This is a genomic window from Streptomyces sp. NPDC059201 (assembly GCF_042754585.1).
Taxonomy (GTDB): domain Bacteria; phylum Actinomycetota; class Actinomycetes; order Streptomycetales; family Streptomycetaceae; genus Streptomyces.
In genome coordinates, this window is sequence record NZ_JBHZBB010000002.1 from 1 (window position 1) to 56606 (window position 56606).

51 protein-coding genes and 1 pseudogene (1 of these 52 running past the window's edge) are annotated in these 56606 nt (G+C 72.2%); 22 read left to right on the top strand and 30 right to left on the bottom strand.

The annotated features are described in order from the left end of the window. Positions 1-145: 145 nt before the first annotated feature. Positions 146-619 (bottom strand): GNAT family N-acetyltransferase, encoded by a 474-nt coding sequence (locus ACFXMG_RS05915; protein ID WP_383818638.1) that lies wholly within the window; start codon positions 617-619, stop codon positions 146-148. Between the two features lie 145 nt (positions 620-764). On the opposite strand from ACFXMG_RS05915, the gene ACFXMG_RS05920 reads away from it, so the two are divergent. Further along, the gene (locus ACFXMG_RS05920; protein WP_383818640.1) at positions 765-3455 is read left to right on the top strand and encodes an alpha/beta fold hydrolase; all 2691 of its coding nucleotides are present in this window, start codon (positions 765-767) and stop codon (positions 3453-3455) included. Further along, positions 3452-4327, top strand: a complete 876-nt coding sequence (locus tag ACFXMG_RS05925) for an ABC transporter permease (RefSeq protein WP_383818642.1) — start codon at positions 3452-3454, stop codon at positions 4325-4327. Before ACFXMG_RS05920 ends, ACFXMG_RS05925 begins: the two co-directional genes overlap by 4 nt. Positions 4328-4418: 91 nt before the next feature. Here the strand turns inward: ACFXMG_RS05925 and ACFXMG_RS05930 are convergent, their stop codons facing one another. Then, the gene (locus ACFXMG_RS05930; protein WP_383818644.1) at positions 4419-5135 is read right to left on the bottom strand and encodes a DNA-binding response regulator; all 717 of its coding nucleotides are present in this window, start codon (positions 5133-5135) and stop codon (positions 4419-4421) included. A gap of 323 nt (positions 5136-5458) precedes the next feature. Between ACFXMG_RS05930 and ACFXMG_RS05935 the strand changes: the two genes are divergently transcribed. From ACFXMG_RS05935 to ACFXMG_RS05955, 5 genes and pseudogenes are all read left to right on the top strand, one after another. After that, the gene (locus ACFXMG_RS05935; protein ID WP_383818646.1) at positions 5459-7075 is read left to right on the top strand and encodes a von Willebrand factor type A domain-containing protein; all 1617 of its coding nucleotides are present in this window, start codon (positions 5459-5461) and stop codon (positions 7073-7075) included. Between the two features lie 109 nt (positions 7076-7184). Further along, the gene (locus ACFXMG_RS05940) at positions 7185-7652 is read left to right on the top strand and encodes a DUF1772 domain-containing protein (RefSeq protein WP_383818648.1); all 468 of its coding nucleotides are present in this window, start codon (positions 7185-7187) and stop codon (positions 7650-7652) included. 337 nt (positions 7653-7989) lie between these two features. Next, entirely contained in the window at positions 7990-9000 is a 1011-nt protein-coding gene (locus tag ACFXMG_RS05945; protein ID WP_383818650.1) for a BTAD domain-containing putative transcriptional regulator, read from the top strand. Positions 9001-9496: 496 nt separating this feature from the next. After that, a pseudogene (locus ACFXMG_RS05950) lies at positions 9497-10672 on the top strand (GAF domain-containing protein); the annotation flags it as partial. A gap of 157 nt (positions 10673-10829) precedes the next feature. Then, complete coding sequence (locus tag ACFXMG_RS05955; RefSeq protein WP_384900658.1) at positions 10830-11174, top strand: helix-turn-helix domain-containing protein; 345 nt, start codon at positions 10830-10832, stop codon at positions 11172-11174. Positions 11175-11327: 153 nt separating this feature from the next. On the opposite strand, the gene ACFXMG_RS05960 is transcribed toward ACFXMG_RS05955, so the two are convergent. Then, positions 11328-12587: an IS701 family transposase gene (locus ACFXMG_RS05960; RefSeq protein WP_383818654.1), complete on the bottom strand. Its 1260-nt coding sequence runs from the start codon at positions 12585-12587 to the stop codon at positions 11328-11330. A gap of 420 nt (positions 12588-13007) precedes the next feature. Here ACFXMG_RS05960 and crcB (ACFXMG_RS05965) point away from each other — a divergent pair, with 420 nt between their 5' ends. Together crcB (ACFXMG_RS05965) and crcB (ACFXMG_RS05970) are read left to right on the top strand one after the other, a co-directional pair. Then, positions 13008-13424: a fluoride efflux transporter CrcB gene (gene crcB / locus ACFXMG_RS05965; RefSeq protein WP_383818656.1), complete on the top strand. Its 417-nt coding sequence runs from the start codon at positions 13008-13010 to the stop codon at positions 13422-13424. Beyond that, positions 13421-13768 (top strand): fluoride efflux transporter CrcB, encoded by a 348-nt coding sequence (gene crcB, locus ACFXMG_RS05970; protein ID WP_383818658.1) that lies wholly within the window; start codon positions 13421-13423, stop codon positions 13766-13768. The genes crcB (ACFXMG_RS05965) and crcB (ACFXMG_RS05970) overlap by 4 nt, the downstream gene beginning before the upstream one ends. Here the strand turns inward: crcB (ACFXMG_RS05970) and pucL are convergent. The 3 genes from pucL to ACFXMG_RS05985 form a co-directional block, all read right to left on the bottom strand. Further along, positions 13765-14685, bottom strand: coding sequence for a factor-independent urate hydroxylase (pucL, locus tag ACFXMG_RS05975; RefSeq protein WP_383818660.1), 921 nt, complete (start codon positions 14683-14685; stop codon positions 13765-13767). The two genes, crcB (ACFXMG_RS05970) and pucL, sit on opposite strands and share 4 nt — an antisense overlap. Positions 14686-14899: 214 nt before the next feature. Next, positions 14900-16093: a winged helix DNA-binding domain-containing protein gene (locus tag ACFXMG_RS05980; protein ID WP_383818662.1), complete on the bottom strand. Its 1194-nt coding sequence runs from the start codon at positions 16091-16093 to the stop codon at positions 14900-14902. Between the two features lie 55 nt (positions 16094-16148). Continuing rightward, positions 16149-17363 (bottom strand): saccharopine dehydrogenase family protein, encoded by a 1215-nt coding sequence (locus ACFXMG_RS05985; RefSeq protein ID WP_383818664.1) that lies wholly within the window; start codon positions 17361-17363, stop codon positions 16149-16151. Positions 17364-17490: 127 nt separating this feature from the next. Here ACFXMG_RS05985 and ACFXMG_RS05990 point away from each other — a divergent pair, with 127 nt between their 5' ends. Continuing rightward, positions 17491-18228, top strand: a complete 738-nt coding sequence (locus ACFXMG_RS05990; protein WP_383818666.1) for a TetR/AcrR family transcriptional regulator — start codon at positions 17491-17493, stop codon at positions 18226-18228. A 50-nt stretch (positions 18229-18278) separates the two neighbouring features. On the opposite strand, the gene ACFXMG_RS05995 is transcribed toward ACFXMG_RS05990, so the two are convergent. Next, positions 18279-20267, bottom strand: coding sequence for a heavy metal translocating P-type ATPase (locus ACFXMG_RS05995; RefSeq protein WP_383818668.1), 1989 nt, complete (start codon positions 20265-20267; stop codon positions 18279-18281). 102 nt (positions 20268-20369) lie between these two features. Between ACFXMG_RS05995 and ACFXMG_RS06000 the strand changes: the two genes are divergently transcribed. Together ACFXMG_RS06000 and ACFXMG_RS06005 are read left to right on the top strand one after the other, a co-directional pair. Further along, complete coding sequence (locus ACFXMG_RS06000) at positions 20370-20747, top strand: ArsR/SmtB family transcription factor (RefSeq protein ID WP_383818670.1); 378 nt, start codon at positions 20370-20372, stop codon at positions 20745-20747. Between the two features lie 120 nt (positions 20748-20867). Beyond that, a complete protein-coding gene (locus ACFXMG_RS06005; protein WP_383818672.1) occupies positions 20868-21983 on the top strand; it encodes an ABC transporter substrate-binding protein in 1116 nt (371 codons plus the stop codon). 41 nt (positions 21984-22024) lie between these two features. Here the strand turns inward: ACFXMG_RS06005 and ACFXMG_RS06010 are convergent, their stop codons facing one another. The 8 genes from ACFXMG_RS06010 to ACFXMG_RS06045 form a co-directional block, all read right to left on the bottom strand. Next, on the bottom strand, positions 22025-23116 hold the full coding sequence (locus tag ACFXMG_RS06010; RefSeq protein ID WP_383818674.1) for a polyprenyl synthetase family protein: 1092 nt from the start codon (positions 23114-23116) through the stop codon (positions 22025-22027). After that, positions 23113-24513: a cytochrome P450 gene (locus ACFXMG_RS06015; RefSeq protein ID WP_383818675.1), complete on the bottom strand. Its 1401-nt coding sequence runs from the start codon at positions 24511-24513 to the stop codon at positions 23113-23115. The genes ACFXMG_RS06010 and ACFXMG_RS06015 overlap by 4 nt, the downstream gene beginning before the upstream one ends. Positions 24514-24515: 2 nt before the next feature. After that, complete coding sequence (locus ACFXMG_RS06020; RefSeq protein ID WP_383818676.1) at positions 24516-25604, bottom strand: hypothetical protein; 1089 nt, start codon at positions 25602-25604, stop codon at positions 24516-24518. A 111-nt stretch (positions 25605-25715) separates the two neighbouring features. Continuing rightward, complete coding sequence (locus tag ACFXMG_RS06025; protein ID WP_383818677.1) at positions 25716-26603, bottom strand: branched-chain amino acid aminotransferase; 888 nt, start codon at positions 26601-26603, stop codon at positions 25716-25718. Beyond that, positions 26600-27949 carry an ATP-grasp domain-containing protein gene (locus ACFXMG_RS06030; protein ID WP_383818679.1) on the bottom strand — a complete coding sequence of 450 codons (1350 nt, stop codon included), beginning with the start codon at positions 27947-27949 and terminating at the stop codon, positions 26600-26602. Before ACFXMG_RS06030 ends, ACFXMG_RS06025 begins: the two co-directional genes overlap by 4 nt. Before the next feature lie 17 nt (positions 27950-27966). Further along, positions 27967-28968 (bottom strand): DMT family transporter, encoded by a 1002-nt coding sequence (locus ACFXMG_RS06035; protein ID WP_383818681.1) that lies wholly within the window; start codon positions 28966-28968, stop codon positions 27967-27969. Positions 28969-29009: 41 nt separating this feature from the next. Next, entirely contained in the window at positions 29010-30383 is a 1374-nt protein-coding gene (locus ACFXMG_RS06040) for a DUF6421 family protein (protein WP_383818682.1), read from the bottom strand. Next, the gene (locus ACFXMG_RS06045; protein ID WP_383818684.1) at positions 30380-30955 is read right to left on the bottom strand and encodes a bacilysin biosynthesis protein BacA; all 576 of its coding nucleotides are present in this window, start codon (positions 30953-30955) and stop codon (positions 30380-30382) included. Before ACFXMG_RS06045 ends, ACFXMG_RS06040 begins: the two co-directional genes overlap by 4 nt. A 709-nt stretch (positions 30956-31664) precedes the next feature. Between ACFXMG_RS06045 and ACFXMG_RS06050 the strand changes: the two genes are divergently transcribed. Continuing rightward, positions 31665-32648: an RICIN domain-containing protein gene (locus ACFXMG_RS06050; RefSeq protein WP_383818686.1), complete on the top strand. Its 984-nt coding sequence runs from the start codon at positions 31665-31667 to the stop codon at positions 32646-32648. A gap of 153 nt (positions 32649-32801) precedes the next feature. Here ACFXMG_RS06050 and ACFXMG_RS06055 read toward each other — a convergent pair whose 3' ends face one another. Continuing rightward, the gene (locus ACFXMG_RS06055) at positions 32802-33980 is read right to left on the bottom strand and encodes an NAD(P)/FAD-dependent oxidoreductase (RefSeq protein ID WP_383818688.1); all 1179 of its coding nucleotides are present in this window, start codon (positions 33978-33980) and stop codon (positions 32802-32804) included. 186 nt (positions 33981-34166) lie between these two features. Between ACFXMG_RS06055 and ACFXMG_RS06060 the strand changes: the two genes are divergently transcribed. Then, the gene (locus ACFXMG_RS06060; protein ID WP_383818690.1) at positions 34167-34658 is read left to right on the top strand and encodes a DM13 domain-containing protein; all 492 of its coding nucleotides are present in this window, start codon (positions 34167-34169) and stop codon (positions 34656-34658) included. 268 nt (positions 34659-34926) lie between these two features. On the opposite strand, the gene ACFXMG_RS06065 is transcribed toward ACFXMG_RS06060, so the two are convergent. Then, positions 34927-35628: a hypothetical protein gene (locus tag ACFXMG_RS06065; RefSeq protein WP_383818691.1), complete on the bottom strand. Its 702-nt coding sequence runs from the start codon at positions 35626-35628 to the stop codon at positions 34927-34929. Beyond that, the gene (locus ACFXMG_RS06070) at positions 35625-35930 is read right to left on the bottom strand and encodes a hypothetical protein (RefSeq protein WP_383818693.1); all 306 of its coding nucleotides are present in this window, start codon (positions 35928-35930) and stop codon (positions 35625-35627) included. Before ACFXMG_RS06070 ends, ACFXMG_RS06065 begins: the two co-directional genes overlap by 4 nt. Before the next feature lie 595 nt (positions 35931-36525). Here ACFXMG_RS06070 and ACFXMG_RS06075 point away from each other — a divergent pair. Continuing rightward, entirely contained in the window at positions 36526-37848 is a 1323-nt protein-coding gene (locus ACFXMG_RS06075) for a hypothetical protein (RefSeq protein ID WP_383818695.1), read from the top strand. A gap of 660 nt (positions 37849-38508) precedes the next feature. Here ACFXMG_RS06075 and ACFXMG_RS06080 read toward each other — a convergent pair. Continuing rightward, positions 38509-39990 (bottom strand): DUF2971 domain-containing protein, encoded by a 1482-nt coding sequence (locus ACFXMG_RS06080; protein ID WP_383818696.1) that lies wholly within the window; start codon positions 39988-39990, stop codon positions 38509-38511. 234 nt (positions 39991-40224) lie between these two features. On the opposite strand from ACFXMG_RS06080, the gene ACFXMG_RS06085 reads away from it, so the two are divergent. After that, positions 40225-40884, top strand: a complete 660-nt coding sequence (locus tag ACFXMG_RS06085) for an HAD-IA family hydrolase (RefSeq protein WP_383818697.1) — start codon at positions 40225-40227, stop codon at positions 40882-40884. A 39-nt stretch (positions 40885-40923) separates the two neighbouring features. On the opposite strand, the gene ACFXMG_RS06090 is transcribed toward ACFXMG_RS06085, so the two are convergent. Genes ACFXMG_RS06090 through ACFXMG_RS06125 form a run of 8 tightly spaced genes read right to left on the bottom strand, consistent with a single transcriptional unit; the run spans position 40924 to position 48033 of the window. After that, positions 40924-41472 carry a histidine phosphatase family protein gene (locus tag ACFXMG_RS06090; protein WP_383818699.1) on the bottom strand — a complete coding sequence of 183 codons (549 nt, stop codon included), beginning with the start codon at positions 41470-41472 and terminating at the stop codon, positions 40924-40926. Continuing rightward, positions 41465-42226 (bottom strand): SDR family NAD(P)-dependent oxidoreductase, encoded by a 762-nt coding sequence (locus ACFXMG_RS06095; protein ID WP_383818701.1) that lies wholly within the window; start codon positions 42224-42226, stop codon positions 41465-41467. The genes ACFXMG_RS06090 and ACFXMG_RS06095 overlap by 8 nt, the downstream gene beginning before the upstream one ends. After that, complete coding sequence (locus ACFXMG_RS06100) at positions 42211-43347, bottom strand: hypothetical protein (protein ID WP_383818703.1); 1137 nt, start codon at positions 43345-43347, stop codon at positions 42211-42213. The genes ACFXMG_RS06095 and ACFXMG_RS06100 overlap by 16 nt, the downstream gene beginning before the upstream one ends. Further along, positions 43344-44501 carry a glycosyltransferase family 9 protein gene (locus tag ACFXMG_RS06105; protein WP_200429661.1) on the bottom strand — a complete coding sequence of 386 codons (1158 nt, stop codon included), beginning with the start codon at positions 44499-44501 and terminating at the stop codon, positions 43344-43346. The genes ACFXMG_RS06100 and ACFXMG_RS06105 overlap by 4 nt, the downstream gene beginning before the upstream one ends. After that, on the bottom strand, positions 44498-45073 hold the full coding sequence (locus tag ACFXMG_RS06110) for a phosphoribosyltransferase domain-containing protein (protein WP_383818705.1): 576 nt from the start codon (positions 45071-45073) through the stop codon (positions 44498-44500). The genes ACFXMG_RS06105 and ACFXMG_RS06110 overlap by 4 nt, the downstream gene beginning before the upstream one ends. A gap of 45 nt (positions 45074-45118) precedes the next feature. Continuing rightward, positions 45119-46918 (bottom strand): DUF4254 domain-containing protein, encoded by a 1800-nt coding sequence (locus ACFXMG_RS06115; protein ID WP_383818707.1) that lies wholly within the window; start codon positions 46916-46918, stop codon positions 45119-45121. Continuing rightward, positions 46915-47562 carry a hypothetical protein gene (locus tag ACFXMG_RS06120; RefSeq protein WP_383818708.1) on the bottom strand — a complete coding sequence of 216 codons (648 nt, stop codon included), beginning with the start codon at positions 47560-47562 and terminating at the stop codon, positions 46915-46917. The genes ACFXMG_RS06115 and ACFXMG_RS06120 overlap by 4 nt, the downstream gene beginning before the upstream one ends. 3 nt (positions 47563-47565) lie before the next feature. Then, positions 47566-48033, bottom strand: a complete 468-nt coding sequence (locus ACFXMG_RS06125) for an NUDIX domain-containing protein (RefSeq protein WP_383818710.1) — start codon at positions 48031-48033, stop codon at positions 47566-47568. A 293-nt stretch (positions 48034-48326) separates the two neighbouring features. Between ACFXMG_RS06125 and ACFXMG_RS06130 the strand changes: the two genes are divergently transcribed. From ACFXMG_RS06130 to ACFXMG_RS06155, 6 genes are all read left to right on the top strand, one after another. Continuing rightward, on the top strand, positions 48327-49400 hold the full coding sequence (locus ACFXMG_RS06130) for a helix-turn-helix domain-containing protein (protein WP_383818711.1): 1074 nt from the start codon (positions 48327-48329) through the stop codon (positions 49398-49400). Between the two features lie 23 nt (positions 49401-49423). Beyond that, a complete protein-coding gene (locus ACFXMG_RS06135) occupies positions 49424-49993 on the top strand; it encodes an isochorismatase family cysteine hydrolase (protein WP_383818713.1) in 570 nt (189 codons plus the stop codon). Positions 49994-49997: 4 nt separating this feature from the next. After that, positions 49998-50912: an FAD-dependent oxidoreductase gene (locus tag ACFXMG_RS06140; RefSeq protein ID WP_383818714.1), complete on the top strand. Its 915-nt coding sequence runs from the start codon at positions 49998-50000 to the stop codon at positions 50910-50912. Between the two features lie 273 nt (positions 50913-51185). Next, positions 51186-52385 (top strand): damage-control phosphatase ARMT1 family protein, encoded by a 1200-nt coding sequence (locus tag ACFXMG_RS06145; protein WP_383818716.1) that lies wholly within the window; start codon positions 51186-51188, stop codon positions 52383-52385. A gap of 9 nt (positions 52386-52394) precedes the next feature. Further along, positions 52395-52799, top strand: coding sequence for an NUDIX hydrolase (locus ACFXMG_RS06150; protein WP_383818718.1), 405 nt, complete (start codon positions 52395-52397; stop codon positions 52797-52799). Continuing rightward, a complete protein-coding gene (locus tag ACFXMG_RS06155; protein ID WP_383818720.1) occupies positions 52796-53782 on the top strand; it encodes an FAD-dependent oxidoreductase in 987 nt (328 codons plus the stop codon). Before ACFXMG_RS06150 ends, ACFXMG_RS06155 begins: the two co-directional genes overlap by 4 nt. 206 nt (positions 53783-53988) lie before the next feature. Here the strand turns inward: ACFXMG_RS06155 and ACFXMG_RS06160 are convergent, their stop codons facing one another. The 3 genes from ACFXMG_RS06160 to ACFXMG_RS06170 all read right to left on the bottom strand — a co-directional run. Continuing rightward, positions 53989-54363 carry a hypothetical protein gene (locus ACFXMG_RS06160; RefSeq protein ID WP_345284410.1) on the bottom strand — a complete coding sequence of 125 codons (375 nt, stop codon included), beginning with the start codon at positions 54361-54363 and terminating at the stop codon, positions 53989-53991. A gap of 110 nt (positions 54364-54473) precedes the next feature. Then, the gene (locus ACFXMG_RS06165; protein ID WP_383818721.1) at positions 54474-56183 is read right to left on the bottom strand and encodes a mobilization protein; all 1710 of its coding nucleotides are present in this window, start codon (positions 56181-56183) and stop codon (positions 54474-54476) included. After that, positions 56180-56606, bottom strand: partial view of a hypothetical protein gene (locus ACFXMG_RS06170; protein ID WP_383818723.1) — the 3' portion only. 227 nt of this gene lie beyond the right edge of the window; the window shows 427 of its 654 coding nt (coding positions 228-654); its start codon lies off the right edge, out of view; the stop codon is at positions 56180-56182. The genes ACFXMG_RS06165 and ACFXMG_RS06170 overlap by 4 nt, the downstream gene beginning before the upstream one ends.

Consider the following 56606-nt stretch of genomic DNA (forward strand, 5'->3'; position numbering starts at 1 on the left):
GCCTCGGCCGCTGACCCGGCCACGGCCACGGCCACGGCCACGGCCACGGCCACGGCCACGGCCACGGCCACGGCCACGGCCACGGCCACGGCCGCTGCCGGCGGCCGAGACCGCGGTTGCGGGCCGGCAGGGCGTCCTGCCGGTGTCAGTCCCCGCGAGCCTCGTCGCCTTCGCCGTCCTCGCCGCCCTCCGGGGCCTCGAAGGGCCAGGCGCGGATCGTGCACATGCCCTCGTCCACCGCTCCCGCCGAGCGGTACGTGGCGAGCGCAGGCTCGTTGTCGGTGTCCACCGGCACCCACGCGCCCGCGCAGCCCCGCTCCCGGGCCGCCGCCACGAGCGCCTCCGTCAGCGTCCGGCCCAGTCCCCGCCGCCGGTACGCCTCGTCGACGCCCAGCTCGTACAGGCACAGCTCGACGCCCTTGTCCGGGTGGATCATCTCGATCCCCGTCACGAACCCGGCGGGGAAGCCGTCCTCCGCGTACCCGATCAGCATCAGATGACCGGGGGAGGCGAGGAAACGCTCCGCCCACTCCGCCCGCGCCGGCCCGTCGTACAGATGCTCCGCCGCGAGCAGTTCGGCCACCGTCCCGGCCCGCCGGATCTCGAACCCGTCCGCCATCCACGCCGCCTTCCAGGGAGCCGCCCGGCCGCGGGCGTACCGCGACCGCTGTACGCGGACCGTACTGCGTACGACTCCAGGAGGCCGCCGATTTCCGCCCCCGGGGCGCCGCCCGCACACAGACGGCCCGCCTAGGCTCGGGTCCATGCGACTCCGACTTCCCCGGTGGGCCGCGGTCACCGCCGTGCTCGCCGTCCTCGCGGGCGCCGGCACCTGGACCGCCGCCGCCCTGGACGAACCGCCGCCCGTCCAGCGCGAGGACCGGGCCCTCGACCTCGACGGGGTGCGGATCGACACCTCGTACTTCACCGCCGACACCTCCGATTCCGGCGACCGCCGCCCCGCCGTCCTGCTCGCGCACGGCTTCGGCGGCTCCAAGGACGACGTCCGCCCGCAGGCCGAACGGCTCGCCCGCGACGGCTACGCGGTCCTGACCTGGTCCGCCCGCGGCTTCGGCGCCTCCGGCGGGAAGATCGGCCTCAACGACCCCGACCACGAGGTCAAGGACGTCCGGGCGCTCGTCGACTGGCTCGCCGCCCGCCCCGAGGTCCTGCTCGACAAGGCCGGCGACCCGCGCGTGGGCGTCACCGGCGCCTCCTACGGAGGCGCGATCTCCCTGCTCGCCGCGGGCCACGACCCGCGCGTCGACGCCATCGCCCCGCAGATCACCTACTGGAACCTCGCCGATGCCCTCTTCCCCCAGGGCGTCTACAAGAAGCTGTGGGCCGGCATCCTCTTCTCCATGGGCACCGACGCCCGCGGCGACGCCCAGGGTGACGCGTGCGGACGCTTCGCCCCCGAGGTCTGTGCCCTCAAGGAGCGCGTCGCCGTCTCCGGCCGGCCCGACGCCGCCGCCCGCGCCCTCCTGGAGGCCCGCAGCCCCTCCGCCGTCGGCGACCGCATCAAGGTGCCGACCCTCATCGTGCAGGGCCAGACCGACTCGCTCTTCACCCTCGACCAGTCCGACGCCATGGCCCGCGCCCTCACCGCCAACGGCGCCCCCGTCGCCGTCGACTGGGCGGCCGGCGGACACGACGGCGGCGACCAGGAGACCGGGCGGGTAGAGGACCGGGTCGGCGCCTGGTTCGACCGCTGGCTGAAGAAGGACGCCTCCGCCGACACCGGCCCCGCCTTCCGGGTCAGCCGCACCGGCGGCGTCGACTCCACCGACGGCCGCGCCACCCTGCGCGCCGCCACCGCCGACCGCTACCCGGGCCTGCGCGCGGACACCCGCGAACTTGCCCTCGCCGGGCCTCCGCAGCGCTTCACCAACCCGGCGGGCGCCGCCCCGCCCGCCGTCTCCGCCGTCCCCGGCCTCGGCGGCGGACTCAGCGGACTCTCCTCCTCCCTCGGCGTCGGCCTCGCTCTCGACTTCCCCGGCCAGCACGTCCGCTTCGACGCCGCCACGCAGGCCGAGCCGCTCCGCGTCACCGGCACCCCGACCGTCCGCGTCAAGGTCACCTCCACCGCCCCCGACGGCTCCGCCGTCCTCTTCGCGAAGGTGTACGACGTCGGGCCGGACGGGCGCCAGCAGGTGCTGCCCTCCCAGCTCGTCACCCCGATCCGCGTCGAGGACGCCGGAAAGGGCCGCTCGGTCACCCTCACCCTGCCCGCGATCGACCACGAGGTGGAGTCCGGGCACCGGCTCCGGCTCGTCCTCTCGGCCACCGACCTCGGCTACGCCTCCCCGGTCACCCCGGCCGGCTACACCGTCGCCGTCGAGGGCCCGCTGACCGTGCCGACCGCGCCCGCCGTGACCACCCAGGCCGCCGGCCTGCCCTGGTGGGTCTGGGGCCTGCCGCTGATCGGCCTCGCCGCCGCCGCGGCCCTCCTGCTGACCGCGCGCCGCCGCACGGCCACCCCGCCGCCGGACCCCGCGCTCGCCTCCGTACCCCTCCAGATCACCGGCCTGTCGAAGAAGTACAAGGGCGGCGAGCGGTACTCCGTCCGCGACCTCTCCTTCCGCGTCGAACAGGGCCAGGTCCTCGGCCTCCTCGGCCCCAACGGGGCCGGGAAGACCACCACCCTGCGCATGCTGATGGGCCTCATCACCCCCGACGAGGGCGAGATCCGCGTCTTCGGCCGGGCCATCCGCCCCGGCGCGCCCGTCCTCTCCCGGGTCGGCTCCTTCGTGGAGGGCGCCGGTTTCCTGCCGCACCTCACCGGCCGGGAGAACCTGGAGCTGTACTGGAAGGCCACCGGCCGCCCCGCCGAGGACTCCCACCTCGACGAGGCCCTCCGCATCGCCAACCTGGGCGGCGCCCTCGAACGGGCCGTCCGCACCTACTCGCAGGGCATGCGGCAGCGCCTCGCCATCGCCCAGGCCATGCTCGGCCTGCCCGACCTCCTCATCCTCGACGAACCCACCAACGGCCTCGACCCGCCGCAGATCCGCGAGATGCGGGAGGTGATGATCCGGTACGCCGCGGGCGGCCGCACCGTCATCGTCTCCAGCCACCTCCTCGCGGAGGTCGAGCAGTCCTGCACCCACCTCGTCGTCATGGACCGCGGACAGCTCGTCCAGGCAGGTCCGGTCGGCGAGATCACCGGCGCGGGCGACACCCTGCTCGTCACCCTCGGCGCGCCCGTCCCCGACGTGCTCGTCGAGAAGGTCGCCGCACTGCCCGGCGTCGGCTCCGCGGTCCGCGCCGAGGACGGCCTCCTGGTCCGCCTCGACACCCCCGAAGCCTCCGGCACCGGCACCGGCGCTGTCACCGGCGCCGACGCGACCGCCCTGATCGGCGAACTCGTCCGCCTGGACGTCCCGCTGACCGGGGTCGGCCCGCACCGACGCCTGGAGGACGCCTTCCTGACCCTGATCGGAGGATCCGCATGACCGCGACGGCCCCCGGCCCCCGCCCCGAGGCCCTCGCCCCCGGCTACCGCCCCGGGCGCACCCTGCCGCTGCGCGTCGAGGCCCTGCGCCAGTGGAAGCGCCGCCGCACCCTGGTGATGGCCGGGGTGATCGCCGCCCTGCCCTTCGTCCTGATCATCGCCTTCGCCATCGGCGGCCCCGAGGCCGACGAGCGCGGCGGCCGGATCACCCTGATGGACACGGCGACCGCCTCGGGCGCCAACTTCGCCGCGACCTGCCTCTTCGTCTCGGCCGGTTTCCTCCTCGTCATCCCCGTGGCGCTCTTCTGCGGCGACACCGTCGCCTCCGAGGCCGGCTGGTCCTCGCTCCGCTACCTGCTCGCCGCGCCCGTGCCACGGGCCCGGCTGCTCGCCGCCAAGCTGGCGGTCGCGCTCGGCTACAGCGCCGCCGCGATCTTCCTCCTCCCGCTCCTCGCCCTCGCCGCCGGCACGGTCGCCTACGGCTGGGGCCCGCTCCAGCTCCCCACCGGCGGCTCGCTGCCGGCGGGGGAGTCCGTCCTGCGGCTGCTCATCGCCACCGCCTTCGTCCTCGTCTCCCAACTGGTCACCGCGGGGCTCGCCTTCTGGCTCTCCACCCGCACCGACGCCCCGCTCGGCGCGGTCGGCGGAGCCGTCGGCCTGACCATCGTCGGCAACGTCCTGGACGCGGTCACGGCGCTCGGCGACTGGCGCGACTTCCTGCCCGCGCACTGGCAGTTCGCCTGGATCGACGCGCTCCAGCCCCGGCTGGAATGGGGCGGCATGGCCCAGGGTGCGGCGATCTCCGTCACCTACGCCCTGGTCCTCTTCGCCCTCGCCTTCCGAGGCTTCGCCCGCAAGGACATCGTGTCCTGAGCCTCTGAGCCTCTGAGCCTCTGAGCCTCTGAGCCTCTGAGCCTCTGAGAATCTGCGCCTCAGAGACCCTGAGGCTCCGCGTCACGCGGTCTCACAACCACCCCCTCCGAGCCGCTTCCGCGCCCGCGCGGAAGCGGCTCGTCGTCCCCAGCGCCGCGAGCAGCTCGCCCACCCGCCGGCTGTACGTCCGCGCCGACATGCCGAGCCGGGCCGCGGCCGCCTCGTCCGTCAGCCCCGACAGCAGCGCCTCCAGGACCGGCCGCAGTAGCTCCGGCGGCCCGCCCGGAGCCCGTGGCGGCGGGAGGCGGACCAGCTCCTCCGCCGTCGTCCAGCAGGCGTGATGGGCCCGCACCAGCGCCTGCACCACCACCGGGTCCCTGATCAGCAGCAGCCCGTTGTACAACAGCTCCAGATCGAGCGGGACCGCCGCCACCGTCCGGTCCACCACGATCAGCTTGAACGGGATCGCGTCGGCGAACCGCGCCCGCCCGGGTATCCGCGGTCCGCCCTCCAGCCGGGGCAGCGCGTGCCGGGGAACGATCCGCCGCACCTCCCCGGCCCGCTCCGCCGCCGCGCGCATGCACGCTCCCGCCAGCTCCAGGAACGGCTCGGGGATCGCGCGGTCCGCCGAGGCCACCGGGTCGTCGAAGGTCAGCAGCTCGTGCCGGGTCGAGGCGGCCAGCCCGGCGAGCGCCGCGCTGATGCGCCGCGCTCCCCGGACCGGGCGCCCCGCCGGCCGCTGTCCCTCGGTAGCGGCCCGGTTCATCGCCGACCGGGCGAGCATCACGGAGCCCGCGCTCTCTGCCACCGCTGACCACCCCCGCCCGATCGATGTCCACTCCATGTACTCATGTGACTGCGCACGGTGACAACCCCTGTGGACAAACGTGGCGTCTCCATGCCATCGACCCCCGTTTCGGCCCCGTTTCGGTCCCGCTCCGGCCCCGTTCGGGCCCCGGTTGGGCCCCGGTCCCGCCTCCCGTTGCCACATCGAGATCCATCCGCAACTCCTTCGCGGGGTCCGCGCGCGCCTCCCGTTCGTCACAGTCGCAGGAGCCGGGCGCGGCCCCCGCCGCACCCGGCGGTGGCCCGCTCCTGGAACAAGCGCCTTACAGAAACGGGGAGTTGTCCATGAAGCGTGCTCACCGAAGCAGTGCCGTCCTCGCCGGGGTCCTCGCCGCCGGGCTCCTCCTCGGGGGCTGCGGCGGCGGCGAGGGGCGGGAGTCGGCGAGCGACCGTCAGGAGGCCGCGCCCCGCGTCCCCGACGGCGGCCGCACCGCCGCACCGGCCCCCACACCGGCCCCCGCCCCGGCCGACGGACAGGCCGACGGACGGGCCGCGGACGGGCCCGCGCCCGGGTCCGAGGGCGAGCTGCGGGCCCCGAGCCGCGCCCCCGACTACCTCTCCACCTTCGCCCTCGACGTCGACACCGCCTCGTACGGCTACGCGCGCCGCACGCTCGCCGAGGGCCGGCTGCCGGACCCCGCCACCGTGCGGCCGGAGGAGTTCGTCAACAGCTTCCGCCCCGACTATCCGCGCCCGGCCGACGACGGCTTCAGCGTCACCGTCGACGGCGCCCGCACCGGCGCCGAGGGCTGGTCCCTCGTCCGGGTCGGCCTCGCCGCCCGGGGCGCCGACCGCGCGGGCGAACGCCCGCCCGCAGCCCTCACCTTCGTCGTCGACGTCTCCGGCTCGATGGGCGAGCCCGGCCGCCTCGACCTCGCCCAGCACGCGCTGCGGCTCGCCGCCGACCAGCTCCGCGACGACGACTCGGTCGCCCTGGTCGCCTTCAGCGACGAGGCCGAGACCCTGCTGCCGATGACCCGGCTCGGCGAGGCCCGCCACCGGGTCCGCGAGGCCGTCGACGCGCTCGCCGTCCGCTCCTCCACCAACCTGGAGGCCGGACTGCGCGCCGGCTACGACGTGGCCGCCGAGGGGCGCCGCGAGGGCGCCACCAACCGGGTCGTACTCCTCTCCGACGCCCTCGCCAACGCCGGCGGGACGACGGCCGAGGCCCTTCTCGGCACCATCGACGCGCAGCGCAGGGAGCACGGCATCACCCTCTTCGGGGTGGGCGTCGGCAGCGAGTACGGCGACGAGCTGATGGAGCGGCTCGCCGACGAGGGCGACGGCCAGACCACGTACGTCTCCACCCGGGAGCAGGCCCGCAAGGTCTTCGTCGACCAGTTGCCCGCCCAGGTCGAGCTGCGCGCCCGGGACGCCAAGGCGCAGGTCGCCTTCGACCGGGAGACCGTGGAGCGGTTCCGGCTGATCGGTTACGAGAACCGCGAGGTCGCCGACGAGGGCTTCCGCGACGACCGGGTCGACGGCGGCGAGGTCGGCGCGGGCCACACGGTGACCGCCCTGTACGTGGTGAAGACCCGGCCCGGCGCGAGCGGCCGGATCGCCACCGCCACCGTCCGCTGGCTCGACCCCGACTCCCGCTCCCCGCAGGAGCGTTCGGGCGAGGTCACGTCCGGGGCGCTGCACGCCGGGCTCTGGGAGTCCGGCCACGACAGTCTGCAACTCTCCGCGGTCTCCGCCTACTTCGCGGAGGCGCTGCGCGGCGGGGCGCTGCCGGGGGCGCCGCGCCTCGGCGAGCTGGCCTCGTACGCCGACGGCATCCGGGGGCGGTCCGGCTCGGCGGTGGTCGGGGAGCTGGCCGAGGCGGTGCGGCAGGCGGACCGGCTGCTCGGTGAACGGCCTGCCCAGGAGGGCGAGTTCCGCTCCTCCGATCCGTACGCCTGAGTCGTTCGCCTGAGCCGTACGCCTGAGTCGTTCGCCCCTTCCACGCGCGCGTGGAAGGGGCTTCGGAGGGGAACGGGCGGCTCCGCCTCGGGAGCGGCATCATGACCCCATGGCCTCCCTGCTGCTCGCCCTCGCCGTCGGAAGCACCGGCCTCTACGCCGGTTTCCTCCTCATCTTCCTCACCGGGATCATGCCCGCCCTGGGCCGCCTCACGGACGCCGCGTTCGTCACCGCGATGCGCCGGGTGAACGAGGCGGTGCCCAGGGCGGTCTTCCTGACCGTCTTCGCCGGCGCCGCCGTCCTCCCGCTCGCCGCCTATCTGGTGCCGGTGGACGGCCGGACCGACGCGCAGCGCTGGCTGGTCCTCGCCGGTTTCGTCTGCGCGGTCCTGAACCACCTGGTCACCGTGGTCGGGAACGTCCCGCTCAACACGGCGCTGGCCGCCGCCGAGGGCCCGGACGAGGATCCGGCCGAGACCCGCGCGGCCTTCGAGGCGCGCTGGAACGGTTACCACCGGGTCCGTACGGCCCTGATCGTCGTCGCGTTCGGCCTGCTCACGGCCGCGGCCGTCGGCTGACCCGGAATCCCACCCTCCGACCCCTCCGACCCGGCGGTGAAACAGACCGCCGGGTCGGCTTGTGCTCCCGGATGGCGTGATCTCGTCGAAGATCACCCTTCCCGCATCCATAGGGACCCTTCAAAACCAAACTACTGAGTCCGAAACCTGTCGCTGGCGCGGAGCGGTTTCCAGCCCTTGGCGAAAATTTAACGTCTTTATATCCCCTCAAAGGGGGTGGATCACCCCGATTTCAGGGACCCTGATTTCATACCTTCCGGTTTCTTATTGACATGACCGGGGGGGTCTTTTTTTAATCAACCCGAGGATCCGCGTGCGCAGACACCGAGGGGGCATAGTGGACGTCCACATCCTGGGGGGACTGTCGGTCCGTGAGGGCGGGGTATCGATCACGCCGACCGCGGCCGCGCCACGCCAGGTGCTCGCCCTGCTCACCGCCTTCGCGGGCCAGGTCGTCCCCGTCACCGTCCTCACCGAGGAGCTGTGGCCGTCCGGCGCGCCGCGCGGCGCCCGGACCGAACTCGCCACCCACATAGCCGAGCTGCGCGCGCTCATCGCCCGCGCCCTGCACGACTCGGGGGACGACGGCGGCGCGGGCGGCTGGACCGAGCCGCGCACCGCCGACGCGGTCCTCGTCTCGCTCCCCGGCGGCTACCGCCTCGACACCGGCGTCGGCGTCCACGACATCGGGCAGTTCGAGCGCGCGGCCGGCGCCGGCTACCGCGCCATGGACGCCGGAGACCTGGTCCGCGCCTCGCTGCGGCTCGGCGAGGCCCTCGCCCTCTGGCGCGGCGAGCCCTACGCGGGCGTGGCCGCGGGCCCCTGCCTCCGCCGCGAGATCGAGCGCCTGGAGACCGCCCGCCTCAGCGTCCTCGACCAGTGGGTGGAGGCCCAGCTCGGCCTCGGCCGGCACGAGGAGATCCTCTCCGAACTGCCCGGACTCGCCGCCCGCTACGCCACCAACGAACCGCTCCAGGCCCACCTCATGGTCGCCCTGCTCCGCTGCGGCCGCCACGAGGAGGCCCTCGCCGTCTACGAGCGGCTGCGCGTGACGCTCCACCGGGAGACCGGCATGGAGCCCTCCGCCCGCCTCCGGCGTCTCCAGCACTCCGTCCTCGCCGTCCGCCACACGCGCGTGGCGGCCGGAAGCGGCGGCCGCGCCCCCCTCCCCGCCACCTCCGGAGACGGCGTCTTCGGATACGCCTCCGGGTTCGGAACCGGTCACCCCGTCACCGGCGGGGCGCCCGACGTCAGCTGGTACGGGCCCGCCCTGCCGCGCGTCCCCGCCCAGCCGCAGCCCGGCCGCGTCGCCGACACCGTCACGGCGGGCGTGGCCGTGGCCGTCTGACACCTCGCCGGTTCCGCCTTCGGGGGGATGGCGGACCGCGGGGAATGAAGTGCCTCACGTCACCGTTGACCCGCTCCCGAGGCAGAATTAGTTTCGGCCGGGAGGACGGGTTTCCTCCGAGGTGCCCGATTTAAGCTCGACTACGGGGGTGGGGGCCATGGACACGCACGGCGCGGACGGAGGCGCGGGCGCCGACGCGCTGCTCGCCGTCCTGGAACTGCTCGCCGGACACGGCCTGCCCGGCCAGTTCGAGACCCTCCTCGACGAGGCCCGCCTCGCCGGACTCGACGAGGCCGGACTCGGACGGCTGGAGCGGGCCGTCGCCCTCGCCCGCTCCCTCCACGACGAGCGCGCCGCCGACCGGACCCGGGCCGCCCGCAGCGGCGCCTCCCTCGCCGTCCTCACCGACACCGCCCGCGACCTGACGCTCAGCTACGACCTGGACGGCCTGCTCCGGATCGTCACCCGCCGCGCCCGCCGCCTCCTCGGCCTCGACATGGCGTACGTGACCCTCCGCGGCCCCCAGGGCGCCTGCTACATCCGCGTCACCGAGGGCTCCCGCACCGGCGGCGACACCGGCATCACCGCCGGCCCCGGACTCAGCGTCGGCCTGCGGATCGGCAGCGGCAACTGCCTCGGCGGCATCGTCCAGCGCACCGGCGAACCCATCTGGACCCCCGACTACCCCGCCGACGAGCGGTTCACCAGCGGCGAGGCCCCCGACCCGGCCGCCGCCCTCGACGACGCGGAGGTGATCGACCCCGGCGACGAGGCCGTCCGCGCCGAGGGACTCCGCGCCATCGTCGCCGTGCCGCTGCGCAGCGGCGACTCCGTCATCGGCGCCCTCTTCGGCGCCGACCGCCGGGTCCGCGAGCACACCCCCCAGGAGATCGCCCTGCTCGGCGCCCTCGCCGACCTGGCCGCCCTCGCCGTCGAGAAGGCCGGACTCCTCGACCGCACCCGCGCCGAACTCCTCGAACTGGAGCGGGACAGCGCGCGCGTGCGCACCAGCCTCACCCGGATGCGGCACGTCAGCGAGGCCCACGGCCGGATCATGAACCTGGTCCTCGCCGGCGGCGACCTCCCGCACGTCACCATGGCCGCGGGCGACGCCCTCGACGCCACCGTCATGGTCCGCGACCCCGGCGGCCGCCGCCTCGCCGCCGGCGGCGACTTCCCCGGACTCGACGAGGACGCCGTCGCCAAGGCGTCCCTCGACGCCCACGCGCTGCGCCGGCCCGTCCTCGCCGCCGACTCCGTCTGGGTCGCCCCCGTCATCGCCGGCTCCGAGGACCTCGGCGGCCTCGTCGTCCACGCCGAGGGCGGCCTCACCGACGAGGACGAACGGCTCCTCGAACTCGTCGCCCAGTCCGTCGCCCTGCTCCTCCTCATGCAGCGCTCCACCGCCGTCGCCGAGGGACCCGTCCGCGACGAACTCCTCGACGACCTCATCGCCGACCCGCCGCACGCCCCGCAGCAGAGTGCCCGGCGCGCCCGGCGCCTCGGCGTGGACCTGCGCAAGCCGCACGTCCTCGTGGTCGCCCGCCCTGAGGGCGGCGAGCAGGGCCGGGCGGTGGTCTGGGCGTCCTCGTACGCGTACCGGCTCTCCGGCCTCAAGACCGTGCAGGGCGGCTGCGTCGTGCTGCTGCTCCCCGGAGTGGACGCCTCCGCCGCCGCCTCCGCGGTCTCCGAGGAGCTCACCCCGCTCCTCGGCCACCCCGTCTCCGTCGCCGCCGCTGTACGCGGAGGCGCTGCGCTGCCTGGACGCGATGAGCGCCCTCGGCGGTACGGGCTCCGCCGCCGCCGTCGCCGACCTCGGCTTCCTCGGCATGCTGCTCTCCGACGACCACGACGTGGACGGCTTCGTGGAGAACGCGATCGGGCCCGTCCTCGACTACGACGCCGAGCGGCTCACCGACCTGACCCGCACCCTGGAGGCGTACTTCGCCTCCGGCTCCAGCCCCACCAACGCGGCCGAGGCCCTGCACGTCCACCCCAACACGGTCTCCCGCCGCCTGGAGCGCATCGGCGAACTCCTCGGCCCCGCCTGGCAGAAGCCCGGCCAGGTCCTGGAGGTCCAGCTCGCCCTGCGGCTCCAGCGCACCCGCGAGGTGCTGACCCGCCGCCGCGCCGCCACCGCTCCGGCCCGCCCCCCGGCGGGCCCCGCCGACTGAGCCCCGGCCCGGTGCGTACGACCCCCACCACGCGCGCGTACGCGAGGATCCGCCCCCGCGCGCGTGAGTGCCCGTCCGCTCCGGGCGGACGGGCACCCCGCCCCGGTGGCCCGTTGGGGCGGGCTCGGGCGGGAGGGAAGCCTTGAAGCGGCGTCAGCCGGCCGCGCGGCGCGTGCCGTAGCCCGCGGTCTCCCACGCCGAGCCGAGCACCGTCGCCGTGTGGGCGGCCGAGGCCAGCGTGATGTGCCGGTGCCAGCCCTTGTACGAGCGGCCCACGAAGTCCCGCAGGCCCGCCTCCTCGCCGATCGCGGCGAAGTCCCGGTCCACCCGCTGCGCCAGCTTCGTCAGCCGCAGCAGCGAACCGACCGTCGCCTGCGTCAGGTCGCTGATCCACACCCGGGCCGGGCCCCGGCGCGGGTCGTCCCACTCGCCGAGCAGCATCAGCGGCCGCATCCGCTCCCCGCCGGGGGAGGGCAGTGCCACCCGGACGGCGGTGGCCAGCGAGGTCCGCGAGGTCCGCGCGCCGCCGACCGTGTCCACCCAGCTCACCGGCCGGCGCAGCCCCTTGAGGGACTCCAGGATCTGCGCCGCGGGCAGCGGGCCCGCGCCGAAACCGGGCAGCGAGCGGTCCGCGATCGCCAGCCGCGAACCGGCCCCGATCCGCGCCACCACCGGCACCCCGGCCGCGGCGAGCCGGGTCAGCGCCGCCCGGCCCGCGCCGCCCCGGATGTCGAGGAGCACCGGCTTGCGGGTGATGTCGGTCCAGCGGGCGGTGTCGAGGGCGGCGGCGACCGCGCACTCCTCCAGCGTCTCCTCGCCGGCCTCGTCGGGGACCTCCGCACGGTCGCGCCGCGTGCGGTCCTTCACCCACGGGTCCGGCAGGAACAGGCGCCAGTTGACCGGCGCGCTCAGCTCCTCGCCGGCGAACCACACGCCGAACGCCTGCTGGCCCTGGAAGACCTGCCCGCGCTCCGGGTCGAAGCGCCGGTCCACGCCCACCGAGTGCTCGCCGGCCTTCGGGATCGGCATCGGCCGCACCACCCACGCCTGCGGGTGCCCGCCGCGCTCCAGGAACCGCCCGAGCGAGGCGCGCATCGGCTGCCAGTCCCAGGTGGAGCTGGAGATGAAGTGGTGCAGGCTCTGCTCGGCCGCCGGGCCGCCGATCTGCGCGGCGATGTTCCGGATCGACTTGCGGCCCTGCGCGGTCAGCAGCCCGTGCAGGTACTGCTCGGCCTTCAGACGCTGGTCGCGGCGGGCGAAGCCGGAGAAGAGCGCGGAGGTCAGCTCGGTGTAGACGTCCTCGCCGGGACGCGGCGCGGCGGCCCGGGGCACGGCGCGGACCCGGGGCCGCGGCACGGTGGTCGGGACGGCCACGACGGCCGCCCCGCGCTTGATTGCGACGGATGTACTCACGACACTCCTGCCCGTCCTGCCCGAAGGATGCGCAGCTGCCTCCCGCTGCCCCTCCACCGTCGCCCCTCCACCCCCGCCCCGACGAGGTGGACCCGGCACCCGAATCGGCCCCCGGATGGTGGCCGGACCACCGTCCCGCCCCTGACCTGCGCCGCGACCCCGCTCGGCCGGGTGGCGAACACCCCCCGAACACCCCCCGAACAGGCCCGGGAGTGGCCCCGGACCACCCTCCGGGACCCGGGGTGGTGGTCCGGCCACCCCCCTCCGAGGGAGCTGACAGACTCACCGGACGGACTTTGACCCGTCGCGCTCCGTCGCCGGACCATCGCAGAGCGAGGCGACACGGACGCCCGGTTAATGCCCCAGGCCGGGACCCCGTCCGTGCGCCTCGCTCCGACGGCCTCCCCGTACCCTGGGGCCGTGAACGCGCGCGGTCGGCTGCCGGTCGCCCTGGCGGTCTCCGCCGGCGGCGCGGCCGGCGCTGCCGCGCGCTATGGCGCCGCGCTCCTGTGGCCCACCCCTCAGGGCGCGTTCCCCTGGACGGTCTTCCTCGTGAACGCGGCGGGCTGCGCCCTGCTCGGCGTCCTCATGGTGGTGCTCACCGAGCCCCGTACGGCTCCGAAACCGCTCCTGCGGCCCTTCCTCGGCACCGGGTTCTGCGGCGGGTTCACCACCTTCTCCACGTACGCGCTCGACACCCAGCGGCTGCTGGCCACCGGTCACACCGCGCGCGCACTGCTGTACTTCGGCGGCACGCTCGTCACCGCCCTGGCCGCCGTCGTGGCCGGGACCGCCGCCGCGCGGAGCCTCGTACGCGAGCGGGCGGAGGGCGCGTGAACTGGCTGCTCGTCGTCGCCGGGGCGGCCGTCGGCGCCCCCCTCCGCTGGTACGCGGACCTCGTCGCGAGGGCCCGCTTCGGGCCGGGCTTCCCCTGGGGCACCCTCGCCGCGAACGTCGCCGGCTCCTTCGTCCTCGGCCTGGTGGCGGGCCTGGCCTCGGCGCAGGCGCACCTGCTCCTCGGCACAGGGCTGTGCGGCGCCCTCACCACGTACTCGACGTTCTCGTACGAGACGCTGAAGCTGTACGAGGACGGCGCGAAGGCCCGCGCCGTCCTCTATGTGCTGCTCAGCCTGGCCGCCGGGCTCGGAGCCGTGTGGCTCGGCGTGGCGGCGGGCGGCTAGGCGGTGATCCAGTCCGAGGTGGCGATCACCGGCTGGACGCCGTCGCGGTGGACGGTGCCCTCGATGAGGCCGTACATGCGGTCGGCCGCGAAGTACACCTCGTTGTCGTTCTTCAGGCCGAAGGGCTCCAGGTCCACCAGGAAGTGGTGCTTGTTCGGCAGGTTGAGCCGGACCTCGTTGACCGTCGGCACGTGGTCGAGGACCCGGCAGGCCATCGCGTGCAGGGTCTGCTGGAGCGAGTAGCTGTACGTCTCCGCGAACGCCTCCAGCATGTGGCGGCGGGCCTTCTGGTACGAGCGGTCCCAGTCGTGCTCCGGGTCGGCCGCCGCGGTGGCCGAGTTGGCCCAGCGGGCGGTGACCTTGGTGGCCAGGATCCGGTCGTACGCCTCCTGGAGCGTCGTGTACTGGTCCTTGATGTAGCCGTGGAACTCGGAGTTGGTCGAGTTCATCACCGTCAGGTCCTTGAGACCGGACAGCACCTGGAGGCCGGTGGTCTCGCTGTACGTGACCTGCGCGGTCCGTACTTCCTGGCCCTGGCGGACGAAGGAGTGCTGCTCCTTGCGGGTCGGGACGGGGATCCGCTCCCAGGCGTACTCCTCGACCCGGATCTGGGCCTCGCGGATCACGTCCTGGGAGGTCACGAAGTGCTTGGCGAGGTGGATCGCGAACGCCTCGGGGGAGGTGACGCCGTGCTCCTTGGCGAAGGCGTAGACCGTGTTCTTCGTGGTGTCGGTGGGGAGGCAGTTGCCGTTGTCACCGGTGAGGTGGACGTCGCGGTACTCGCCGCGCAGCGCCACCGACACGTTCAGGTCGCGGATCTCGTGCCAGGCGCCGTCCTCGCCGCCCTTGCGGGAGATCCTGACGATGCGGTTCTCGGCCTTGCCGTACTGGTTCTGGGCCAGAACGTGCTTGCTCATGCTGTTCAGCTCCTGCGGGTACGCGGATACGGATATCCCGTACGCCCGGCGTCCGGCGCGCCCCGCGTCCCGCGGTCGTGCGCCCCCCGCCGTCCGGCCCGTGAACGGCGGACCGCCCCGGGACTGACGAGCATCCCGGTCCGTAGGTGTGTGGCTCGAAGATAAATGCCTTCCAGGCGACTGGCAATGGGGGACGGAGGGGCTTCGGCCCGGGTCAGTGGGGCAGGAGCCGGGTCTCGGCCGCCGGGAGGCCCTTCGCCCACCAGTGGTCGTACCGCCCGTAGACCCTCGGGTCGCGGTCGGCGAGCAGCGCCCCGAGCGACGCCGCCTCGGCCGCGAGCCCGTCCCACTCGGCCTCCGTCAGCGGGTGGAAGGCGGCGGCCTCGATACCGCCCTCGACCGGCCGCCAGGCCCCCGCCACGTACCCGTCGACCAGCAGCGTCGGCAGCACGTCGCCGTTGATCCTTATGACGTGCTTGCGGTACGCCGCCGGGACGATCCGGCTCCGGTCGGCGTACGCGAGCAGGGTGCTGTCCCACATCGCCATCAGGCGCGGCGGGGCGGGCGCGTCCCCGTCCGGGCGGACCGCGCCCGGCAGGTCGTACAGCACCGCCCCGTCCGGACCGGCCAGGACCTCCGCCGCGCCCTCCGCGGCCAGCGCGTCGAGCGCCGCGCGGGCCCGGCCGCGCTGCACCAGGCCGAACTGGCCCAGGTCCGCCGCCGACGCCGGGCCGAAGCCCGCGAGATAACGGCGGGCCAGCGTCTTCAGGCCCTCGGCCGCCGCCTCCGGGCCGGTCGGCACCGGCTCGGGGCCGGCGGCGACGAAACCGGGGGAGGTGCCGTACTGCCACGGCGGGCCGCTCGGCACGTGCCACAGCGGCGCGTACTGGCGCAGCATCCGCCCCGCCGCCGGGGTGAGCCCGCCCCCGCCCCACAACTCCTCGGCCCGCGCGCGCAGTTCCTCCCCGGTGCGGGAGCGGTCCGCGTACGCGAGGAGCTCCGGCAGCAGCGCGTCGGCGGCGTCCCGCGTGATCCCGGTGTCCGTGAACCTCCGGTCGCGCAGCCGGCCTCCGCGCAGCGTCGGCTCCACCGCCTCCCGGAAGGGGCGGTAGTCGTCGGCGTGCACGAGGTGCAGGGTGATCCGCATCAGCGTCGAACGGACCAGCCGGAAGCCCTCGATCGCCGCGTCCAGCCCGGCCGGATCAAAGCCCGCCACCCTGTTCCACAGCGCCACGTACGGCGAGCCCGGCTGCTGCGCCTGGAGCGCCACCACCCGCCGCACCGCCTCCTCGACGCCGACCGGCTCCCGCGCGAGCAGCAACTGGCGGGCGAGCGTGGCCCGGTTGAGCGCACGGGCGGTGAGGGCGGGCTGCGGCGGGACGGGCTGGGGCGGAGCGGTCGCGGTCATGGCTCCGATTGTGGCGCGGGGGACTGACAGCCGGCCCCCGCGCCACCCGCGGCGGCTACTGCTCGCGCAGCCCCCAGGGGGACCCGTACTCGGTGAGGAGGTCCAGGAAGGGGCGCGGGTCGAGGGCCTCGGCGCCGAGGACGCCCGAGCCGGTCCAGGCGCCGGTGGCGAGCAGTTCGAGCGCGACGACCGGGTTGACGGCGGTCTGCCAGACGACGGCCTGCGAGCCGTACTCGCGCATCGACCACTCGTTGTCGACCACGTGGTACAGGTACACCTCGCGCGGCGCCCCGTCCTTCACGCCCTTCACCCAGGTGCCCGCACAGGTCTTGCCGCGCATCCGGTCGCCGAGCCCGGCCGGGTCGGGCAGACAGGCCGCGACCACGTCCCGCGGCGAGACCCGCGTCCCGTCCGGGAGCGTCACCGGCTCCGTACGGTCGAGCCCCACCCGGTGCAGCTCCTTCAGCGTCCGGATGAACTCCTCGCCGAGGCCGTACTTGAACGTGACCCGGCGGGCGTCCACCCAGCGGGGGATCAGCAGCACCTCCTCGTGCTCCACGTTCACGCACTCCACCGGCCCGATGCCCTCGGGGAAGTCGAAGACCTCCGGCTCGCTGAACGGCGGCGTGGTGAACCAGCCGCGGTCCGCCTCCCACACCACCGGCGGGTTCAGGCACTCCTCGATGGTCGTCCAGATGGAGAACGAGGGCGCGAAGTCGTAGCCGTCCACGGTGAGGTTCGCGCCGTCGCGGACGCCGATCTCCTCGATCGTGTCGAAGAGCTCCTCGGCGGCGTACCGGGCGAAGACGTCCGACAGGCCCGGCTCCACGCCGATGCCGACGAGCGCGAGCCGCCCCGCCTTCTCCCACTCCGCCGCCCGCTCGAACTGGGCGTCGCCCAGCTTCACCCCGCACTCCTCGTGCGGACGCTCCGGGTGCGGCCGGGACAGCGACATCGCCATGTCCAGGTAGTGCGCCCCGGCGGCCAGCGCCGCCTCGAACAGCGGCATCACGAACCGCGGATCGGTCGCGTTCAGCAGGACGTCGCAGCGCTCGCGCTCCAGGAGGGCGGCCACCGCCGCCTGGTCGGAGGCGTCGATCCGGGCGGCGCTGAACCGGCCGCCGGCCGGCTCGCCGAGCGCGGCGACGGCCGCCTCGGCGCGGGACAGGTCGTAGTCGGCCACCACCATGTGGCCGAGGAAGGAGCGGCGGGCGGCGATCCGGGTGACGGCCGTCCCCACACCACCGGCACCGACGAGCAGGACGCGCATATCGACAAACCACCTCTCATCGTCATGAAACAAGACAGGTCCCGGGAATGCGCCCATGAAAGCCGTCCACCGGGACAGCGGTCAACGGCGTTGGCATAACCTGGGAAGGAGAGGGAAAGGGGTGCCCATGGCTAAGAAAGTGGTACCGGAAGGGGAGCGGCGCCGTAGGAAGCCCGTCAAGGGCGGGAGCGTCGTCCTCTCGGAACGGCTCTACATCGAGACCGCCCTGCGCATGCTCCAGGAGCACGGCAGGGACGGTCTCACGGTGCGCCGGCTCGGCGCGGCCCTCGGCGCCGACCCCAGCAGCCTCTACCGCTACTTCCGGAGCACCGACGACCTCCTCCTCGCCGTCGGCGACGAACTCGCGGGCCGCGCCCTGCGCGGCTGGGCGCCCACCGGCGACTGGCGGGCCGACCTGCGCGAGCTCGGTCTGCGCGTCCACTCCGCCTATCTCGCCCACCCGCAGGCGGCGATCCTCACCGCCAGCCGGGTCAGCGGCCGGTCCCACGAGATCGCCGCCGACGAGGCGATCCTCGGCGTGCTGCGCACCGCGGGACTCCCCGACGCCGAGGCGGTCCGCGTCTACCACGCCTTCATCGACCAGGCCCTCGCCTTCGCCGCGCTCGACGCGGCGGCCCTCGCCCTCCCGCACACCGCCCGCGCGGCGGACGAGGCCGTCTGGCAGGCCACGTACGCCCGCCTCCCCGCCGCCACCCACCCCCACATCGCCGCCACCGCCCCCCGCCTCGTCGCCCGCATGAACACCAGCGCTTATCCGGCGGCCCTGGAGATGCTGCTGGAGAGCGCGGGGGCGGCGCTGGGGCGGAGGGGGCCGGGTGGCGGGATGGATAGTGGCGCTGTCTGAACGGGTGAGGGGGAGTGGGGCTTCCTGTCCGGTTTGGAGAGTGGCGCTCTCTAGGGGCGGGGCCAGGCGGTCGTACGCAGGAGGCGGAGGCCGTTGAGGCCGACGAGGACCGTGGAGCCCTCGTGGCCCGCGACGCCCAGCGGCAGCGGCAGGGTGCCGAGCAGGTCCCAGGCGACGAGGACGGTGATGAACGCGCCCGCGATCACCAGGTTCTGGACGACCAGCCGGTGCGCGGCGCGCGAGAGGGCGACGACCGCGGGGACGGCGGCCAGTTCGTCGCGTACGACGACGGCGTCGGCGGTCTCCAGGGCGAGGTCCGAACCGGCCCGGCCCATCGCGATCCCGCAGTGGGCGGCGGCCAGCGCCGGCGCGTCGTTGACACCGTCGCCGACGACCAGCACCCGGCGCCCCTCCGCCTCCCAGGCCCGTACGGCGGCCACCTTCTCCTCGGGCAGAAGCCCGGCGCGTACGTCGGTGATGCCGACCCGCTCGGCCACGTGCCGCGCGGCGCGTTCGTTGTCGCCGGTCAGGAGGGTCGGGGTACGGCCGGTGAGGCGGGTGAGCGCGGCGACGGTCGCGGCGGCGTCAGGGCGCAGCCGGTCGGCGACGCCGAGGACGCCCACCGGCCTCCCGTCGCGCACCACCGCCACCGCGGTGCTTCCGGACTCCTCGAACTCCCGGACCAGGGCGAGGTGGTGGTCGTCCTGCTCGCTCGCGGGCAGTACGCGCGCGGGGGACCCGATCTCGATCCGCCGGCCTTCGACGGTGGCGGCGACGCCCCGGCCGGGGGTGGCGGTGAAGTCGCCGGCGGGGGCCAGGGCGAGGCCGCGCTCGCGGGCGGCGGCGACGACCGCGCGGGCCAGCGGGTGCTCGCTGGGGTGCTCGGCCGAGGCGGCGAGGCGGAGCAGGGCGTCGGCGTCCAGACCGCTGCCGGGCAGCGGACGGACACCGGTGAGGCGCGGGGTGCCCTCGGTGAGGGTGCCGGTCTTGTCGAGGGCGACGGCGTCGACCTGCCCGAGGCGCTCCATGACGACGGCGGACTTGGCGAGGACGCCGTGCCGTCCGGCGTTGGCGATCGCGGACAGCAGCGGCGGCATCGTGGAGAGGACCACCGCGCACGGCGAGGCGACGATCATGAAGGTCATCGCCCGCAGCAGCGCGGACGTCAGGTCGTCGCCGAAGGCGAGCGGCACGCCGAAGACGGCGAGGGTCGCGAGGACCATGGAGACCGAGTACCGCTGCTCCACCTTCTCGATGAAGAGCTGCGTGGGCGCCTTCGTCCGTGACGCCTCCTCGACCATCCGCACGATCCGGGCGATCACCGAGTCCGACGGGTCGCGCCCGACCCGTACGCGCAGGGCGCCGGTGCCGTTGACGGTCCCGGCGAACACCTCGTCGCCCGTCTCCTTGACCACCGGCAGCGGCTCGCCCGTGATCGTCGCCTGGTCGACCTCGCTCGCCCCGCCGGTGACCCGCCCGTCCGCGCCGATCCGCTCCCCGGGCCGCACCAGGACGGTGTCCCCGACCACGAGCCGCCCCGCGTCGACGGTCTCCTCCGAGCCGTCGGCGAGCAGCCGGGTCGCGGTGGCGGGTGCCAGGTCGAGCAGCCCGCGCACCGAGTCGGCCGTCCGCGCGGTCGCGACGGCCTCCAGGGCGCCGGAGGTCGCGAAGATGACGATGAGCAGCGCGCCGTCCAGGACCTGCCCGATTGCTGCGGCGCCGAGCGCGGCGACGACCATCAGCAGGTCCACGTCGAGCGTCCGCTCGCGCAGCGCCTTCAGCCCCTCCCAGCCCGGCTCCCACCCGCCGGTGGCGTAGGCGGCGGCGAAGAGCGTCCCCCACAGCCAGGCGGGGCCGCCGAGGAGGTACGGGAGGAGGGCGAGCAGGAACAGAACGAGCGACGCCAGCGCCCATCGGACCTCCGCCAACGCGAGCGCGCGTGTGCGCGTGCGGAGGGCGGACGGGGGTGGGGGCGTGAGGGCGGTCGCGGCCTCGTCCGGCTGGTCGCTCCGCTCGCGCTGGTCCAGGGAAGAAGGCATGACGGGGCGACCCTTCGCGGGCAGGGGGCATCGGACTCCTCACCATACCGGAATACATGAACACCTGAACGTTTATTCAAGTGTCATCCGTATGATGGCCCCATGGGCCACGGAACCGACGCCGCCACCGGCGCCACCCCGCGCGAGCGACTCGACGCCGTCGGCACCGCCGACGTCGCCGCCACCCTCCAGGCCCTCGCCACCCCCTCCCGCCTGTACATCCTCGCCAGGCTCCAGGAGGGCCCCTGCGCGGTCGGCGACCTCGCGGAGGCGGTCGGCATGGAACCCTCCGCCTGCTCCCACCAGTTGCGCCTGCTGCGCAACCTCGGCCTGGTCACCGGCGAGCGCCACGGCCGCTCGATCGTCTACGCCCTCTACGACAACCACGTCGCCGAACTCCTCGACCAGGCCCTGTACCACGTGGAGCACCTCCGGCTGGGCGTCCGTGACGCGGCCGCGGAGCCCGTTACAGGGGTCTAGGCCGCCGCCCGCCTTCTGTCCGGGGCGTGCGGGGTGGGGCGGCGCGTCGCGGGGCCGCGCGATCGGGGGCATACGAACAATGAGGGTGGAACCGTACGAATCGCCCCACGGGAGCCACCCTTGAGCACGCCGACCTCGCCGTCCTTGCCGTCCTTGCCGTCCTCCCCACCCCCCGTCCGGATCGGCGCCCTCGCCCCGCTGACGCGTCCCGGCTGGACGGAGGCGGGCCGGCACCTGCTCGCCGGGCTCGAACTGGCCGCCGAGGAGGTCGACTCCACCGGAGGGATCGGCGGAAGGCCGCTCGAACTCCTGGTCAGGGACACGGCGGGCGACCCGCGCCGGGCCGAGGCGGCCGTGGACGAGCTGGACCGACTCGGCGTCGTCGCGCTGGTGGGGGAGTACCACAGCGTGGCCGCCCGCGCGGCGGCCGCCAGGGCCGACGCCCTCGGGCTGCCGTTCCTCTGCTCCTCGGCGGTCATCGACGCGCTCGCCGAGCACCCGACGGACCGGGTCGCGCGCCTGGCGCCGGCGCAGTCCCAGGGCTGGCGCGTCTACGCGGACTTCCTGCTCGCCGCCGGTCACACGCGCGTCGCGGTCGCCACCGAACCGAGCGCCTACTGGGCGGCGGGCACCGGCATCCTCCGCGAGCACCTGGCCCCCCGGGGCGGCACCGTCACGGAACTCGACGCGCGCGCCCTGTCCCCCGAGGCGATCCGCGACGCTCTCGCCGCCGGGGACGCGACGGCGCTCCTCCTGCTGACCGGCTTCCCGGATCCGGCGGTCGCGCTCGTCAGGGCCGTCCGCCGGGATCCCCGCCTCACGGGACTGCTGATCGGCGCGCCGGCCGGCCAGCCGGAGTTCGGCGCGTGGGCGGACCTCCTGGGCGACGAGGGCAGCGGGATCCCCTTCCTCCGCTACCTCCCCGCCCAGCCGACCGCGCTCGGCGCGCAGGTGGAGGCGGCGCTCCGCGACCGCCTGGCCGCCGCCCCCTCCTTCGTGGCCTTCGAGGGGCACGACACGATCACCGTCCTCGCCGAGACCCTCCGCGCCCACGGCACCGACCGCGACGCCGTCGCCGAGTCCTGGCCGCACGTGGTCGTGGAAGGCACCCGCGGCAAGATCCGCTTCACCCGCCCCCCGGGCTCCCCCGTCTGGCAGTGGGCCCATCCCCCGATCCAGGTGACCGACCGCGACCCGGCCGCCCCCACCCGCCTCCGCACCCTCCACACCGCCTGACGGGGGCGTACACCGGGGAGTTCGGGGGCGCGGGGGCCCGCTCAGTTCTCCCGGTACGCGACCAGTGAGGCCACGGCGGTGAGTTCCCGGCGCCACTCGGGCGGGAGGTCGGCGCCCGTGAGGGCGGCGCGGGCGCGTTCCACGAGGTGGTCGATCCGGGCCTCCACGCGCGCGTGCACGGCGCCGCCGGACAGGCGCTCGTGCAGCAGCTCCACCTCGCCCCGCTCGACCAGCTCCCGGACCCGCGCGTCGGACCGCGTCGCCAGGGCGAGCAGCAGCGTCGTCTTGCCGCGCCCGAAGTCCTGCCGGACCGGCTTGCCGCTCACCGTCCCGTCGCCGAACGCGTCGATCAGGTCGTCCCGCAGCTGGAACGCCTCGCCCAGCGCCTCCCCGTACGCCTCGAAGACCGGGGTGAGATCGGTGCGGCCGGCCAGCAGCGCCCCCAGCGTCAGGGGGCGCTGGACGGTGTACCGGCCCGACTTCAGCACGGCGATGTGCCGGGCGAGTCCGGCGTCCGGGGTCAGCTCCGCCGCGGCCGTCACGTCCATGGCCTGGCCCGCGATCAGCTCGCCCTTGAGCGCGAACCACTCCTCTCCGACGGCCCGGGACGCGCCGGCCATCAGGTGGTCGGCGTACGCCCACGCGAGGTCCCCGGCGAGGACCGCCACCGACTCCCCGTACCGCCGGGACTCGCCGAACCACCCCCGGTCCCGGTGGAGTCCGGCGTGCCGCGCGTGCACCGTGGGCCGGGCGCGGCGGCGGTCCGCGTCGTCCATCACGTCGTCGTGGATGAGCGCCGAGACGTGCAGCAGCTCCAGCGCCATCGCCGCCCGGACGGGGGCGTGCGCGGGACTGCCCCCGGCCGCGAGGTAGCCGGAGAGGAGGAAGCGCGGCCGCAGCCGCTTGCCGCCCGCCCCGACCAGCTCGGACACCGCGAGGGCGGGCTCGGACCCGCGGCCGTCCTCCCGCGCCCAGCGGAACGATTCGCGCGCGAGGAAGGTCCTCAGCCCGTCCTCCACCTCCTCCATCAGCGCCCGCAGCTCCGCCCCGGGGGCGGTGTCCGTCAGGGTCCCGCCGCCCGGCCAGTCGCCCTGCCGTTCGCTCTCACGGGTGCTCGTGCCGCCGCCGGTCATGGGCGCCGCGCTTCCACGCGCATGCGGGACTCCCGGGGGCGCAGGGTCGAGCCGGCCACCGGGCGGGGCGGGCGGCCCGTGACGGACCGCATCCGCCAGCGGCCCATGAGGGAGGCGAGGATCAGCGTGATCTCGGCGTAGGCGAGGGACTCGCCGATGCACTTGCGCACCCCGGCGCCGAACGGCAGATAGGCGTGGCGCGGGACGGCCGCCGCCCGCTCGGGGAGCCAGCGGTCCGGGTCGAACCGGTGCGGGTCGGCGAAGACCGTGGGGTCGCGGTGGAGGGCGTACGGGCTGAAGAACACGTCCGCGCCCTCGGGGATCCGCCAGCCGCCGAGGTCGACCTCGCAGGTGGCGCGCCGGGTGAGGATCCAGCCGGTCGGGAACATCCGCAGCAGCTCCTGCACCACCCGTCCGAGGTACGGCAGCCGGGGCAGGTCCTCGTAACCCACCGGACGGCCCTCCAGCACCTCCTGGAGCTCGGCGTGCACCCGGCGTTCGACGTCCGGCCGGGCGGCGAGGACCTGGAAGGCCCACAGGAGGAGGGTGGCCGAGGTCTCGGTGCCCGCCACCATCATCGAGCGGATCTCGTCGTGGATCTGCTCGGTGGTCATGCCCTCGCCGGTCTCCTCGTCCCGCGCCAGCATGAGCATCGACAGCAGGTCGCCCTGGTCGAGATCGCCGGACCGGTAGTCGGCGATGATGGCGTCGACCACCTCGTACAGGCTCCGCAGCGCCTCCGCCTCGCGCCGGTTGACCGGCAGTGGGAGCTTGTGGACGAACTCGACCGGGAGGAACGCCCGCCGCCCCACGCCCGCCACCAGCGCGGGCAGACAGCGCCGGATCTCGGCGGCGGCGCCGGCGGTGAGCGAGGAGAACAGGGTCCTGGACAGCACGTCCATGGTCATGTCGTTGAGCGCCGGGCCGAGCTCCAGCACCTGGCCGTCGCGCCAGGTCGTGGAGACCGCGTCGGCGGCGTCGAGCGCGGCACGCGCGTACAGGCCCATCCGGGCGTGGTGGAAGGCCGGCTGGGAGAGGCGGCGCTGCCTAAGGTGGAACTCTCCGTTGGAGGCGGCGAGTCCGTTCCCGAGGAGCTTCGTCGCCTGCTCGAAGAGCGGCCCGCCCTTCTCGAACTTGCTCTGGTGGGTGATGAGCAGTTCCTTCATCAGCTCCCCGGTGCTCACCATGTAGGCGGGCCGAGGGCCGACCATGAAGCGGACCACCCCGCCGTGGTCGCGCAGCTTCTCCACGAAGTCCAGCGGCCGCAGCGCGAGCCACGGCGCGTGTCCGACCAGCGGGAGGGCGCCGGGCAGGGGACGGGCGGGACGGGAGGGACGGGCGGTGCGGGCGGTACGAGCGGTGCGGGCGGTACCGGCCTGGGGCAGAGCAGGGGGCATGGTCATCGTGCCTGTCCGATCGGGTCCGCCAACAGGAGGGTGTCGCTGGGTATGCGGGTGCTGTGTACGGAGTCGCCGCGCACGGTGTCTATCGACCTCAGGTAGTCGGGCCGCCTGCCCGACGCGCTCGGCTCGGCGTAGCGCCTGGTGGCGAGGGACCAGTCGTAGGTCACCCGTAACTGGCGTGTGAGGGCGGTCAGATGGCGTACGGTCGCGGCCCGCTCGGTCGGGTCGCAGGACAGCCGGTCGCACAGCGCGGGGACCGTAGCGGCGGTGTGCAGGAAGCGGGTGACGAGGCCGTCCACGCGGTGCCGGATCTCCTCGATCACCTCGGCGCGCGGGCGGCGCGTCCCGTGCGCCAGGACGAGGACGAGGTTGTGGGTGTCCCCACGGGCCTCCTCGTGCTCGATCGAGTGGACGTCGTTGCAGTGCGCGATGATGTCGATCTGGAGCTCGGCGAGCTCCCGCACGGCCGGGTCGGCCAGGACCCGTCCGGGCACCTCGTAGCGGCCCGCGCGCTCGACCGCGTCGAGGTAGACGTACATCGCCATCGTCTCCCGGCGCAGGGCCAGGTAGCCGGCCAGGCCAGGCACGGTCCCGGCGCGGCGGGCGTCGGCCTCGGCGAGGAAGGACCGCAGGAAGCGGCCCCAGTTGTGGCCGGCGCGCGCCCGCCACGCCGGGGACATGGGCTCCCGCATCCGGGCCCACAGGTCGGCGGTGGCGCGGGCGAGGGCTTCGACACCGGCGGGGGGAGTGGTCATCGGACCGGTGTCCGTGGTGAGCGCGGTGACCGCGGCGGCGGCGAACTCCGGGTCGTCCCCGGCCGGTCCGTCGAAGAAGTCGTCGCAGACGGCGGTCCAGGTGATGAGGTCGGTCATCACGTCCAGATCGGCCCCGTCGGCCTCGGGGGCGAAGCCCGCGGCGACGTCGGCGAGGCGCATGGCCAGGAAGTACCCGGTGGCCGCCTCGGTCGGCGGGATCAGGCCCTGCGCGGTGGCCCAGGCCACGCCGCGCCGCCGGGCCCGCTCGTGCGCCTCGGGCCGTACCTCGACGGCGGGGAAGGGCAGGTGGAAGTCCACGTCGATCGGCATCGGTCAGACGGTTCCGGTCGAGAAGGGGAGCGGTGCGACGTCGCGTATCACAGAGGTTCTCCCAGGAATCGTGGTGAGGTCGAGGGGGAGCGAGGGCGGTGCGCCGGGCGGCTACGGCACCGTGACGGCGGCACGCGTCAGTGCGGTGTACGCCTCGGAGAGCTTCGACGTGACGCCGCCGACCTCGTAGGAACGGTCGTCGACGGCACGCACCGGCTGCACCTCGTACGCCGTACCCGTGAGGAAGACCTCCTCGGCGCGGTGCAGTTCCTCGGGCTGGATGTGCCGCTCGTGGACGGCGATCCCCAGGTCCGCGGCGAGGGACAGGACCGTCTGCCGCGTGATGCCGTCGAGGAAGGTGTCCGGCGTCGGCGTGTGCAGGGCCCCGTCGATCACCAGGAAGAGGTTGGCGCCGGTGGCCTCCGCCAGGTGGCCGCGGAAGTCGAGCAGCAGGGCGTCGTCGTAGCCGGCCTCCTCCGCCTCGTCGCGGGCGAGGGTGCAGATGTTGTACAGCGACGCCGCCTTCGCCCGTACCGGCGCGGTGTCGGGGGACGGACGCCGCCAGCGGGACGTACGCAGCCGGATGCCGCGGCTGCGCGCGTCGCCGGAGAAGACGTGCGGCCACTCCCACGCGGCGATCGCGACGTGGACGGACGTCCCCGCCCCGGACACGCTGATCTGCTCGCTGCCCCGCCAGGCCACGGGCCTGACGTAGCCGTCGACGATGTCCTCGTGCCGGATGATCTCCCGCATGGCCGCGTCCAGCTCGGCGGCGCCGAACGGGACGCGGAAGTTCAGCTCCCGTGCCGAGGCGTGGAGCCGCTCGAAGTGCTCGGCGGGCTTGAAGGCCCGGCCGCCGTACACGCGGATGCCCTCGAAGATCCCGCCGCCGTAGTGCAGCCCGTGGGACAGGACGTGCAGGCTCGCGTCGCGCCACGGCACGAACGCCCCGTCCAGCCAGATCACGCCGTCACGGTCGTCGAACGCGGTGGTGGTCATGCCTGCCCCTCGTTGTCGTTGTCGTTGTCGTGGTTCTGGCTCTGGTCGGTGTAGTCGGCGTACTCGATGTGGATGGACCCCTCCAGGAACCGGTGGAACTCCTCGGTCTCGGCGGTGTTCGCGTGCCGGGACAGCACGAACGCCGGGTAGCCGGTGAAGTCGGGGTAGGGCCGTACGACGTCCCCGGGGAAGAGCATCTGCACGACGTGGTCGACCCTGGGGTCGCGGCGCAGTTCGTCCAGGCCGGAGATCGAGACGATCCGTCCGTACCCGCCGCAGGGGACGATGTAGTTGGCCGCGGCGCCGACCGGCTCGGGCTGCGGGCCGGAGGCAGGGGAGATGGCGGCGACCCCGGACGGGGCCCCGGCCGGAACCCCGTCCGCAACCCCCGCGGCGATCCGCAGAGCCTCCGCCGCGAAGTCGATCCCGGTCACCCCGGAGACGATGTAGTGGGACACCCCCGAACCCCCGATCCGGGCCCCCATCTCCAGCAGGTAGGGCGTCACGCCGCCGCGCAGCCGCAGTTCCGTGTGGGTGGGCCCGTCCGTGATGCCGAGGGCCTGGTGCGCGGCGGTCACTTCACGCCGGATGTCGTCCTGGACCGCCTCGGGCAGGGTGGCCGGCGCGCGGTAGACGCCCTCCTCGAAGTGCGGGCCCTGGGGGTCGCCCTTGTAGCCGATGGTGAGGATCCGTACGTCACCGCCCTGGGCGAGGGACTCGACGGCGAACTCGGGGCCGTCCAGGTACTCCTCGACCACCAGCCCCTCCACCCGCCCGAGCTTGCTCGCGCTGGTCCGCCACACCTCGTCCACGACGCTCTTCAGGGTCTCCGGGGAGTCCGCCTTCGTGACGCCGAGGCTGGAGAAGCCGTGCGCCGGCTTCACCACGACGGGGAAGGCCAGCCGCGCCGCCTTCTCCCAGTCGGCCGGTTCGTCCAGCCGGACGAAGCCGGGCACGTTGAGGCCCGCCGCGGCCAGCCGCTCCCGCATGACGCGCTTGTCCTGCGCGCCGAGCGCCACGTCCCGCCCGATGCCGGGCAGCCCCAGCAGCTCGGCGGCCTCGGCGACGAACGGCACGGCGGGGTCGTAGAGGGTGGCGAGGCCCTGGAAGGCGCTCTCCTCGTACCGGCGCCGCAGGGCGTCCAGCGCGCCGGCCCGGTCGGCCTCGATGTCCAGCCGCAGGACCTCCACCACGGCGGGCGGCAGCCGGTCCTCGTCCACCTCCTCGTCGGGACGGGGAACGAGGACGAGGTCGATCCCGGCCCGCTCCGCGCTCTCGAAGACCCAGGGGAGCGAGATGCGCTGGTAGACCAGCACGAGGGTGGGGTGGGGACTGTCCGTCGTCATCACAAGGTCCTTTGCCGTCACGATGTCGTTCCTCGCCGGGAGTGAGCCCCGGCTCCTTCCTCTTCGTCGGAGTGCGCCTCGGCCTCCGTGGACCTGGTCTCGGCCCCGGTACGGGCCTTCGTCCCGGTACCAGCCTTCGCCCCGCCGATGGTCAGCCACACCCCACCCGCGCACAGCGTCAGCAGCAGCAGTACGAGGGGTCCCGGCGCGTCCTCCCGGCCCAGGGCCCATTCGCCGAGCCGCACGAGGAACGGCACGACGAGCGCCAGGGCGGAGGTGTACAGCGGGCCCTTGCGCAGGATGAGTTCGTGGGAGATGAGGAAGACCGGGGCGGTGAGGACGACGCCGAGGGCCGCGATGCCGCCCCAGTCGGCGAGGGTGACGCCGCCGAGCGGGACGAACAGGGCGACCGTCAGCCCGAGCATCAGGGTCCCCGCCCCGGTGATCGCGGGCAGGGACGCGACGGGCGCCAGATCCGCCATGCGCCGCCGGTAGACGTAGCCGTAGACCGCGTACGTGAAGGTGCCGCCGAGCGCCAGCAGACCCCCGCTGACCAGGGCGCCTCCGCCGGCCCCCGAGCTCGCGCCACCGCCGGCCGAGGCGTCGGCCAGCGCGTAGCCGAGGGCCGCGACCACGGCCAGCACCGTGCCCAGGACCTTGCGCCGCGAGGAGGGCTCGCGGAACGCGACGGCGCCGATGACGAAGGTGAGGCAGGGCAGCAGGGAGACGATCAGACCGACCCGGGAGGCCCCGATGAAACCGGTCCCGAGCAGGGTTCCGGAGTAGTACGCGAAGAAGCCGAGGAAGGCCAGCAGTACGACGCTCCCGCCGCGCGCGGTCGCGGCCCGGGCCTCGGACCGCAGCCGCGGGTGCAGCAGGGCGACGACGGTGATGGCCGCGAAACTGGCCGCCGTCCGCCCCGCCGCCACCAGCAGCGGCGGGGCGCCGTCGACCAGGTGGCCGGCGAGCACCCACCCGGCCGCCAGCAGCACGACCATCAGCGCCGAGAGGATGGGCACGGCGAGGCGCCCGCCCCGCCGGGCCCGTGGGGGTGTGTCCGTCACCATTCCGCGCGCTCGAACTCCAACGCCGGCATCCGGTCCAGCCCCTGCTTGGCCCGCAGCAGCACCCGCTGGTCCTCGGTGAAGGAGTACCGCTGCCGCGCGGTACGGGGGGCGGGGGTGGCCGTGCCAGTGGGCTGGGGTGCGGCCTCGGGCGCGGCCTCGGGGGCAGGCAGATACCGGCGTACGAGTTCCCTGGCGGCGGTGCGGTACTCGTCGTCGGTCGTGACCTCGGCCTCCAGCTTCTCGACCGTGGTGACGAAGTCGCGCAGCGCGCCGAGGGCCTTGGCCCGGTCGAAGAGGAGCAGGGCGCCGTCGGCGGGGGAGCCGGCCAGCGCACCGTGCTCGCGCAGCCAGGAGTAGAGGAAGACCCCGGTGCCCGAGTCGAAGTTGCGGGTGGCGTCGTCGGCCTGCGGGTAGCGGAAGACGCGCTCCAGCAGGATCATGTCGATCTGCTCGGCGGCGAAGGGGACGACGTCGCTGTCCGCGCAGGCCAGCACGGTCTTGGCGTCGACCTTGATCTCCTCCAGCAGCCCGACGAACCAGTTCATCTTCAGCGAGATGTGCTCGTCGAACGGCCAGAGCCCCTGGTAGTGCATCGAGTCGTGCAGGTAGCCCCAGATGGCGCGGGCCTCGAAGCAGACGTCGGCGTCCAGGCCCGTGGACGCCCGGGGGAGGGACTCCGGCGTCAGGACGGCCTGCGCTCCGGAGAGCGCGTACGTCTCGTGGATCTTCCGCATCTTGTTGTAGAAGAACATGGCGTAGGGCTGCTCGGTGATCTTGTCGTGAGCGGCCACGTTCTCCGGGAAGAACACCAGGCAGTTGCCCTGCCGGAACCCCGCGCTGCCGGTGATCAGGACGAGCGACTGGCAGTTGTTCTTGGGGTGCGGATGGTGCACGGCGAGTTCCGGCAGCGCGGCGGGCTCCTTGCGCAGGGCGAAGAAGCAGTCCAGCCGCTTGCCGACGGGCGGCGCGCTGTTGGTGCTCTGGAGCGGTGCGAGGAAGAAGACGGCCGCGCCGTCCTCGGGCACCCGCAGGGCGTCCCGCGAGCGGGCGAAGTGCGGCCGCGTGTCCAGACCGGCCGCGAGCCACCCGTCGACGTCGGCCGCCAGCGCGGCCGCCTGCTCGTCCCACCCGCGGCGCCCGTACCAGGCACACGCCTCGTCCCGGATCAGACCGAGCAGGACGCGGTCCGCCTCGGTCGCGCCGGGAACGGTCCCGTCGTCCGCCTGCCGCTCCCGGAAGCGGTCGACCTTAGGTATGAGGGACCCGGCGAGCTCGTCGGCATCGGCGAGCAGCCCGGCGGGAACAGGGGCAGTAGCAACAGGGGCGGAGGCGGCAGGGGCGGAGGCAACAGGGGAGGCGGCGGTCACAGCGCGGCTCCCGCCGGGACCAGCCGCTCGCTGTCGATGTCGGCCCCCAGCACCTGGTGGACGGTGAACACCATGGGCACGGCGCCGAAGTCCCGCACCACCCGCAGCCCGTGCTTCTCAGCGGCGACGATGGTGGTGATGCACCCCTCGACGCGCCCCTCGGCGCAGTCGATGGCCGCCTGCGAGTTGCTCAGCACCTCCCGGATCTCCGTACCGGCGGGCACGAGCCTCGTCGGCGCCGGATGCGAGGCGACCGTAGCGGGCCGCGCGGCCCCCGTGCTGGCGAGCACCATGTTGTGCGTGGGCATGACGAAGCTGTCGACCATGTGCAGCCGGTGCAGATTGCTGAACACCAGCGTGTGCAGCGCCGGATACACCGCGCACGCCACCAGCGCGTGCTGCCCGTCCTCCGGTACGGCATCCAGCGCCGACTCGATGGACGAGTGCAACTCCACCGTCCCCCGCACCCCACTCCGCCGCAGCCACTCGTGCGAAGCGGCCTCCAGATTGGTGCCGTGCGGCCCGAGCGTATGCAGATGCCGGATGCGATCCGACCCATTCTCAGCGTTCACCATGGACTCCCCGTAACAAACAGAAAATAAACGACCGGATCACGTCTCTCCCGGATGCCGTGTGCAGGCAACCACGCTTCCCAAGGATGATCAAGACCCCAAAAACCCGATCTCGGATACCGAGATCACCAGCCAATACACCCCCATTAGGAACTTCACCCCATACAAGACGCCCCACTACCCAATGCCACCCACAACTGCCCCGCACAACAACAGAGTTGGCACGTCAGACCCCCTGCCGGTCACCCCGCCGACCAACCTGACGAACTAACCCAATGTGACGTGACTTCAAGACATTCATGCGCTTACGCCATTGCAGGACTTGACGAACTCCGCACCCCCACTTCCCCCCACGGAATACCCAAACCAGAACTGTCTGAATTCCCCCTTGCGCAGTTTCCGCCCCCACCCTGTCCGGCGGTCGTCGCCACCCGCCCCCGGGAACGCAGAAGACCCTCCCGAAGGAGGGTCTTCCGTCGTGCGCCCCCGTCGGGACTCGAACCTGCTCAAGGTTGCCGCCGATCGGACCAATCCCGTTGACACGGACTGATTGCTTGATCGTTTCGTCCCGTGACCGACTTCGGGCCGCTACCCAAAGATCATTTCGGCCGGGTCGGGCCCGTCCACATGCCTGACCGGAAGGCCGCCCGCAGGCGGCCAAGTCCCCTGCGGCACCCCACAGTCCAGCTGACGAAGGAGACGCACCCCGATGCGTTCGAACAAGCGGTCAGGCCGCGCCACCGCCCTCATGACCACCGCCCTCGTGGTGATCGCGCTGGCGCAGACTCCGGCGCACTCGGTACCCGGCCCCGCCGGCTCGATCAAGAACGTCGCCACCGGCTACGTCCTGGAGATCGCACCCGGATCCTCCGGGAACCGGGTGAACGTCACCCTGTGGAAGGACTCGACCAACGACTCCAGCAACCTCAAGTGGACCTACGACCCGGATACCCAGCACATCAAGAACGTCGCCACCGGCTACATCCTGGAACACGCCCCGGGCGAGACCGCCAACTCCGTCAAGCTCACCGCCTGGCACGACTCCGCCAACACCACGGCGACCAACCTGAAGTGGACGTTCGACCCGGCGACCAAGCAGATCAAGAACGTCGGTACCGGCTACGTCCTGGAGAACCGCGCCGCGGACACCACGAGCAACCGCGTCGACGCCACGCTGTGGAAGGACGCCACCAACACCTCCACCTACCTCAAGTGGGACACGCCGATCTTCAAGTCGAACTGGACCGGCAACGAACGCCGTCTGACCCTGCGGCTCGCCTCGTACCCCAACGACGTCGCCGCCATCAAGAACGCGTCGAAGGACCAGGACGCGTCGGCCGAGCTCGCCGCATGGAACGGCAGCGCATCCCAGCAGTGGGAAGCCCGGCCCGTCAGCGACGGCTACTACCAGCTCGTATCCGTCAACAGCGGGCTGTGCGCCGACGTTGTCGGCGGCGGCACCGCCGACAACACCCGTGTCGCGCAGTGGCCCTGCACGGCGGGTCTGAACCGCCAGCTGTGGAAGTTCGTACCGACCGACATCGGCTACCAGATCGTCGTCAAGTCCAGCGACAAGTGCCTCAACGTCCAGGGCGGCGCCCGGGTCGGCAACGCCCTCGTCCAGTACGAGTGCAAGGCCGGCGGCGCCAGGAACGACGTGTGGCTCCCCGTCTGGGAACCCGCCGCGGCCTGACCCCCCACCGACAGGCAGTCCGAGCAGGACAGTCCGATCCAGGACTCCGGGCTGGGGCAGGGCGGCTGGGGCATGACACCACCCGCCCTGCCCCAGCCGCCGACCGAGGCGGCTAGCCAGCAGAACTGCCCCCCCGAAGCCGAGCGTCTCCTCCTAGGAATCGGCCATCAGGAGCAGCCGTCGGCGGGCCGCCGCGCCGCCCGGCATCCGGTGCAGTCGGTACGAGCCGGGCTTGCGTGCCTCGCCGGCCAGCTGGTCGTGGATGCTCTTGCAGGCGATCTCCTTGAACCTGGCGCCCATCCGGCCGCCGACGTGGAAGCCCGTCGCCGTGTCCGAGCGGTCGGCGAGCTGGAACAGGCCGGCGCCGCGCCCGAGGCTGACGCACTGGGCGTAGAACCCCTGGTGGAGGGTGTCCGGCCGTTCGCCCGCGAGGTGGCTGAGCACGGTGTCCGCGGCCCGCACGCCCTGCGGCATCGCCGACTGGCAGCTCATCCGCAGCGGCAGGCCGGACGGCGCCGCCGAGTCCCCGGCCGCGACGACGCGTTCGTCGTCGACGCTGGTGAGCGTCTCGTCCGTACGCAGCCGGCCCAGGGCGTCGGTGCTCAGCCCGCTCCGGGCCGCGAGGTCCGGGACGCCGAAGCCGGCGGTCCAGATCGTCACCCGGCTCGGCAGCTCCCGGCCGTCCGCGAGCCGTACGGTGTCCCGGGTCACCTCCGCCACCCGCGTACCGGCGCCGTCGACGACCGCCACGCCGAGCTCCGCCAGCCGTCCGGCCACCGAGCGGCGAGCCCGGGTGTGGAGGTACGGCCCGAGTACGCCGCCGCAGACCAAGGTCACCGCCCGGCCGGTCTCCGCCAGTTCGGCGGCGGTCTCGATCCCCGTCGGCCCGGCGCCGACCACCGTCACCGGTGCCGTGGCGGGTGCGGCGTCAAGGATCGGGCGCAGCCGCTCGGCCTCCTCCAGGGTGGCGATCGGATGGGCGAACTCGGCCGCTCCCGGCACGGTCGGGTCGGCACTGCCGCTGCCCACGGCGTAGACGAGGTGGTCGTACGCGAGCGTGCCGCCGCCGGCCAGGGCGACCTCGCGGCCGGGCACATCGATCCTGGTCGCGGTGCCGATCAGAAGTCGTACGCCGTCGGCCAGAACGTCCGCGTAGGCGGCGGTCGCGTCGTCGGATCCGCCCACCAACTGGTGCAGGCGGACCCGGTGGACGAAAGACGGGCGGGGATTGACGAGCGTCACGTCCACGTCGGTGCGGCTCCTGAGCCGGTTCGCCGCCATCACGCCCGCGTACCCCCCGCCGATCACGACCACGTGCGGGTTGTCGTTCATGCTGCCTCCTCGTCTCCGGTTGTCCGGTCCCAAGACACCGGACCGCCCGCGGCTGTGACAGCGGGTCGGGGCGGCGCGCGAAGAACCGACATTCGCGCCGCAGGTCGATCACCCGATCCTGGCCGTGGAGGGGCTGGTCCCCGGAGCGGTGCCGAGCTGCTTGGGAGGTGCGTCGTGGGGCATGGCGTGAGAAAGCCGTGGTGGGCCGGCGGGCTCTTCCTGGCCGTGACGGTGCTAGCCGCCGGGCTTGTCTGGTTCAAGCCCTGGGCTCTGTGGCTGGACGAAACGGTGACCGAGGAACTGCCCTCCGCGGGAGCGACGCTTCTGCCCACGGTCGCACAGGGCACCTTCACCAGCCACGAGCACGCGACGACCGGCACCGCGAGGATCGTCCGCTTAGCGGACGGCAGCCACACGCTCCGCCTCGAAGGACTCGACACCAGCAATGGGCCCGACCTGCGAGCGTGGCTGAGCGACGCACCGGTCAAGGAAGGCGTCGCCGGCTGGCGTGTCTTCGACGACGGGAAGTACCTCAACCTCGCCAAACTGAAGGGCAACAAGGGCGACCAGAACTACCCCCTGCCGACCGAACTGAACTGGTCCACGTACACCAGCGTCAGCATCTGGTGCGACCGCTTCAACGTCTCCTTCGGCGCAGCCCACCTCCAGCGACCGTGACGCCTCCACCCTCGTCGCCACCGGCGCAGGCGTCTCGGGCGCCGAGCTCGCCCCCCGTTCATCGCCCCCGCCCAGCAAAAAGACCCCTCCCGAAGGAGGGGCCTCGCTGTGCGCCCCCGGCAGGACTCGAACCTGCGGCCAAGTGCTTAGAAGGCACTTGGTGGATGGGGGGGTGGGGTGGCGCTGACCTGCGTGAACGTACCCAGCAGCTGACCGGTCCCGAAAACTTCGGGCGTTTTCGGGACGGCCGGGCGGTCTTGCGGTTGCCTCACCAGTGGGTCAAGTCGTAGATGCCGGCGGGGGCGTAAGCGTCCCGAGAGGAGGTGCGGTTGCTGTCGAGTTCGTCGGGGACGAGTGAGGGCAGTGCGGCCATGAGAGCGGTGTTGCCGGCGCGCACGTGCCCGTTGTCGTCATGGAGGGAGACGTCGAGTCCGAGACGATCGGTGGCGCCTGGCGGGGTGACGTACAGGCGAGCGGTGGTGTCATCCCGTAGCAGGAAGCCGTCCAGTCGTAGACGGCTGCCCTCCTCCGGGACCTCTGGGGCTTGAAGCATGGAGACCGCGGCGTGGAGGGCGTCCCCGAGCTCGAACGTGACGTGGTCGAGGGCGTCGAGCATGTGCCGGCGGGCATCGGCGAGCGGGACGCCCGCGGGGTCGGTGCTGTCGGGCACGGGAGGACGGACGAGAACCTGTCGGAAGGCTGCGACGAGGTGGGGCCAGGAGATGTTGTTGCCCTGCGGGTGGACCAGAGGCACGTCGTATGCCAAGGAGCCCTCCAGCCGGTGGCCGTCCCAGAGCACGACACGAGTGATGCCTCGATGTTCCGGCGGCATCAGGACACCGCGGACGAGCCGGGCGCCGGTGGTGTCCGAGAGCGGCGATGACGTGAAGCGGAGCAGCTGCCACACCAGGATGCGGTGCAGGTCCGCCAGTCCCTCGTCGTCCCACTCCGGTGACAGCTCCCCGGTCATGCCTGGGAGAAGTGCTTCCAGGCCAGTTCGTTGCTTCCGATGCGGGTCGGTACGGCGTGGCCCCACCGGTCCTTGCTGTTGAACTCCACGGTGGCCCAGCCCGGGGCCGTCAGGGCGCCTTCGGCTCTGTCGGTACGAGGCGTCGCCACACGCGCCGCGGTGGGCCTCCCCTGGCTGCTGAGCATCTCCTCGTACTGCTCGTTCGACATCACGGTCAACTCCTCCGGCCCGTCCATGGCTTGTGCGGGGGTAGCGCCGACGAAGAGGGCTGTGGCGATGGCGAGTGCGCTGAGGCGAAGCAAGGTCAACCTCCGGTAGGACGTGATTTAAGACGATCTGCCGACTCCCTACAGTAACTACTCGTCACTGAGAGTCCTTGGAGCTTCGAGGGAGCCTCTTTGTCCCGGGGGCTGTGGCGTACCCCGGGCCACATGGCTGGGCGAATGGGTCGGGTGGATACCTGAGCAGCCATGCGGGCGGTGGAGAGTCTGGCGAGCGGCTGGCTCGTCCGCTCGGAGGAGACGGGCGTCAATGGGGTGGTTTTGCTCAGCCAGTGGCGCTGCCCTTCCTCGGCTCTCGGCTTTTTCAAGGCGCTTGGTGTGCTCTGAGGGGCAGGGGGTGTGACCTGCGTCTTTGGCGGCACTCGCAGGTTCCGCGCTCGAACTTCCGGAGTTCGGGCGTGGTTCGCCAGCTGTGTCGCACGCGACTCGGTGAAGGTAGGGGTTCCGACGCCGGAGCGCGCGCAAGTACGGGGGCGTGTTCGAGAGTCCTTACGGTGCGAGAGAGTGCCCGCCCTGTGTGACGCAAGCCACTATCTGATCGAGGGAAATGTTTGCCGCTATGAGCTTGTCCCGGGCCTGTAGGTGACAACGTCATCGCTAACCACTAGGAGCACGTATGGCCCTCCTCTACTACGCGGACCTCGACGACGGGCTCTGTGACGCCTCGACGCTCGATGGACTGGAAGCCGAGCTGTCGGAGTGGGTGTTCGGCCTCTTGGGCAACGCGAGGCTCCTAGCTCGGTCCACCCGACCGATCGAGCCCTTCGAGATGACCTCCGGCGAGCGGGGGGCGGAAGCGATCGCTCTCAAGGTGATCCGGCTCATCGCACACGCCCAGGAACAGCTGCTGACAAGAAACGCCTACCTCCGCTACCTGTGCTCCGACTGCCCGCGGGACGGCCGTGGCTCATGTCGCCGAGACCGAAAGCCCTCACCGCCGAAAGAAAACGCGCTTGGTTCCTGCCGTGAGATCCGGTTCGCGGGTCTCCGCGTACGCTCGACGGCCTTGCTTCCGACCGCCTCGGCGGTCGTCGAACGGATCCGGTCGATGGCCGCAGCGATTCAGGAGTTGCCCGTGCTGGAGGAGGGGTCGGCAGCGCGAGCACGGTTCATCAGCGAGACCTACCAGATGGCGCATCATTGGCGGGCGCGGGAGATGGACGATTCCACTGTGGACGTAGAGGAGCCTGATCCGGCGAAGTTCTACGGCAACGTGGTACTGGCGCTCAGCCAGGCCAGGAACATCGATGAGGAGGGCGAGGATGCTCGGCACTCACCCGTGAACTTCATCGCCGCGGTGCTCAAGGCGTTGGCCGCTCAACGCAAGTGCCCTGATGTGACGGTTGCGCGGGAGGCCGTCGTCGCTGCGCTCGTGGCGCGGAACGCCGCCATTGAGGGAGACACCGAGACAGTGGACGAGTTCGCCAGGTCCTGGCTGGGGATCGGCAGGGCTGACATGTGGCGTGAGGCCGTGGAGATGGCGCTCCTAGGTGACTGGGTCGAAACGCTCGGGGCTCGCCTGAGCGAGGACGCCGAGGTGATGGCCCTGTTGGGGCGCCATGCTCGCGTCGAACACGTGCACCTGCAGCCGATCTGGGAGCGGAAGGCCTGGGGTCACCGACTGCGACTGCTGCAGGATCCGGTGGGGGATGGGCTGACGCTCGGAGACTTTGTCACTGACCGCCGCCTCCCAGAGGACGAAGTTCTAGGGCTGGTAGAGGACGGCCGGCTGTCGTCGGTGCTGCGGGCGCTCAACCCAGAGGAGAGGGTTGTGGCGGAGGCGTACGCCACGAACCGTGTGACGTGGTCCCAGGCTGCTGAGGCGACAGGAGTGGATGATCCGGTGGCGTTCGGCGAGCGAGTGAGACGGAAGTGCAAGCGCCTCGGACGGCGGTGGCAGGAGCGCGCGACGGCTGCTGCGTGTCCACAGCTGCGGTGAGCCTGTGGGCAAGCGCACTACCAGAGTTCCTTGGAAGCTTCTCAGCGGCGCTCATTCTGGGCCTCGGTCGCTGCGTTGGGCAAGCAGTGACACGGTGGCGAGCAGGGCATCGCGACGGAACCCGAACGCACGGAAGGCGGTGATTTGGGAGGACTTGCAGGTAGAACGGTTGCGGCCCCGGACTAGCAAGCCGTGCGTACCTGCACGCACCCGATGAAGGAGCTGCTGCTGAAGCGGCGCAGTCCACAATCGATGTGATGACGCCTCGCAAGTCCTCGACGCCTCTGCAGTGATGTGAGCAGAGCTGGGCGCGGAAGGCTACTTGCGAAGAGGCCGCCGGCAACATCAACGGCCAGAAGAGCTAACGGCCCAGTCTGCCAATGATGGGGTGGGCCCCACGTGGGCCCACCCCTGAGCCGAGACCGCTGCGGAGCACCCGGTATCGGGATTCTCGTTGACGCCACCCTCGCCTGCTCCGGGGCAGGATGTCTTGGAAGCCAGCTCCGGACTCTTCATCCTTCGGCAGTGCCGCACGGCACGCTTTGGCGCGCCTCGCATGGATCTCATACGTGGTAGCCGCCAGTCATTTCCGAGGCCGTGGATGCATCTGATGGGCTGGGCCAGTCCGCAGCCCTTTCCTTCGGAGGGCGGCTACGCAATCTACTCGATATCAACTGAATCATCCGGAGTGCCGACCGGCTTGGCCTCGGCGGAGGCCCGGAGGCGGTCGAACGATGCCAAATTCTCTCGGGCTGCTCCCGCCAGTTCTGAGAGTAGGCCTGAGGTGGCGACAGTGGCATCTAGCAACTCAGCCTCTCGGGTTTCCCGCCAGAGCTCTTCAAGTCTCGGGCCCCCATCATTCATATGTTCCACGTTCACGACTGCGTGGAGGCGCAGGCGCTTACCCTCCAACACCTGTAGGGCCGCCGCCGCGGTCAAGGTGTGCGTTGTGCGCGAGCGGTGGTCCACGACCCACTGGAATCCGTGCTGGTAGTGCACGGTTTCCCCGGGCACGCCGGGCTTCCGCGCGCGTTGGCCGGCAGGAATGGCGGAGATGTCGTTGGGAAGGATCCTCGCTTCAATCTGAGACCACTTCCCTAGTTCCAGCTCGATCTCGGAAGCTCCTTCTGCAAGCAGAGGCAGGATGTCCGAGACGAGTGAGGCCGCCTGTCGACGGTCCACCTTCGCCTTACCTTCTACGCTCTCCAGCGCGAGCAGACGCTCTTCGAGGGAGCCCTCTCGACGGGCAGACCACTCATGAACGGGGGGCTGGTAGGAGTGCTCAGGGAGGCCTGCGAATGGTTCGCAGTAAAGCCTGCGGCCGTGATACACCAACTGCTCCAACACGGCGCCGGGGTAAAGCTCAAGGGCTTCTTCGATGTCTTGAAGGCGCTCGCGCGGAAACTCGGTGCCCAGGATGACGCCGGTGACGGCCTCGCGGATGTCGACCAGGGCGTATTCGGTCGACTGGTTGAGCAAGATGAGCCGGTACTCGGACTCGCTCGCCCAGTCGATGTGTTTGCGGAAGTAGAGCGTGTCCTTGTTCGTGGTGGCGTAGGACAGCGCTACAGCGTCTGCTCCGAATTCCTCGACCTGCTCGAAGCTGATTCCCTCAGTGACCGAAGGTCCGTTCTGTCCGCTCAAGTACCGAACTGCTCCGTGGAACGCAGAAGAAGCGGCCCTTCGGTGCTTAAGGAAGGACTCAACGAGCTTTTCCCGATCGAACCGGAGGCATGCGCCGGCGTACATCTCTCCGTAGTGGGCCCATAGGGACAAGTGAGCCCACCCTCGAAGTGCGTCGCGGTTGGTGATGTTGTCGTCATCCAAGACGACGTCTTGTGTGAGGCAGCCGATCTTTGTGTGCATCCGCAGCTGTCGATCGATCTCGTTCCAGAGCGCGAACGAGACATCGACGTCATCTGGCATCGGGCCGATGAGGTGGGGGTGCTGCGGCTTCGTCTCCCATAGGTCGTTGGTCTCGCTGTACGGCGCGAGGCGAAGGGTGTGGTTGCGCAGGATGACGGCGGCCGTATCCGCCTTGGTGTAGTGGAACAGCTGGTTGGTGACGATCCGCGGTGCCTGCGACATCTCGTACTCGCCGACGAGCTCGAATGCCTCTGCTGCAGACATGTCATCGCTCATGGTCGCTCCTGCTCCTTCTGTCTGCGATCCGATCGGGCCACCTGCCGGATTTGCAGTCGGAGTCACAGCATAGCGTCATTATCGTCTATCTGACGAGAATCGTCATGGGGTACTCAACACCATCGAGCCCAGCAGCGGAGCGCTCCTCCTGGCCGACTCCGCCACCTGTGCTTTGGCCCGGCGAGGCGCGCTAGCGTCCCGTACAAGTCCGATTTCGGAAGGGGCGAACGCCGGATGGTGTGCGGGAGCGGGGCTGACGGGGACGGACGGCTGGGGTTGATCCTGGATTTCGCCGGGGTGCTAACCGCCAGCCCCATCGAGGTCCACCGGGCCTGGTGCGTGTCGGAGGGGTTGGAGCCCGGGGCCTGGCGGGCGACGCTCAACGATCACCCCGAGGGCCGGCGGCTGTACGCGGCGCTGGAGATCGGGGAGATCGGGCAGGCCGAGTGGAACGAGGGCACGGCCGCGCTGCTGGGTGAGCACCTGGACCCCGTGAACCTGATGGGGCGGGCCTGGGTCGACGTTCCTCCGGCGCGTCGGATGATCGCGCTCGCCCGGGCCGCGCGGGCCGCCGGCCACCGGCTCGCGCTGCTGTCCAACAGCTTCGGGCTCGATCCGTTCAACCCGTACGAGCACGTGGGCATCTGGGACCTCTTCGACGTGCACGTCGTGTCCGAGCTGGAGGGACTGGCGAAGCCGGACCCAGCGATCTACCGGCTCGCACTGGAGAGGATCGGGCTGCCTGCCGAGCGGTGCGTGTTCGTGGACGATCACGAGGCGAACCTGCCACCGGCGGCCGAGCTGGGCATCACGACCGTCCACGTGACCGGCGAGGACACGGCTGTGGCCGAGTTGGAAGCTCACTTCGGCGTCACCGCGGTCCTCGCCTCGTGAGCCCAGCTGAGGGCTTGAGCCGGGACTCCGGCTCGCGGATCAGAGCGGGCGGTACGCGGCGAACTGCCAGGGGGTTCTCGCGGCGGTCACGAAGGCAGTGGGGCCCTCTGGGAGGTGGGTGAGGACGCCCAGAAGGAGGGTGTGGGAGACGGCCAGGAGGGGGCCGTGGCGGCCGGCGGTGTGGTGGAGGAAGGCGGCGCAGTGGCGGGCGCGGGTGTGGAGGTCGGTGAGGCTTTCTCCGTCTTCGCAGCGTAGGGAGGGGTTGGCGAGGCGACGGGCTCGCCAGGCGCGGTAGGCCGGCGGGTAGGTCTCGGCGGTGCGGCCGAGGACGATGCTCGGGGCACGCCATTCGGCCAGGAGGCCGGAGGTGGCCACGATGGGCAGGCCCGTGAGGTGCGAGACGAGGGTGGCGGTCTGGCGGGCGCGGGGGATGGGGCTGGTGACGATCGCGGTGATGCCCTCGGGGAGGGGTAGGGAGCGGCGTACCTGGTCGCGGCCCTCCTGAGTGAGGGTGGCCTCGTGCGGGGCGTGGTAGCCGGGGCGGTGGCCTTCGTAGGCGCCGTGGCGCATGAGCCAGATGTCAGCCAAGGATCCAGCCTCCGTCGACGCGCAGGGTCTGGCCGGTGATGAAGCCGGCGTCGTCGGTAGCGAGGAAGGCGACGGCGGCGGCGACGTCGTTCGGGCGGCCTCGGCGCTGGACGCACTGGCGGGCGAGCTGGCGGACGGTCATCGCCTCCGGGTCGTCGACGACGGTGTCCTCGGCGGGTACGCGGATGGAACCGGGGGCGACGCAGTTCGCGGTGATGCCGGCGGGGCCGAGTTCGCGGGCGAGGGCACGGGTGAGTCCTTCGAGGCCCGCCTTGGCGCTGATGTAGCCGGAGAGGTCGTGGCGGCCCGCCGTGGCCAGGACGGATCCGATGGTGATGATCCGGCCCCAGCCGGCGGCCTTCATGGCGGGGGTCAGCTCATGTGCGAGGAGGTAGTGGCTGGTCAGGTTGGTGGCCAGGGCCTCGTTCCAGTGGGCCGGCGTGGTCTCCGGCCACGGTCGGCGGGGATAGGCGCCGGCGTTGCTGACCAGGATGTCGATCGGGCCGAGTGCGTCGCCGGCCTGGTGGCAGAGCGTCTGTACGGCCTCGGTGTCGCGGAGGTCGGCTGCCAGGGAGATTGCGGTGCCGCCGCTGTCGGTGATGTGGGTGGCAAGCTGGGTCGCGGCCTGGTCGTCGCTGAAGTGGGCGAGGGCGACGGTGGCGCCGTCGGCGGCGAGGCGGCGGGCGATGGCCGAGCCGAGGCCGCCGGTGGCTCCGGTGATGAGGGCGGTGCGGCCGTTCAGGGGGCCGGGCATGGCGACTCCAGCGGGCAGAAGTAGGTGGTGGGGTCGAACGTGGGGCTCATCGCCTCGGCGAGCCGGGCGAGCAGGACGAGCCGGTCCTCGGGGGCCAGGTCGGCCAGGTTGTAGACGCCGAGGATGCGCATGGCCAGGTAGGGGCGGAGCAGGTTGGCCAGGTCCGACCCTGGCCAGAGGCGGTCCGCGACCGGCCGTACGAGCTGGGTCCAGTACGCGGTCACCGCGGCTTGCCGGGGAGCCGAGAGGTGCGGGGTGTAGTCGATGTGGATGGTGCTGGTGGTGTGGTCGATGTCCGCTCGTCGGAGCTCGGGGGTGTTGGCCGGGACGTGGGCGAAGGTGGCGGGGTGGTCGGCGAAGGCGGTCGGGTTGTACGTGGGCACGAGCCAGCCGCCGAGGGCGGAGGCGTACCAGAGGAAGTTGGCGAACTCCCCGGGGACGCTGTTCATCCCGGCGGTGTCGTAGTCAAACCACGCGAGCGGGTGGGCGAGGTTGACGTCGGTGGGGTCGCCCTGGGTGAGGGCCGCCCAGACCGGCTCCGCGGAGGCGAAGTGGGCGCGGAGCCAGCGGAGGGTCGCGGCCCAGTCCAGGTGGTGCCGGCGGCCGTTGATGTTCAGGGCGTAGGTGTCGAGGCGGGAGACCGGGACGTCGATGAGGCCGCCGGCGAACAGGAAGTCCCTACCGGCGTAGTACGTGTCAAGGCGGCCGCCGGGCGCCGCGCGGTCCCAGTACAGCTTACGGACGACGTGCGTCGGCTCGGCCGGCCATGCTGTCGTGAGAATGACCTCGCGGTACGCCGCCGTGAGCTGGTCCATGTAGCTGCGGAGATCACTGCTCGGTTCGTCCGCGTTGAGGAGGTCGAGCAGGAGTCCCTGGTCGGTGCCGCCGGGGAGGCGTTCGTACGTGAGCAGGTGCCCGCCCGGCACGCGCAGGTGGGCGTGGAGGGCAGGGACGCGGTAGTGCCGGGACAGGCGGGCGTGGCCGCGGATCTCCTCGCGGGCCTCGGCCGGGTCGCGGGTGTACTTCAGGAGCAGCGGGCGGCCGAGGAGGTCGACGGGGCGGAGCAGGTTGCGGGTGAAGCGCCGTACCGGACCCAGCCGGAGGAGAGGCTGGAAGGTCATGGTCTCACCCCGTTGAGTAGTTCGAGGCCGACCTGGGCCAGCGCGGCGGGCGGGAAGGCGTCCATGTGGATGTTCGTGTCCGGGGCGATGGCGTCGCGGACGGGACAGAGGTCGCCCTGGTGCATGCGGTCGGACAGGGCGGTGGCGACGGCGTGGTGGTGCGGCAGGCCGGTGCGCCATTTGCTGTGGCTGTGGCGGGAGTACAGGCCGATGACGGGCGGGGAGCTTCCGTCCCGGCGGCGGGCCATCGCGGCGAGGTGGGTGAGGCCGGTGTCGTTGCCGACGATGAGGTGGCAGTGCGGGAAGAGGTCGGCGAGGCCGTCGGCCGGCATGCCGTCGATGCGGAGGGCCTGTACGTGGCGACGGGGAGCTTTTGCGGCGATGCGGAGGCCGTCGCCCGGGTTGCCGCCGATGAGCAGCAGCCGGGCCTGGGCCTGCTGGGCCTCCGCGATGTGCTCGACGAGTTCGATGTAGCGCTGGGCGGTGTAGTCCTTGCGCTCCGGCCAGCTGGTGGCGGTGATGGCGGCGACGGTCAGGCCGCCCAGCCAGCCCACCGAGCGCAGTTCCTCCACGAGGTTGTTCGGACCGGTCGCGAGGGTGGGAGCGAAGGGGGCCGTGTCGGGCAGGCGGATGCCGAGGCGGCGCTCCAGGGCCAGGTAGTGGCGGGTGGGCAGGTCCGGGTGGGCGCGGCCGTCGCTCGACCAGCACGGCGGGGCCGCCGGGTCGAGCACCAGGCTCACCACCGCCTCCGAGCCGTGCGCCTCGATTCCCGCGCGGTCGCCGATCACGGCCCGCCAGCCGCTGGGCGGGGTGGGCTGGGGCTTGGTGATCAGCCCGGTGCGGGCGATCAGCCCCGCGTACGGACCCACCGCCCGGACGGCCACGCGAACCGACCGCAGCCGCAGCCAGTCGAGGACCGCGCGGACTCCCGAAAGCGCGAGGAGGGTGTCGCCGAGCTTCCCCTCGAAGGCCACCACGACCTCGCCGCACCCGCTCAGGCGGTGGACGAGCTCGGCGGAGGCGGCCAGCGGGAGCGGTGCGCCGATGGGAACGCTGTCGCGGTCGTACCCGAGCGGGGTGGTGTGCACGGCCCCGGCGGGGATGACCAGGGAGCCGTGGTGGAACCGGACCCCCGCCGGGGCGACCGCTGTCACGCCGCGCCCTCGATCGTGGTGAGGGAGACGAGCGGCAGACCGAGGTCGGTGAGCAGGTCGCGGGCTCCGCGAGTGGTGTCCTCCACCAGGCAGACTGCCGCCAGCGGAACGGCGCCGGCCTCGTGGAGGCGGCGGGTGAGGTCGGCCAGGGTCCGGCCGGTGGTGATCTCGTCGTCCACGATGACGATCCGCTGGCCGGGGGCGATGCCGTAGGCGAAGACGTCGGTGCGCATCGCGTGGGGCTCGCTGAAGCGGACCGCGCCGTCGAGCGGGAGGTGCAGCTTCCAGGCGATCTTGTACGGGAGGTGGGCGGCACCGGCGAGGGAGACGGTCGGCAGGATGCCGCCGGCGTCCAGGCCGAGGAGGAAGTCCACGGAATCGAGTCCGTCCGGCACCTGCTTCTGGAGCAGATGCCAGAGGTCGGCTCCGGTGTGGGCGAGGGTGTCGGGGTGGACCGGGTCCTCCAGGCCGTCCAGGGAGTGGATGACGCGCTCGCGGCGGCTTGTGGCCCCGACGCTGAGGCGTTCGACGATCCGGGCGGAGAAGGACGGCACGGCGATGGTTTCGGGCATGGCGAAGCTCCTGTCGGAGGAGAAGGAGGAAGAGCGGAAGGTTGTTCAGGCGGCGAGCTGGGCGGCGTACCAGGCGAGGAACTGGTCGACAGCCGCGCAGACGGGCTTGAGCACGAGCTCGGCCTCGCCGTCGCGCCAGGCGCTGGCGATCTCGGCCAGGGAGGGCACCGCGAGGGCGGGAAGGCCCGGCATGCGGGAGGCCGCAGCGAGGATCCGGTCGGGGCCGGACTCGCACTGGTTGTGTTCGCGCAGGAGGAGGCGGCAGGCGAGCACGAGGTGCTTGTAGAGCTGCCGCAGAGCCGTTGGTCCTGCATGGGCGCGCAGTCGGCGCATGGTCAGGATGACCTGGGGGAGTTCCCGGACGGCGGCGAACGCCAGATCGTCCCGGCTGATCGTCGGAAGTTCGAGGTCGGGTGCGGCGTGGAGGACGGGGCTGCCCTGCTGGAGCTGGTGGAGGACGAACGCGAGGCGCGGGGTGAGGCGCCGGGCGGTCAGTTCGCCGGGGGTGACGAGGGTGGGGCCGAGGGAGGCCGCACCGCCCAGGGCGGTCCCGTACTGCTCCAGGGCCTCGTGCACCTGGCCGATGGTCTCGTGCTCGGCGATTACGAGGAGGTCCAGGTCGGACCAGCCGGCGATCCAACTGCCCTCGCCGGGGCTGCCGGTCAGGGCGGCGAGCCGCACGCCGGGGCCGTGTGCCCGTACCGCGTCGGTGAAGTCGGCCGTCGCCGAGGCGATGGCGGCCGGCAGTCCCAGCCCGTACGGGGTGGCCACGCGCAGCGCCGTGGCGGCGGGCGGGGCGGCGATGTGCCGGAGGCGGGCGCGGAGGGCGGCGATGCTGCCGGTGTTGTCGATGACGTGGTCGGCGAGTGCGGCGACCTGGTGGGCGCCACGGCTCATCTTGATCTCGTCCTTCGCGGCGACGGCATGGGCCGGCGTCCCGGACCGCTCGACGCGCACGGCGAAGGAGGCGTCCAGATAGACGATCTGGAGTGTGTCACCCATGAGCCGCTTCAGCTCGGCGATCGAGGCGTCGTCGTGGACGGACTCGATGGTGAACAGCCGCGTGTCGACGTGGGCGTCCGCGAAGCGGTTCAGCTCGCTGAGCAGCAGTTCTGCCTGCCGACGGGCCGAGAGCGCGTATGGGTCCGCGAGGCCCTCCCGGTGAGCCGCCTGCCGCAACAGGAAGCCGATCTTGAGGCGCTGGGCACCGCACGTACGCTGGACGAACTCGGCGCTGGTGCTCTTGCCGCACTCGCTCAGCCCACCGAAGGCGAGGACCCGGCGCAGGTGCCGGCTCGGCTTGATCTCCGCGGGGGCGGCGTCGTCCCGGCCGTACAGCTTGAACCGGGCCGGTACGGGAAGCCGGCGGCGGCCGGCGACGACGTCGGAGACCAGCGCGTCGAGGGCGGCGCACAGCTCCTCCCGCTGGCCATGGAGGGCAGGGACTCGCCGGCGGGCCAGCTCGTCCCGGGCCGCCGCGCGCTCGCTGTGCCAGATCCGCAGCGTCAGCACCGACAGACGGTCGACGACGGAGGCGAGCGTCTCGGTGTGCAGCGGCGAGTCGGCGCGGCCCGCGTCCGCCAGCGAGCCGAGGACCTCGTCGGCCCGCTCGGCCAGCGCGTTGCGTTCGGCGTTGAGCTGGTCGATCTCTCGCTTGCAGTCCGCGACCTGGGCGGCGGAGAGCAGGGCGCCGCGCACCCGGTCCTCGGTGTCCCACAGGCGTCCGTTGACGGTGTGGAGCCGGGTGACGGTGTCGTCAAGGCGGTGCAGGTCCTTGTCCTGGAGCGTGGCTATGGCGCGGGCGAGGCCGGGCGGCAGGACCAGGGGCGGGGAGTTCTGGGTCATCGGGGACTCCCATCAGTGAGTGGGCTGAGGCCAAGGCGATCGACTACGTCGCTGTGTACGTCGTCCAGGGAGCGGTCCTCGCAGTCCACGACCGCGGTGTACGCGCCGTGCTCTGCCTGGTGGAGCAGGACCGCGTGCAGCGTCCTCTGGTAGGCCGGGTAGATCCCGGTCCACGGGCGGCCCTCGCGGGCGCTGGTGATGGCGTAGCTGCGCTCGGCATCCAGGGACGGGAGCAGGAGGATCGAGACCTCCGGTGCTGTGGCTCGCGAACCGGCGATGCCCGTCACGGTCTTGAACGCCTCGCCGACCGTCAGCCCGTCCTTGACCACGCAGGTCGCGGTGGCCACGGCGAGGAGCATGGACAGGCCCCGGTCGAGCAGCCCTGTACGCCCGGCCTCGCGGGCGGCGGCCCGCTTGGCGTGCCCGGCGAGCAGCATCTCGGTCAGCTCGACCGTCGTGGACGTCTCGAACCACCACCGGGCGTAGTCGCCGGCCGCCGCCCGCGCCCACGGCTCGGGGTCGTGCTCGTGGACCGCGCCTAGCGGCTGGAAGCCGTCCCACCGCTCGGCCAGCCGTACCAGGTGGGTCGTCTTGCCCACGTTGTCAGGACCGTTGAGGCTGACGAAGTCCGGGACCTGCGCCATCGCTCACGCCTCGCGGATCGGGGTGCCGAGGACGGAGACGATCGCGTCCGTGTTCGCGGCGATGAACTCGGCGAGCTCCGGCGGCATCAGGTTCAGCTCGCGGACGGCCTCGGCGGTGAACGGCACCCGGACCACCTCGTACCCGCCCCGCTCCGGCTTGGCGAACTCCGTCCCCGTCCGTGCGGCCAGGTCCATCGACTCCAGGCGCGCGGCGAAGATGTGCTGGACGCCGAGGCCGCCTTCCAGCTCGTCGGTGATCAGGTGGACGAGCTCGGCGCGCTCCAGCTTGCCGCCCAGCTCCTCGAACACCTCCCGGTGCAGGGCCGCCTCGATGGTCGCGTCGTCCGCCTCGACCCCTCCGCCGACGGACACCCAGTACGGCTCCCTGCCCGGCTTGGTGCGCTTGATGAGGACGAGCTCGTCGCCGTCGAGGAGGATGGCGCGGGCGTTGCGCTTGACGATGTCGGTCATGCCGATTGCTCCTTCTGGTGGTGGTACAGGAGAGAACGGGCGGAGGGCCGCCTGGTGGCGGAGGACCGCCTGGTCGCGGCCGGCAGCTTCCCGGCTCGGTGGACCCAGCATGGTGGAGGCCGATGGCGGGGTGTGACGTACGGGTGCTGCAGCAATGCCGCACCACTGCTGAACAAGGCTGGCTACGCTGGGCGTTTCGGCGTTCCACCGGGTGACGGACAGGGGGTACGACGGTGGTCACGGTGCAGCGATGGTCCGGCCGAGAAGCCCGGCTGTTACGCGACGCCCTGCGCATGAGCCTGCGGGACTTCGCCGCCTACCTCGGCGTCAGCGACCGGACGGTGTCGAACTGGGAGGGCGGTGGAGCGAGTTACCAACCCCGTGCCGAATCTCAGGCCGTCCTCGACACCGCACTCGATCGCGCGTCGAGCGACGCGAAAGCCCGGTTCGCGGCCGCCCTCGGAACGGAGGGTGCTGCTCCGCCCGCCACAGGCCGGATCGAGGTCGATTCCCACAAGTTTCTGCCGGTCTTCATCGGCGTCGAGCACGCCGGCCGGCTCCGCGCACACATGACACCGAGCGCGGACGACCAGTGGCTGGAGTCCTCCTCGGCCCGCGTGGACCACCCCGAAGCGCAGGACTGCGTCCTGCACGTCTTCGCGTGCGGGGTAGCCGTCTTCCACCTCGTCCAGCCGCACGATCCCACCGCGCTCACCGATCTCGCCGTCTGGCGTTATCGCTCCTACGCCTCCGACCTGCCCTGGGCACGGGACAAGCTCCGCGACCTCCTGGACGAGGCCCACGCCAGCGTCCCCAACCCCGAGTACGTCCTCTCCCTGTACTGGCTCACCACCGGTCCCTGGACCGGTGACGCCTACGACACCGCACTGCGCCTGCTGTCCACGCCCTCCGTCCTGGTCGACCGCGGTGCCCCGGGCGGGCCCGCGCCCCTGGATGGCACGGTCGAGGAAACGCTCCTCGCCACCGGCTTCGACCACCCGGACATCGTGTCCTTCGGCGTGCGGGGAGTCTCCACCGCCTACGCCGGCTGGTCCGGCGTCGCGTACGCCTCCCACTCCCGCGAGCGCAGCCTCACCATCGACGAGCTGGTCACCTGCGAGCTGACCGTCCAGGCCCTGTGGTGCTTCACCCGCCAGATCCAGCAGATGATCGAGGACGGCCAGGACCCCTCCATGCCCGAGCAGTACGGCTGGCGCTTCCTGCGCGCCGCCTACTCCCGGCTCACCACCGCCCGAGCCCAGGAGACCGCGCAGCACGTCCTGATGCGGGAGGCCATCATGAAGACCAGCGGGCTGGCCGAACGGCTGCGCGCCGCACAGGACGCTCTACGCGAGAGCGTCGGGTGAGAACACGGGGCAGGAGACAGCGGATGGACATCGGCAGCGCCGCGCTGGTCGTGATCGACATGCAGAACGGCTTCGTGAACCACCACAGCCGCCACGCCGTTCCCGCGGTCTCCGACCTGGTCGCCCAGTGGTCCGCCGCCGGACGGCCTGTGGTCTTCACCCGGTACTTCAACTATCCGGACAGCCCCTACGAGCGCTTCTTCCAGTGGCGTCGGCTCCAGGAACCACCCGAGACCGACATCGTCCCCGAGCTGGCCAACGCTGCCGCCGACGCGCACGCGGTCGTCGACAAAACCGGGTACACGCTCCTCACTCCGGAGGCCGCCGAACTGATCCGCCGGGCCGGCTGGACCGACCTCGTCTTCTGCGGGATAGCCACCGAGAGCTGCGTCCTGAAGTCCGCCGCCGACGCCTTCGAGTACGGCTACGCGCCCTGGATCGTCACCGACGCCTGCGCCAGCGACGCCGGCCCCGACGTCCACGACGCCGGCCTCGTCGTCGTCCGTCGCCTGATCGGAACCGGCCAACTCGTCACCACCGACCACGTGATCGGCCAACTCGCTGCGTACGCCGGGACCCCGGTGCTGGAATAGCCCCATGGCCGACACGCTGTACGACACCGACCTGATCATCATCGGCGGCGGCCCGGCCGGCTGCGCCGCTGCCCGCATGGCCGCCAGCGTCGGCATGCGCTCGATCCTGATCGAGCCGGACCGGCTGTGCCGCACCCTCTACCGGATCCCGGCCCTGAACAACGTCCTCGGCGGCCACACCAGCGGCCCCGAGCTCGCCGACTCCATTGTCGCGGAGTTGAAGAACACGGAGCTGTGCCGTCTCGAACTCGGCCGACACGTCACCGAACTCCGCGCCGACGAGGTCCGCGTCACCGTCACGCTCGACACCGACACCCGTCTCACCGCCCCGTACGCAATCGTCGCCACCGGCGTCGGCCCGCTCCAGCCCCGCGACATCCCCTGGATCACCGCCCCCGACGGCCTGACCCTGCCCCCGCTCTGGCAGGCCGAGGCGGACGACGCCGAGGGTCGCACCCTCCTCGTCCTCGGCGGCGACCGCCCGATCGGCACCTTCCTGCGCGCCCACCCGACCACCGACACTCGCCTGCTCGTGGCGTACCCGGCGGCCGACGCGTACAAGATCGAGGAGATCCGCGAGGACCCCCGGGTCACGCTCCTTCCCGTGGAGCACCTGACGCTCCGGACCGGAAAAGGCATCGCGGTGTCGGTGGAAGCGGTGGGCCGGAACGGCGAACGGCAGGCGATCACGGCGGATGCAGTCCACCTCAGCATCGGCAATGCCCCGACCGCCCCGTCCGGCGACCTGACTCGCGGTCTGGACGGATACTGCCCGCCGACCGACCAACACCCCCGCGTCATCGTGGCAGGCGACCTCCGCTCCGCCCGCTTCCAGCGGATCATGACTGCCATGGGCTCCGGAAGCGAGGCCGCACTGCACGCTTACTACGCGGCCAGGGAACTTCTCGCCAAGGGCTGAGACCACGCCGGCGGGATGCGACGACGATGGCATTCAGAGGGGAAGTTCCGCGATCAGTGAGGCTGGGGTGGCGATCGGGCCGGGAACCGGAGGTATCGAGGTACGGCGTCTGGGGACGGACCGGTTCACTTCCCACCTCAGCGGCAGATCGAAGGTCCGGGTGTATGGACGTCTCACTCCGGCGACGGGTGAGGTGCTGGTAGGCAGCGCTGCTGGCGTTGTGACCTGCGGGGACCATGGACATGTGAGCGAGAACCGAAGGGCTTGGACGCCATGACAGAGAAGACCTCCCGCAGCTCGGGCGATGCGAATGGAGCACCGGTCATCCTGAGCAACGAGCCCGGGTCGTTCGCCTGGGCCGTGCTGGCTAAGCGCCATCCTGCCCTCATCCAGCAGGTGCGAGACGCCTTCCCGTACGGCCGCCGGCAGCACGAGGCCCTCGACGCCCTGCTGGACGAGATCACCCATGGCCTCATTGAGCCGCTTGCCTCCGGGGAGCACGACCGTGAGCGCTGGGCGGACTGGGGGCAGGAGCACTTCGGGCGTTCCTGGTACGACGCCCCGTTCCTGTGGGCGGAGAGCTACTTCTACCGCAGGCTCCTCGGCGCGGTCGGGTACTCCGGCACCGGGCCGTGGCGGGGAGTAGATCCGTTCGCGCCGTTCAAACGGGCCGAGCTGCGCGGTGAGGCCGTGGAGGAGGAACTACGGGCCCTGGACGCGCTCGCGAGCGTTCCGGCGGACGAGCGGGCTGCTGCCCTGCTCCACGCGTCGCTCTGGGGCAACCGGGCGGACCTCGGCTTCCGCGTCTCGGCGGGGGAGCCGGCAGCCGGTGACGCCGCTGCCTCCGCGCTGGTGGCTGACGACAGCGCCTTGTTGTGGCAGCTGTTGCCCGTCGGGGGCTCCTCGACCGTCGCCGTGGTGGCGGACAATGCGGGGCGCGAGCTGATCCCGGACCTGATTCTCATCGACCACCTCCTCGAACAGCGGCATGCCGAACAGGTCGTGCTTCACCTCAAGCCGTACCCCTACTACGTCTCCGACGCGATTACGGCCGACGCCGTCGACTGCCTCCGCCGCCTCACCGAGGCACCCGGCGAAGCCAGTGTGATCGGAGGCAGGCTGTGGAAGGCCGTGGCAGCAGGGAGCCTGGAGATCCGCACTCACCCGTTCTTCTGTGCTCCGCTGCCGTACGAGGACATGCCCGAGGACCTCCGCGGCGAGTTCGAGAGCGCCACGCTCACCGTCTTCAAGGGAGACCTCAACTACCGGCGCCTGGTGGGCGACCGGCTGTGGGACGCCAAGGCGTCCTTCGCCGATCTCACCGCGTACTTCCCGGGGGCCGTCGCGGCGCTCCGGACCCTGAAGTCCGACGTCATCGTCGGCTTGGAGCAGGAAGTGCTGGACGGGCTCGAACGGTCCGGGGCTGCCTGGCGTACGAGTGGAACGCACGCGCTGGTTCAGGTGCGACGGTAGGGGATCTTCGTGACGGTCGAGGCCCAGAGAGCGGTGGCCGCTGCCGTCGTCGTGCGGGGCGAGCGAGTCCTGCTCGTGCGGCGACGTGTGGCGGAAGGGGCGCTCTCGTGGCAGTTCCCGGCAGGGAAAATCGAATCCGAGGAGACTCCCGGGGAAGCCGCAGCACGTGAGACCGAGGAAGAGACCGGGCTCCTGGTGGTGCCCCAGAGTGTGCTGGGACAACGGGTGCACCCCATGACAGGCCGGGAGATCCACTACATCGCATGCCGCCCCGTCGGCGGCCGGGCGGTCGTGGCGAGTGCTGATGAGGTGGCCGGCCTGGCCTGGGCCACGCATGGCGAGATCCCGCAGTACGTGCCGTACGGGTTGTTCGGGCCGGTGCAGAACTACCTCGATGAGGCTCTGCTCTCGTGAACTCCGTCGCGTCCTTGAAGAGTGAGGTGCCCGTTGTCGTTGCCGGGGCTGGAGTGGCAGGGCTCACCACCGCTGTCGTTCTGGCCGAGGCCGGAGCCTCGGTGCACGTGATCGCCGAGCAGGTGCCGGGCGTCACCTCGCTGGCGGCCGGGGCGATGTGGGGACCGTACTTGGTCGAGCCGAAGGACAAGGTCGACCAGTGGGGGCAGCGGTCCCTGGAGATTTTCCGCAGATTGGCGGACGACCCATCCACGGGCGTCCGGCTCACCAGCGGCATAGAGGCGTCCCGCACGGCCGAGGCACCACCGGACTGGGCCACCACCCTGCCCGGCTTCCGGCCGTGCGAGCCGACTGAACTGCCGGCCGGGTTTTCGGCCGGCTACCGGTTCACGGTGCCGCTGATCGACATGCCCACCTACCTCGACTACCTCCTGCGCCGTCTCGACGCCGCTGGAGGAACGGTCGAGCGGCGGCGCCTGGTCTCGCTTGCGGACGCTGGCCCCGCTGCCTTGATCGTCAACTGCACGGGCCTGGGTGCCCAGGAACTGGTCCCGGACCATGACCTGCGGCCCATCCGCGGCCAGCACGTCGTCGTCACCAACCCGGGGTTGACCGAGTTCTTCTCCGAGGACACCGGCCTTTCACCAGACCTGCTGTGCTTCTACCCCCACGGCGACACCGTTGTCCTGGGCGGCACCGCTCTCGACGGCGAAGGCAGCCTTGCCCCCGACGAGAAGGCGGCAGCCGGAATCCTCGCTCGCTGTGCCGAGGTCGAACCCCGTCTCGCCAAGGCCCGTGTCCTGGAGCACCGGCTCGGCGCCCGGCCGACCCGGGCCATGGTGCGCGTGGAGGCGGAGCGGGCGGAGGACGCCACCGTGGTGGTGCACAACTACGGGCACGGAGGTGCCGGCGTCACGCTCTCGTGGGGCTGTGCCGAAGAGGCTGCGAGCTTCCTGGCCGCCGACAGGGCAGACAGGCCATGAAGGACCAGCCGGAGATGCCTTCCCGCACGTCCGCCTCACTCGCATTACGGGCGACACCCACCAGCTGATCGGTGCCCTGGGCGGGTGCCTCCGACACGAACGGCAGCCGCGGATGATCCCGGCTGCCGTTCGTGTTGAGCGAGGTTCCCAGGCCAGCCTGCTGTCGGGTCGACCGGTGCTATGGGCTCAGGTGCCTGGGGCTGGTGTTACTGCCCGTCGGGGACGAACCCGTTCATCACGTAGGCGAGGCGCTCGATGTCGGAGGGGCCGTCCTGTGGCCGGTGGGTGATCACGTCTCCGAGCGTGAAGTCCTCGTTGGGCTGGTCGTCGTACGGGGCCAGGACGATGTTCAGTCCGGCGGTTCCCACCTTCTTCTGGATCTCGGTGTCGATGAGGAGACGGACCTCGAGGGTTGCTTCGAGCTCGTCCCGGTTGGCCAGGAGGACGGTGGCCTGTTCCTCGTCGGTGAAGGGGCGGCCGTCGTAGTGGGAGAAGGTGCCGGTGTCGGGACGGAGCCGGAAGTCGGTGTCGACGAGCAGGGTGAAGACGTCGGCGCGGAGGTAGGAATCGGTTTCGGGCAAGGGTGTACTCCTCACATGGTGGGGTGGGTGCTGATAGGTCCATGGTGCGGAGAATCCCCGGTTAGGCTAATCGGGGATTCTCGACTATGTTGCGCCGCTCGACCTGCGGCTTAGCGTCGTCGGACGGGGCCGTTTGTGATGCCGGCTCCCAGCGCATCGACTGTCCCTGGCACGGCAGAATCACGCTGGAGGCTGGCAGCGGTCACGTACTCGGGAAACGAGTCGGCGGGCAGATCGGCCATCCTCCGTACGCGCCAGACCAGTACGTCGCTGACCGACTCTGCGGTGCCCAGCTCGCGGCGTCCTGCCACGCGGGCAAGAAGGTCGGTGGAGATGTGGCCGACGGCCTCGGCGTCAGCGAGTGTGGCGGCGAGGGACGGCCAGCCGGGCTCAGCCAGTACCTGCTCAGCCAGCTCCGGCATCGCCGCCCGCACGGCGTCGGCCTGTCTTTCCAGCAGTGGGCGGGCGAGGTTCCGACCGCGCTGGTGGAGGACGGCGAGCGGCTGCTCGGCGGCGACCCGGTAGGCGCCACGTAGGCGCTCGGCGGCCCGGTGGGCTGCTTCGGCCTGTTGGGCGTGGCCCTTCCTGGCATGCCAGTGCGCGACGGCGGTGATCAGGAAGAACAGCATGTCGATCGCCATGGCCGTGGCGGCGCCGTCCTCGCCGCGGCCGAGGGCCGGCCCGCCGCGGACGAGTTCGCGGGCGGCCTGCCGCAACGCCTGGTCGTGTCCGCGTGCGGCGCGGATGTGGGAGCGGGAGGCACGCTCGAATGCCTCGGCAGCCTCTCGTAGTTGGTGGCGGGTGTGGGCGGCGGAGGTCTTGGCGAGCGCGTCGAGGACTTCTCCAGTGGCGCTTATGTGCGCGGAGGCGACGGCGTCCTCGCCGTTGTGGACGACGAGGACCGCATCTGAGAGCGCAGCTGCTGCATGCCGACGTGCGGCGGACGGTGCCACCGGCCCGGGAGCCGGTGGAGACTCGGGCTGGTCCATGGACCAGCGTTCGCGGATCCGGGGCAGGGACAGGTCGGGGGCGAGGCGGGCGCCGGGGTAGTAGACGGGCTCGCCGTCCTTGTTGCGGTCGTCGGGCAAGGCGACCTTGTAGCCGAGCAGGTCGCCCGAGGGGGCGACGCGCTTCTTGACCAGGAGGCCGGCGGCGGCCAGGCGGTCGAAGAACTCCTCGTCGCCGGTCGCGCCGGCCACGGCTCGTCGTACGGTCTCCCGGAGTTCCTCGCGGGCGGTGCGCTCGCGGCCCTGACGTTCGGCCTTGTGCCGTTCGGCGCTGGTGGGCCGCTGGGCGGCGGTGCCGTCCCCGGGCGCGACCTGGTGCAGGCCGAGTTCCTTCTCGATGAGCCGAGCCTCGGCCTGGGCGCGTTTGCCGGAGCGGAAGTCGTCGGGCCGGGTGCCGTCCTCGCACACGAGGGTGGCGACGATGTGGATGTGGTCGTCCGCGTGCCGTACGGCGGCCCAGCGGCAGCCGGACTGTCCGTCGCCGGGGTCGATGCCGGTGGCGGCGACGATCCGGCGGGCCACCTCGGCCCACTCCTCGTCGGACAGCATCCGGTCGCCGGGCGCGGTGCGGACGGAGGTGTGCCAGACGTGCTTGGCGGGACGGGCGTGCTCCGGCAGCGCCTGGACGGGCTGGTCCAGGAGCTGCTGGAGGGCCTTCAGCGTGGTGTTCGGGTCGCGGCTGGGGTCGGGGGCCATGCCGTCGAACGAGGCGACGAGGTGCGGGTCGACGTGCTCCTCGCGTCTGCCGGGGCCGTAGAGGTAGGCGAGCAGGCCGATGGTCCGGTCGCCGGGCGGGTTGATGCTGGGGATCACGCCGCCTGCCGTCGTTCGAGGATGCTGGTCGCGGCGGCGTGCACGGCGTCGGCGGCCCGCCGGACCGCTGCGGTGGCGGCCTCCAGCTGAGGTGTGTCCGCGCCTGAGTTGAGGGCCTTCACAGCCTGGTTGAGGTTGCTGCCGGCCCAGCCGAGCTTGCGCCGGCTGTCGAACAGCGCGGTGAGCATGTCGCGCTCGGTGGCAATCTCAGCGCTGGTGCGGCCGAGGTCGCGGGCTGCGGCGAGGGCTGCACGGGCGAGGAAGCCGGCGACGGTCAGATGGCACTGGGCGGCGGCGGTGGCGACGAGCGCGTACTCGTCGTCGTTGAAACGGGTCGAGTGCTGGTGATGACGCTTCTTCGCGGGCGGCTGACGCGGACGCTGACGGGCACGGCGCTCGCGACGGCGGAACTTCGGCTTCTCC

Bases quoted from the DNA above. Each gene is read 5' to 3' on its own strand.
- ACFXMG_RS06140 (WP_383818714.1), top strand. From the start codon at position 49,998: ATGGCCGACACGCTGTACGACACCGACCTGATCATCATCGGCGGCGGC.
- ACFXMG_RS06025 (WP_383818677.1), bottom strand. From the start codon at position 26,603: ATGACCACCACCGCGTTCGACGACCGTGACGGCGTGATCTGGCTGGAC.
- ACFXMG_RS06145 (WP_383818716.1), top strand. From the start codon at position 51,186: ATGACAGAGAAGACCTCCCGCAGCTCGGGCGATGCGAATGGAGCACCG.
- ACFXMG_RS06030 (WP_383818679.1), bottom strand. From the start codon at position 27,949: ATGACGACGGACAGTCCCCACCCCACCCTCGTGCTGGTCTACCAGCGC.
- ACFXMG_RS05925 (WP_383818642.1), top strand. From the start codon at position 3,452: ATGACCGCGACGGCCCCCGGCCCCCGCCCCGAGGCCCTCGCCCCCGGC.
- ACFXMG_RS06120 (WP_383818708.1), bottom strand. From the start codon at position 47,562: ATGGCGCAGGTCCCGGACTTCGTCAGCCTCAACGGTCCTGACAACGTG.
- ACFXMG_RS06100 (WP_383818703.1), bottom strand. From the start codon at position 43,347: ATGACCTTCCAGCCTCTCCTCCGGCTGGGTCCGGTACGGCGCTTCACC.
- ACFXMG_RS06020 (WP_383818676.1), bottom strand. From the start codon at position 25,604: ATGCCGATCGACGTGGACTTCCACCTGCCCTTCCCCGCCGTCGAGGTA.
- ACFXMG_RS06115 (WP_383818707.1), bottom strand. From the start codon at position 46,918: ATGACCCAGAACTCCCCGCCCCTGGTCCTGCCGCCCGGCCTCGCCCGC.
- ACFXMG_RS06095 (WP_383818701.1), bottom strand. From the start codon at position 42,226: ATGCCCGGCCCCCTGAACGGCCGCACCGCCCTCATCACCGGAGCCACC.
- ACFXMG_RS06055 (WP_383818688.1), bottom strand. From the start codon at position 33,980: ATGAACGACAACCCGCACGTGGTCGTGATCGGCGGGGGGTACGCGGGC.
- ACFXMG_RS06135 (WP_383818713.1), top strand. From the start codon at position 49,424: ATGGACATCGGCAGCGCCGCGCTGGTCGTGATCGACATGCAGAACGGC.
- ACFXMG_RS06065 (WP_383818691.1), bottom strand. From the start codon at position 35,628: ATGACCGGGGAGCTGTCACCGGAGTGGGACGACGAGGGACTGGCGGAC.
- ACFXMG_RS05985 (WP_383818664.1), bottom strand. From the start codon at position 17,363: ATGCGCGTCCTGCTCGTCGGTGCCGGTGGTGTGGGGACGGCCGTCACC.
- ACFXMG_RS06075 (WP_383818695.1), top strand. From the start codon at position 36,526: ATGGCCCTCCTCTACTACGCGGACCTCGACGACGGGCTCTGTGACGCC.
- ACFXMG_RS05955 (WP_384900658.1), top strand. From the start codon at position 10,830: ATGCTGCTCTCCGACGACCACGACGTGGACGGCTTCGTGGAGAACGCG.
- ACFXMG_RS06010 (WP_383818674.1), bottom strand. From the start codon at position 23,116: ATGACCGGCGGCGGCACGAGCACCCGTGAGAGCGAACGGCAGGGCGAC.
- ACFXMG_RS06130 (WP_383818711.1), top strand. From the start codon at position 48,327: ATGAGCCTGCGGGACTTCGCCGCCTACCTCGGCGTCAGCGACCGGACG.
- pucL (WP_383818660.1), bottom strand. From the start codon at position 14,685: ATGAGCAAGCACGTTCTGGCCCAGAACCAGTACGGCAAGGCCGAGAAC.
- ACFXMG_RS05980 (WP_383818662.1), bottom strand. From the start codon at position 16,093: ATGACCGCGACCGCTCCGCCCCAGCCCGTCCCGCCGCAGCCCGCCCTC.
- ACFXMG_RS05920 (WP_383818640.1), top strand. From the start codon at position 765: ATGCGACTCCGACTTCCCCGGTGGGCCGCGGTCACCGCCGTGCTCGCC.
- ACFXMG_RS05995 (WP_383818668.1), bottom strand. From the start codon at position 20,267: ATGCCTTCTTCCCTGGACCAGCGCGAGCGGAGCGACCAGCCGGACGAG.
- ACFXMG_RS05940 (WP_383818648.1), top strand. From the start codon at position 7,185: ATGGCCTCCCTGCTGCTCGCCCTCGCCGTCGGAAGCACCGGCCTCTAC.
- ACFXMG_RS05935 (WP_383818646.1), top strand. From the start codon at position 5,459: ATGAAGCGTGCTCACCGAAGCAGTGCCGTCCTCGCCGGGGTCCTCGCC.
- ACFXMG_RS06015 (WP_383818675.1), bottom strand. From the start codon at position 24,513: ATGCCCCCTGCTCTGCCCCAGGCCGGTACCGCCCGCACCGCTCGTACC.
- ACFXMG_RS05990 (WP_383818666.1), top strand. From the start codon at position 17,491: ATGGCTAAGAAAGTGGTACCGGAAGGGGAGCGGCGCCGTAGGAAGCCC.
- ACFXMG_RS06085 (WP_383818697.1), top strand. From the start codon at position 40,225: ATGGTGTGCGGGAGCGGGGCTGACGGGGACGGACGGCTGGGGTTGATC.
- ACFXMG_RS06050 (WP_383818686.1), top strand. From the start codon at position 31,665: ATGCGTTCGAACAAGCGGTCAGGCCGCGCCACCGCCCTCATGACCACC.
- ACFXMG_RS06110 (WP_383818705.1), bottom strand. From the start codon at position 45,073: ATGCCCGAAACCATCGCCGTGCCGTCCTTCTCCGCCCGGATCGTCGAA.
- ACFXMG_RS06080 (WP_383818696.1), bottom strand. From the start codon at position 39,990: ATGAGCGATGACATGTCTGCAGCAGAGGCATTCGAGCTCGTCGGCGAG.
- ACFXMG_RS06125 (WP_383818710.1), bottom strand. From the start codon at position 48,033: ATGACCGACATCGTCAAGCGCAACGCCCGCGCCATCCTCCTCGACGGC.
- ACFXMG_RS05915 (WP_383818638.1), bottom strand. From the start codon at position 619: ATGGCGGACGGGTTCGAGATCCGGCGGGCCGGGACGGTGGCCGAACTG.
- ACFXMG_RS06000 (WP_383818670.1), top strand. From the start codon at position 20,370: ATGGGCCACGGAACCGACGCCGCCACCGGCGCCACCCCGCGCGAGCGA.